At 72.4% G+C, this 57,671-nt stretch carries 47 protein-coding genes, 1 pseudogene and 1 CRISPR repeat array (1 of these 49 running past the window's edge); of the genes and pseudogenes, 21 read left to right on the forward strand and 27 right to left on the reverse strand.

The features are described from left to right. Positions 1-120: 120 nt before the first annotated feature. The 3 genes from ACFO4E_RS23380 to ACFO4E_RS23390 are packed head-to-tail and all read right to left on the reverse strand — an operon-like array spanning position 121 to position 2,282. Positions 121-465, reverse strand: coding sequence for a (R)-mandelonitrile lyase (locus ACFO4E_RS23380; protein ID WP_378578282.1), 345 nt, complete (start codon positions 463-465; stop codon positions 121-123). A 51-nt stretch (positions 466-516) separates the two neighbouring features. Continuing rightward, positions 517-846 (reverse strand): carboxymuconolactone decarboxylase family protein, encoded by a 330-nt coding sequence (locus tag ACFO4E_RS23385; protein ID WP_378578284.1) that lies wholly within the window; start codon positions 844-846, stop codon positions 517-519. A gap of 29 nt (positions 847-875) precedes the next feature. Beyond that, positions 876-2,282, reverse strand: coding sequence for an MFS transporter (locus ACFO4E_RS23390; protein ID WP_378578286.1), 1,407 nt, complete (start codon positions 2,280-2,282; stop codon positions 876-878). 236 nt (positions 2,283-2,518) lie between these two features. On the opposite strand from ACFO4E_RS23390, the gene ACFO4E_RS23395 reads away from it, so the two are divergent. Further along, positions 2,519-3,445 (forward strand): helix-turn-helix transcriptional regulator, encoded by a 927-nt coding sequence (locus ACFO4E_RS23395; protein WP_378578289.1) that lies wholly within the window; start codon positions 2,519-2,521, stop codon positions 3,443-3,445. On the opposite strand, the gene ACFO4E_RS23400 is transcribed toward ACFO4E_RS23395, so the two are convergent. The 16 genes and pseudogenes from ACFO4E_RS23400 to ACFO4E_RS23475 form a co-directional block, all read right to left on the reverse strand. Beyond that, positions 3,433-4,530, reverse strand: coding sequence for an ABC transporter ATP-binding protein (locus ACFO4E_RS23400; RefSeq protein ID WP_378578291.1), 1,098 nt, complete (start codon positions 4,528-4,530; stop codon positions 3,433-3,435). The genes ACFO4E_RS23395 and ACFO4E_RS23400 overlap by 13 nt on opposite strands. Next, positions 4,527-5,357, reverse strand: a complete 831-nt coding sequence (locus ACFO4E_RS23405) for an ABC transporter permease (protein ID WP_378578416.1) — start codon at positions 5,355-5,357, stop codon at positions 4,527-4,529. Before ACFO4E_RS23405 ends, ACFO4E_RS23400 begins: the two co-directional genes overlap by 4 nt. Before the next feature lie 238 nt (positions 5,358-5,595). Further along, the gene (gene modA / locus ACFO4E_RS23410) at positions 5,596-6,426 is read right to left on the reverse strand and encodes a molybdate ABC transporter substrate-binding protein (protein WP_378578293.1); all 831 of its coding nucleotides are present in this window, start codon (positions 6,424-6,426) and stop codon (positions 5,596-5,598) included. Beyond that, positions 6,419-6,829: a TOBE domain-containing protein gene (locus ACFO4E_RS23415; protein WP_378578295.1), complete on the reverse strand. Its 411-nt coding sequence runs from the start codon at positions 6,827-6,829 to the stop codon at positions 6,419-6,421. The genes modA and ACFO4E_RS23415 overlap by 8 nt, the downstream gene beginning before the upstream one ends. A gap of 70 nt (positions 6,830-6,899) precedes the next feature. After that, positions 6,900-9,494, reverse strand: coding sequence for an FAD-binding oxidoreductase (locus tag ACFO4E_RS23420; RefSeq protein WP_378578297.1), 2,595 nt, complete (start codon positions 9,492-9,494; stop codon positions 6,900-6,902). 169 nt (positions 9,495-9,663) lie between these two features. Further along, entirely contained in the window at positions 9,664-9,840 is a 177-nt protein-coding gene (locus tag ACFO4E_RS23425; RefSeq protein WP_378578299.1) for a DUF397 domain-containing protein, read from the reverse strand. Between the two features lie 63 nt (positions 9,841-9,903). Then, a complete protein-coding gene (locus ACFO4E_RS23430; RefSeq protein WP_378578301.1) occupies positions 9,904-10,110 on the reverse strand; it encodes a DUF397 domain-containing protein in 207 nt (68 codons plus the stop codon). Positions 10,111-10,137: 27 nt separating this feature from the next. Further along, positions 10,138-10,308: a DUF397 domain-containing protein gene (locus ACFO4E_RS23435; protein WP_378578303.1), complete on the reverse strand. Its 171-nt coding sequence runs from the start codon at positions 10,306-10,308 to the stop codon at positions 10,138-10,140. Beyond that, positions 10,298-10,831 (reverse strand): annotated as a pseudogene (locus ACFO4E_RS23440) (DUF5753 domain-containing protein); the annotation flags it as partial. The pseudogene ACFO4E_RS23440 and the gene ACFO4E_RS23435, both read right to left, overlap by 11 nt. 161 nt (positions 10,832-10,992) lie before the next feature. Continuing rightward, a complete protein-coding gene (locus ACFO4E_RS23445) occupies positions 10,993-12,417 on the reverse strand; it encodes a xylulokinase (protein WP_378578304.1) in 1,425 nt (474 codons plus the stop codon). Further along, positions 12,414-13,130, reverse strand: a complete 717-nt coding sequence (locus ACFO4E_RS23450; RefSeq protein ID WP_378578306.1) for a GntR family transcriptional regulator — start codon at positions 13,128-13,130, stop codon at positions 12,414-12,416. Before ACFO4E_RS23450 ends, ACFO4E_RS23445 begins: the two co-directional genes overlap by 4 nt. Beyond that, complete coding sequence (locus ACFO4E_RS23455; RefSeq protein ID WP_378578308.1) at positions 13,130-14,338, reverse strand: CaiB/BaiF CoA transferase family protein; 1,209 nt, start codon at positions 14,336-14,338, stop codon at positions 13,130-13,132. Before ACFO4E_RS23455 ends, ACFO4E_RS23450 begins: the two co-directional genes overlap by 1 nt. Positions 14,339-14,354: 16 nt before the next feature. Beyond that, positions 14,355-16,043, reverse strand: coding sequence for a thiamine pyrophosphate-binding protein (locus ACFO4E_RS23460; RefSeq protein WP_378578310.1), 1,689 nt, complete (start codon positions 16,041-16,043; stop codon positions 14,355-14,357). A gap of 17 nt (positions 16,044-16,060) precedes the next feature. Continuing rightward, positions 16,061-17,056 carry a hypothetical protein gene (locus ACFO4E_RS23465; RefSeq protein WP_378578311.1) on the reverse strand — a complete coding sequence of 332 codons (996 nt, stop codon included), beginning with the start codon at positions 17,054-17,056 and terminating at the stop codon, positions 16,061-16,063. Next, a complete protein-coding gene (locus ACFO4E_RS23470) occupies positions 17,053-18,411 on the reverse strand; it encodes an MFS transporter (RefSeq protein WP_378578312.1) in 1,359 nt (452 codons plus the stop codon). The genes ACFO4E_RS23465 and ACFO4E_RS23470 overlap by 4 nt, the downstream gene beginning before the upstream one ends. 42 nt (positions 18,412-18,453) lie before the next feature. Further along, positions 18,454-19,407 (reverse strand): hypothetical protein, encoded by a 954-nt coding sequence (locus ACFO4E_RS23475; protein WP_378578314.1) that lies wholly within the window; start codon positions 19,405-19,407, stop codon positions 18,454-18,456. A 291-nt stretch (positions 19,408-19,698) separates the two neighbouring features. Between ACFO4E_RS23475 and ACFO4E_RS23480 the strand changes: the two genes are divergently transcribed. From ACFO4E_RS23480 to ACFO4E_RS23530, 11 genes are all read left to right on the forward strand, one after another. After that, entirely contained in the window at positions 19,699-20,085 is a 387-nt protein-coding gene (locus ACFO4E_RS23480; RefSeq protein ID WP_378578316.1) for a VOC family protein, read from the forward strand. Between the two features lie 144 nt (positions 20,086-20,229). Then, on the forward strand, positions 20,230-21,084 hold the full coding sequence (locus tag ACFO4E_RS23485; protein ID WP_378578318.1) for an SDR family oxidoreductase: 855 nt from the start codon (positions 20,230-20,232) through the stop codon (positions 21,082-21,084). 496 nt (positions 21,085-21,580) lie between these two features. Beyond that, on the forward strand, positions 21,581-23,026 hold the full coding sequence (locus ACFO4E_RS23490) for an HD-GYP domain-containing protein (RefSeq protein ID WP_378578319.1): 1,446 nt from the start codon (positions 21,581-21,583) through the stop codon (positions 23,024-23,026). A gap of 778 nt (positions 23,027-23,804) precedes the next feature. Continuing rightward, on the forward strand, positions 23,805-26,060 hold the full coding sequence (locus tag ACFO4E_RS23495; protein ID WP_378578322.1) for a bifunctional SulP family inorganic anion transporter/carbonic anhydrase: 2,256 nt from the start codon (positions 23,805-23,807) through the stop codon (positions 26,058-26,060). A 198-nt stretch (positions 26,061-26,258) separates the two neighbouring features. Next, entirely contained in the window at positions 26,259-26,936 is a 678-nt protein-coding gene (locus ACFO4E_RS23500) for a GntR family transcriptional regulator (protein ID WP_378578324.1), read from the forward strand. A 124-nt stretch (positions 26,937-27,060) separates the two neighbouring features. Next, complete coding sequence (locus tag ACFO4E_RS23505; protein ID WP_378578325.1) at positions 27,061-28,038, forward strand: tripartite tricarboxylate transporter substrate binding protein; 978 nt, start codon at positions 27,061-27,063, stop codon at positions 28,036-28,038. Positions 28,039-28,043: 5 nt separating this feature from the next. Next, complete coding sequence (locus tag ACFO4E_RS23510; RefSeq protein WP_378578327.1) at positions 28,044-28,544, forward strand: tripartite tricarboxylate transporter TctB family protein; 501 nt, start codon at positions 28,044-28,046, stop codon at positions 28,542-28,544. Positions 28,545-28,587: 43 nt separating this feature from the next. Then, positions 28,588-30,132: a tripartite tricarboxylate transporter permease gene (locus ACFO4E_RS23515; RefSeq protein WP_378578330.1), complete on the forward strand. Its 1,545-nt coding sequence runs from the start codon at positions 28,588-28,590 to the stop codon at positions 30,130-30,132. A gap of 86 nt (positions 30,133-30,218) precedes the next feature. Beyond that, positions 30,219-31,088 carry a dihydrodipicolinate synthase family protein gene (locus ACFO4E_RS23520; protein WP_378578332.1) on the forward strand — a complete coding sequence of 290 codons (870 nt, stop codon included), beginning with the start codon at positions 30,219-30,221 and terminating at the stop codon, positions 31,086-31,088. Between the two features lie 57 nt (positions 31,089-31,145). Next, positions 31,146-32,984 (forward strand): dihydroxyacetone kinase family protein, encoded by a 1,839-nt coding sequence (locus tag ACFO4E_RS23525; RefSeq protein ID WP_378578334.1) that lies wholly within the window; start codon positions 31,146-31,148, stop codon positions 32,982-32,984. A 238-nt stretch (positions 32,985-33,222) separates the two neighbouring features. Further along, the gene (locus ACFO4E_RS23530; protein ID WP_378578336.1) at positions 33,223-34,227 is read left to right on the forward strand and encodes a glyoxalase superfamily protein; all 1,005 of its coding nucleotides are present in this window, start codon (positions 33,223-33,225) and stop codon (positions 34,225-34,227) included. Positions 34,228-34,258: 31 nt separating this feature from the next. Here the strand turns inward: ACFO4E_RS23530 and ACFO4E_RS23535 are convergent, their stop codons facing one another. Beyond that, positions 34,259-35,485 carry an MFS transporter gene (locus ACFO4E_RS23535; RefSeq protein ID WP_378578338.1) on the reverse strand — a complete coding sequence of 409 codons (1,227 nt, stop codon included), beginning with the start codon at positions 35,483-35,485 and terminating at the stop codon, positions 34,259-34,261. Between the two features lie 259 nt (positions 35,486-35,744). Here ACFO4E_RS23535 and cas3 point away from each other — a divergent pair, with 259 nt between their 5' ends. From cas3 to cas6e, 6 genes are all read left to right on the forward strand, one after another. Then, a complete protein-coding gene (gene cas3 / locus ACFO4E_RS23540) occupies positions 35,745-38,228 on the forward strand; it encodes a CRISPR-associated helicase Cas3' (RefSeq protein ID WP_378578340.1) in 2,484 nt (827 codons plus the stop codon). 435 nt (positions 38,229-38,663) lie between these two features. Next, positions 38,664-40,280, forward strand: coding sequence for a type I-E CRISPR-associated protein Cse1/CasA (casA, locus tag ACFO4E_RS23545; RefSeq protein ID WP_378578342.1), 1,617 nt, complete (start codon positions 38,664-38,666; stop codon positions 40,278-40,280). Between the two features lie 2 nt (positions 40,281-40,282). Further along, positions 40,283-40,864 (forward strand): type I-E CRISPR-associated protein Cse2/CasB, encoded by a 582-nt coding sequence (gene casB, locus ACFO4E_RS23550; RefSeq protein WP_378578344.1) that lies wholly within the window; start codon positions 40,283-40,285, stop codon positions 40,862-40,864. Then, positions 40,861-42,024, forward strand: coding sequence for a type I-E CRISPR-associated protein Cas7/Cse4/CasC (gene cas7e, locus ACFO4E_RS23555; protein WP_378578345.1), 1,164 nt, complete (start codon positions 40,861-40,863; stop codon positions 42,022-42,024). The genes casB and cas7e overlap by 4 nt, the downstream gene beginning before the upstream one ends. Beyond that, complete coding sequence (gene cas5e, locus ACFO4E_RS23560; RefSeq protein ID WP_378578347.1) at positions 42,017-42,736, forward strand: type I-E CRISPR-associated protein Cas5/CasD; 720 nt, start codon at positions 42,017-42,019, stop codon at positions 42,734-42,736. The genes cas7e and cas5e overlap by 8 nt, the downstream gene beginning before the upstream one ends. Beyond that, positions 42,684-43,421, forward strand: a complete 738-nt coding sequence (gene cas6e, locus ACFO4E_RS23565; protein WP_378578349.1) for a type I-E CRISPR-associated protein Cas6/Cse3/CasE — start codon at positions 42,684-42,686, stop codon at positions 43,419-43,421. Before cas5e ends, cas6e begins: the two co-directional genes overlap by 53 nt. A gap of 122 nt (positions 43,422-43,543) precedes the next feature. On the opposite strand, the gene ACFO4E_RS23570 is transcribed toward cas6e, so the two are convergent. Then, complete coding sequence (locus tag ACFO4E_RS23570) at positions 43,544-43,921, reverse strand: winged helix-turn-helix transcriptional regulator (protein ID WP_378578351.1); 378 nt, start codon at positions 43,919-43,921, stop codon at positions 43,544-43,546. A 63-nt stretch (positions 43,922-43,984) separates the two neighbouring features. Here ACFO4E_RS23570 and ACFO4E_RS23575 point away from each other — a divergent pair, with 63 nt between their 5' ends. Together ACFO4E_RS23575 and ACFO4E_RS23580 are read left to right on the forward strand one after the other, a co-directional pair. Next, positions 43,985-44,362: a YybH family protein gene (locus ACFO4E_RS23575; RefSeq protein WP_378578353.1), complete on the forward strand. Its 378-nt coding sequence runs from the start codon at positions 43,985-43,987 to the stop codon at positions 44,360-44,362. A 414-nt stretch (positions 44,363-44,776) separates the two neighbouring features. Next, a CRISPR array of direct repeats spans positions 44,777-45,170; the repeat unit is 28 nt; unit sequence CTCCGCCCCGCACCTGCGGGGATGGCCC. 670 nt (positions 45,171-45,840) lie between these two features. Then, positions 45,841-49,080 carry a serine/threonine-protein kinase gene (locus ACFO4E_RS23580; protein WP_378578355.1) on the forward strand — a complete coding sequence of 1,080 codons (3,240 nt, stop codon included), beginning with the start codon at positions 45,841-45,843 and terminating at the stop codon, positions 49,078-49,080. Between the two features lie 21 nt (positions 49,081-49,101). Here ACFO4E_RS23580 and ACFO4E_RS23585 read toward each other — a convergent pair whose 3' ends face one another. Then, positions 49,102-50,475 (reverse strand): DUF1254 domain-containing protein, encoded by a 1,374-nt coding sequence (locus tag ACFO4E_RS23585; protein ID WP_378578356.1) that lies wholly within the window; start codon positions 50,473-50,475, stop codon positions 49,102-49,104. A gap of 265 nt (positions 50,476-50,740) precedes the next feature. On the opposite strand from ACFO4E_RS23585, the gene ACFO4E_RS23590 reads away from it, so the two are divergent. Continuing rightward, on the forward strand, positions 50,741-51,940 hold the full coding sequence (locus tag ACFO4E_RS23590; protein WP_378578358.1) for a cytochrome P450: 1,200 nt from the start codon (positions 50,741-50,743) through the stop codon (positions 51,938-51,940). A gap of 7 nt (positions 51,941-51,947) precedes the next feature. Here the strand turns inward: ACFO4E_RS23590 and ACFO4E_RS23595 are convergent, their stop codons facing one another. The 5 genes from ACFO4E_RS23595 to ACFO4E_RS23615 all read right to left on the reverse strand — a co-directional run. Next, positions 51,948-53,078, reverse strand: a complete 1,131-nt coding sequence (locus ACFO4E_RS23595; RefSeq protein ID WP_378578359.1) for a glycine amidinotransferase — start codon at positions 53,076-53,078, stop codon at positions 51,948-51,950. Continuing rightward, entirely contained in the window at positions 53,075-54,691 is a 1,617-nt protein-coding gene (locus tag ACFO4E_RS23600) for an FAD-binding oxidoreductase (RefSeq protein WP_378578361.1), read from the reverse strand. The genes ACFO4E_RS23595 and ACFO4E_RS23600 overlap by 4 nt, the downstream gene beginning before the upstream one ends. Continuing rightward, positions 54,688-55,515, reverse strand: coding sequence for a MoaF C-terminal domain-containing protein (locus ACFO4E_RS23605; protein ID WP_378578362.1), 828 nt, complete (start codon positions 55,513-55,515; stop codon positions 54,688-54,690). Before ACFO4E_RS23605 ends, ACFO4E_RS23600 begins: the two co-directional genes overlap by 4 nt. A gap of 44 nt (positions 55,516-55,559) precedes the next feature. Beyond that, positions 55,560-56,435, reverse strand: a complete 876-nt coding sequence (locus ACFO4E_RS23610) for a methyltransferase domain-containing protein (protein ID WP_378578364.1) — start codon at positions 56,433-56,435, stop codon at positions 55,560-55,562. 391 nt (positions 56,436-56,826) lie between these two features. Next, positions 56,827-57,671, reverse strand: partial view of an aldo/keto reductase gene (locus tag ACFO4E_RS23615; protein ID WP_378578418.1) — the 3' portion only. It continues 1 nt past the right edge of the window; 845 of the gene's 846 nt are visible here — the last part of the coding sequence; its start codon straddles the right edge of the window (only 2 of its three bases are visible, at positions 57,670-57,671); the stop codon is at positions 56,827-56,829.

Here is a 57,671-nt window from a genome sequence, read left to right on the forward strand (position 1 = left end):
CCGTCCGGCCGCGTGCGTGGTGACGCCCGGCGGGCCGACAAATCCCAAACAGGACAGTCGAGACGTCAGTCAGTCGGCGGGTCAGACCCGCCCGCAGCGTCACCAAGAACATCATCACTGTCAGTCGACGTCGTCGCCCTCCCACAGCGCGAGGTGCGTCATGAACCGGTCGGGGCCGGCGCCGTGCCAGTGCTCCTCGCCGGGCGGGGTCCAGACCACGTCGCCGGGGCGGGCCTCCAGGATGCCCCCGCCGCGCGACTGGATCAGCGCGATCCCGTCGACGATGTAGAGGGCCTGGCCCAGCCCGTGGCTGTGCCAGGCGGTGCGGGCACCGGGGGCGAAGCGGACCACGTTCGCCCGCGCGCGTGAGGGGTCCTCGCCCCGGTAGACGACGTCCGCGTAGGCGTCGCCGGTGAACCACTGCGCGGGCAGCTTGGCCGTCGCAGGGCGTTTCAGCAGTTCCATGGCTCCTCGTTCTCCTCTCCTCGCATGAATCGGCGTGCGCCGGGACCCGGGTCAGGCCGTCGGGGGGTCGGCGGCGTCGACGATGCCGTGCAGCTGGTTGACCGCGGTCATCGCGGCGGGCCACCCGGCGTAGAACGCCAGGTGCGTGATCGCCTCCGCGAGCTCCTCCACGGTCAGGCCGTTGTCCAGTGCGAGCTTGAGGTGGAAGCCGAGCTGTTCGGTCCGGTGCAGCGCCGCCAGCGTGGCGACGGTGACCAGGCTGCGGTCGCGCGGGGACAGTTCCGGGCGCTCCCATACGTCACCGAAGAGCACATCGTCGGTCAGCTGCACCAGTTTGGGTGCCAGCCCGGCCAGGTGCCGGGGCGCGGTCTGCTTCGCCATGTGCGGGACTCCTTCGCATGCGAGGTCGGCTACGACGCGTGGGCGGCGCCCTGCCGGCGGCGTCCCAGGAGCGGGGTCGCCGCCGTGGTGGCCACGAGCAGGACGCAGGTGATGACCAGGCAGGCGCGCACGCCGGCCGTGAAACCCGCCGGGCCGGCGAGCAGGGCTCCGAAGACCGCGATCGCCAGAGCCCCGCCGACCTGGCGGGCGGTGTTGAGGATGCCGCCGGCGACGCCGGCGCGGTGGGCGGGGACGCTGTCGAGCAGGTGCGCGGTGATCGGCGGCATGATCAGCGGACCGCCCAGGCCGACGGGGAACAGCAGCACGGCCACCAGCCACACCGGTGCCGCCGCCGGGAGCACCGCCAGGACGGCCACTCCGGCGCTCATCACGAGCAGGCCGGCGGTGATCGACGCCCTGCGGCCGATGCGCTCCACCAGCCGGGCCACGACCGGGGTCAGCAACGAGGCCACCGCCAGCATCGGGACGAACGCCAGCCCGGTCGCCATCGGCGACAGACCGCGCACCTGCTGGAAGTACAGGCTGTACAGGAACGGCAGCCCGTAGAAGGCGACCATGAACGCGAAGCCGAGCGCGACGGCGATCACCACCGCGCGGTCGCGGAACAGCTCCAACGGCACCATCGGGTGCGCGGCGCGCGCCTCGATCAGCAGGAAGGCGGCCGTCCCGGCGACCGCGACGGTCAGAGAGGCGAGGACGCGGGGCGCGGTGAACCCCGCGGCGCCGGCCTCGATCACCCCGAAGGTGAGCCCGCCCATCGCGGCGACGGCGGCGAGCTGCCCGGCCCAGTCGAAGGGGGCCTTCCTGAGCGGCGACGCCGTGGCGCACAGCAGCAGGAGCAGCGCGGCGGCGCCGACGGGCACGTTGATGAAGAAGATCAGCGGCCAGCTCACCTCGGTGAGCAGGCCGCCCACGACCGGCCCGGAGGCGGCGGCCGCCGCACCGCCCATCGCCCAGACGGCGATCGCGCGGGCGCGCTCGGCCGGGTCGTCGTAGGCCGCGCGGATCAGGGCCAGGGTGGCGGGCATCATGGCCGCCGCGCCGATGCCCTGGACGAACCGGGCGGCCACCAGGACGCCGAGGCCGGGGGCGAGGCCGCAGGCGGCGGAGGCGAGGACGAACACCGCCAGGCCCGCGGTCAGGGAGCGGCGGGCGCCGATGCGGTCCGTGAGCGCACCCGCCGACAGCAGCAGGGCCGCGAACACCAGCGTGTAGCCGTCCACCACCCACTGGAGGCCGGCCATGCCGCCGCCCAGGTCGGCGCGGATGGAGGGCAGCGCGACGTTGACGATCGTGGCGTCCAGGGTGATGACGAAGAAGCCGGTGACCGCGGCGGCGAGCGCCGCCGGCCGCCGGCCCCGCGTCCCGGCCGCCGGATCGGCGGCGGGCCGCGCGGCGGAACCCGTGGTCGGCATCGATACACCTCCCTGCGCCAATGAGTCGGACGGAACGGACGGGGGTAGGGCCGGGGCGGGCACGGTACGGCAGCGGTCGGCGCCGCTCGCCCGCGCCCCTGCCCGGTTCGCGGCCGATGGCCGCCCCCTGGGGCACTACCGATGAAACCGCTGGTCACGCGGACGGAGAAGGTAAAGTTGTCCCAGGTAATAACGGAACCCCCCAGACCACGCAAAGCCGACCTAGCCTGGAAGGCGTGGACAACAGGAGCGAGATCAAGGAGTTCCTGGCCTCGCGCCGGGCCAGGATCAGCCCGCGGCAGGCGGGCCTGCCCGCCTACGGCGGCAACCGCCGCGTCCCCGGCCTGCGCCGCGAAGAGGTCGCCGTGCTCGCCGGGGTGAGCGTCGACTACTACGTCCGCCTGGAGCGCGGCAACCTCGCCGGCGCCTCCGAATCGGTCCTGGACTCCCTCGCGCGCGCGCTCGAACTCGACGACGCCGAACGCGAGCACCTGCACGACCTCGCCCGCGCCGCGAACGCCACACACCGGCAGCGCCGCCGCCCCGCCCGGCCGCAGACTCAGGTCCCGCCCGCCGTGCAGCGGATCCTGGACGCCATGACCGACGCGCCCGCGTTCATCCGCAACAGCCGCCTCGACTTCCTCGCCGCCAACCGGCTCGGCTACGCCCTGTACGCGCCGCTGTTCGCAGAGGGCCGCAGACCGCCGGTCAACTTCGCCCGGTTCACGTTCCTCGACCCCCGCGGCCGCGCGTTCTTCGGCCACGACCGGGAGCGGTCGGTGAACAGCACCGTCGCCCTGCTGCGCACCGAGGCCGGCCGCAACCCGCACGACAAAGGGCTGACCGACCTCATCGGCGAGCTCGTCACCCGCAGCGGGGAATTCCGCGCCGCCTGGGCCGAGCACAACGTGCGCCTGCACCACACCGGCGCCAAGCGCGTCCGCCACCCGGTCGTCGGCGACGTCACCCTCGCCTTCGAGGCCATGCACCTGCCCGCGCACCCCTCGCTGGTCGTCACCGCCATGAGCGCCGAACCCGGATCCCGCGACGAGGACGCGCTCAAGCTCCTCGCCAGCTGGGCCGCCGACTCCGGCCAGGCCGGCCTCGCCCACGTCCTGGACCCGACGCCCCCGGCGCCGGAGAACGCCGATCAGGCCGGGTAGCAGGACACCTCCGCCGCCTTCACGGCGGCGTACACGGTGTCGCCGGGCGCCAGGCGCAGGTCGGCGAGGGCGGCCGGGGTGATGTCGGCGGACAGCGCCAGCTCGCCGTCGACGTGCACGCGGACCTGGTCGCCGAACCGCTCGACGCCGTCGATGACCACGCGCCAGGTGTTGCGCGGCGTGCCGCCGGGCACCGTGCGGTGCAGCGCGACGGCGCGGGGCGGGAAGGCGGCGAACACCTCGCCCCGCGGGGTCCCCGCGACCACCAGCCGCGTCTCGCGCCCCGGGGGGCCGACCAGAACGTCGCCGTCGCCGCGGGCGTGCCCCCGGTAGAGGTTGAGGCCCACCAGCCGCGCCACGTAGTTTGTGCGCGGACGGCGCGCCACCTCGGCCGGGGTGCCGGTCTGCACCACCGATCCGTCCTCGACCACGGTCACCCGGTCGGCGAGCACCATCGCCTCCAGCGGGTCGTGGGTGACGATCACCGTCGCGCCGTCGAAACCGGCGAGGTGGCGCCGCAACTGCGCGCGGACCGTGACCCGGGTGTGGGCGTCCAGCGCCGCCAGCGGCTCGTCGAGCAGCAGCAGGCGCGGCTCGACCGCCAGGGCGCGCGCCAGGGCCACCCGCTGCGCCTGGCCGCCGGAGAGCGCCGCGGGGCGGGCCGCGGCGTGCGCGGTCAGCCCCATGCGCTCCAGCAGCTCCGCCGCGATGCGCCGGGCCTGCGCCCGGCCCGCGCCGCGGCAGCGGGGACCGAACGCCACGTTCTCCAAGGCGCTCATGTGGCGGAAGAGCAGGTAGTCCTGGAAGACCATCCCGATGGGCCGCTCCTCGGTGGGCACGGTGGTGATGTCGCGCCCGTCCAGCTCGATGCGGCCCTCCCGCATGGGCACCAGTCCCGCCAGCGCGCGCAGCGCGGTGGACTTCCCGGCCCCGTTGGGCCCCAGCAGCGCCAGCACCTCGCCGGCCGCCACCGACACCTCCGCCTCCAAGGCGAACGCGGGACGCCGCACCACCACCCGCGCGTCCAGCGCAACGGGGGCGGCGGCCGGGCCGGCCGGGCCGGCGGGGTCCACGGTGGGGATCACAGGGGGCTCACCCATCTTTCGCGCAGGCTCACCAGGATCACCAGCGACACCAGGAGCAGGACCAGGCTGAGGACGATCGCCGACTCCGGGCTCGACTGCATGGCCAGGTACACCGCGATCGGCATGGTCTGGGTGCGCCCCGGGAAGTTGCCGGCGAAGGTGATCGTGGCGCCGAACTCGCCCAGGGCCCGCGCCCAGCACAGGACCGCCCCGGCCACCACGCCCGGCAGCACCGAGGGCAGGGTGACGCGCAGGAAGACCACCGCCCGCGTCGCGCCCAGCGTAGCCGCCGCCTCCTCGAACCGGCGGTCGGTGCTGCGCAGCGCCCCCTCCACGCTGACCACCAGGAACGGCATGGCCACGAACACCTGCGCGGCCACCACGGCCGCGGGGGTGAAGGGCATGGAGTAGCCGAACCAGTCGTAGAGGTACTGGCCGACGACGCCGCGGCGGCCCAGCGCCAGCAGCAGGGCGACCCCCCCGACCACCGGCGGGATCACCATGGGCACCGTGACCAGTGCCCGGACCACACGCCGTCCGGGGAACCCGGTCCTCGCCAGCAGCCAGGCCAGCGGCACCCCCAGCGCCAGCGCGATGACCGTGGCCGCGGTCGCGGTGCTCAGCGACAGCAGCAGGGCGGAGCGGATCTCCGGCATGGCCAGGCGGGTGCCGATGGTCGACCAAGGGGCGCGGATCAGCAGCCCGGCGAACGGCAGCACCAGGAACGCGATCCCGATGACCGCCGGGACCACGAGCAGCCACGGGAACCGCCCCGACCGCACCCGCGAACGCCGCCCGGCACCCCGCACGGCTCCGCCGGACGGCACGGGGGGACCGGTGCGGGGGCCGGTGTCGGTCCCGCTCACCGCGGCCCGATCCGGCGGGCGGCCCGTGGGGCGCGCCCGGCCACGCCGTCCGGCAGGTGGCGGGATCGTCCCGGCGGGGACACCGGAGGGGCCGATCGCGGGAGCCCGGCCACGCCGTCCGGCGCCTCATGGGGTCGTGGCGGGGGCGCCGGAGCGCCCCGTCGCGGGCGTCCGGCGGCGCGGTTCGCCGCCTCGCGGGTCATACGGTCCGGAACCCCGCGTCGCCCAGGACCTCGGCGCCGGTCTCGGAGGTCACCAGCTCCACCCACGCCCGGGCCAGCTCCGGTTCCGGCGCCTCGGCGAGGGCGGCGATCGGGTAGTCGTTGATCGCCGACTCCGCCTCGGGGAACTCGATGCCGGTGACGGCGCCCTCAGCGGCGATGACATCGGTCCGGTAGACGAGTGCGGCGTCGACCTCACCGAGCTCGACCTTGGTGAGGGCGGCGCGGACGTCCTCCTCCTCGGTGACCGGGGTGATCTCCACGCCGCTGTCGTCCAGCACGGCCTGGGCCGCCGCGCCGCAGGGGACCTCCACCGCGCACAGCGCCACGGAGACGTCCTCCCCGGCGAGGTCGGCCAGTTCCCCGACGCCGGCGGGGTTGTCCGGCGGGACGGCGATCTCCAGGATGTTGCGCACGAAGACGGCGGGTTCGCCGTCGGCGCCGCCCGCCTCGGCGACCAGGTCCATGTTGGCGGGGTTGGCCGAGGCGAAGACGTCGGCGGGCGCCCCCTCGTTGATCTGCTGGGCCAGTTCCGAGCTGCCCGCGAAGTTGAACTCGACGGTGACCCCCGGTTCCGACTCCTCGAACCGGGTGCCCAGCTCCTCGAAGGATTCGGTGAGGGAGGCCGCGGCGAAGACGGTCAGGGTGCGCTCGGCGGCGGCGCTCCCGTCACCCGCGGCCGCGGAATCGCCGTCGTCGACCTGCCCGCAGCCGGCCGCGGTCAGCAGCAGCGCCGCGGCCAGTACCGGGGTGCCCCGCAGGCCGCGGCGCGGCAACGCGGGGGAGGAGTGGCGGGGGGATTCATGCATGACGCGCTCCTGAGGGGGTTCCGGTCTCCACGATGACGTTCGTCGACTTCACGACCGCGGTCGCGACCGTGCCGACGTCGAGTCCCATCTCATCGGCGGCCTCGCGGCTCATGAGCGACACGACGCGGTGCGGGCCCGCCTGGATCTCCACGTGGGCCATTACGCCGTCGCGGACGATGGCGGTGACCAGGCCGCGGAACCGGTTGCGGGCGGAGGAGGAGCGGCGGGCCGGGTCGTCGGCCGCCCCCGACCGCATGAACGCGGCGAGGTCTGCTCCGCTGATCCGGCGGTGGCCGTGCGGATCACGCACGGCGGCGAGCCGACCGGAGTCGACCCACCGCCGCACGGTGTCCGCGCTCACGCCGACGAGATCGGCGACCTCGCTGATTCGAAGAATCGACACCAGGAAACCATATACCTGGCAAATGCCAGGATCCATTGTGGATTGCGCCCGCAGATACGGGCCGTGGCGGTCATCCCTTCTTCGCGGCCGCGGCGCGACCGCGCGCGGCGGGCGCCGCCGCACGTCCGGCTCCGGTGCGCGCGGTGGCCTGCGCACGTCCACCTTGGGCGGCGGCCCGCGTCCGCCCCGCCGAAGCGGTGGCGCGGGTACGCCCGCTCTTCGCGGCGGCCGGTGCGCGCGTGGTGGTGCGGGACTGGCCGCCCTTGGCCGGGGCGGACGCGCGGGCCATCCGAGCGGTGGCGCGTGTCGGTCCGCTCTTCGCGGCGGCGGGCGCCCTGGCCGCGCGGGATGTGGTGCGGGCCGGTCCGCTCTTCGCCGCGGCCGGTGCCCGGGTCGACCGGGCGGTCGTGCGTGCCTGCCCGCCCTTTCCGGCGGCCGACGCCGGGGTGGCCCGGGCCGTCGTGCGGGACGGTCCGTTCTTCGAGGCGGCCGGTGCCTTGGTCGCGCGGGATGTGGTGCGGCTCTGTCCGCCCTTGGCCGGGGCCGACGCCCGGGCCATCCGAGCGGTGGTACGCGGCTGGCCGCTCTTCGCGGCGGCGGGCGTGCGGGTCGCGCGCGTGGTGGTGCGGGTCTGACCGCTCTTGGCCGCGGCGGACGCCCGAGTCGTCGTCCGAGCGGTGGTGCGGGTCTGGCCGCTCTTCGCGGCGGCGGGTGCGCGGGTCGTCTTGGCCTTCGCGGCACCGCGTGCCGGAGTGGTCTTCGCCGTTCCGCGTGCGGCCTGCGTCCGGGTCGTGCCCGCCGTCTTCGGCGCGGCACCGCGAGTGGCGGCCCGCGTTCGGGTCGTCCCCCCGGTCTTCGCCGCCGCACTGCGTGCGGCGGCCGGCCTGGAGCGGGTCGTGCCCGCGGCCTTCGCGGCACCACGCGTGCCCCCGGCGCGCGTGCCCGCGGCCCGGGCGGTCGCCGTCGCGCGTCCCCCGCCGGCACGGGCCGGACGGGCCGCCGCCCTCGTGCCCGCCGCGGCGCCCTCGGCCTGGCGCGGACGTGGCAGCTTCACCCCGGTCTTGGTGTAGGGCATGACGGACTGCGCGAAGCGGAAGATGCCGAGCGGGTCGAAGTTCTCCTTCACCTGCTGGAGCCGCGTGTAGTGGTTCCCGGGCCCGTAGTAGAGGTCGTGCCAGCTGTACGAGGACGAATTCCACTTGGGGTCGCTCAGGTCGACGTCCGGGTAGCCGATGTAGCAGCCGTCGGTCATCCGGTCCTCGCCCGTCCCGTTCGGGATGGGCACCCCGCCGGTCGACTTGAACATGTTGCGGTACAGGGTGCGGATCCACTTCAGCTCGTCGACGCCCTTTCCGGGCGCGGGCCAGTAGATCTGGTGCTGGATCTTCATGATGGAGTCGCGCTGGTAGGCGGCGGTGGCGCTGCTCCTCGGGCGGTTGATCGCGGAGCCGTAGGAGTCGACCTGGACCACGGCGTTGCGCTTGACCGACGTGCCTTCCCCGGCCAGCGCCTTCCACATCGCCTCGATCTGCTCCTTGCCCATGGGCTTGCGCAGGTAGGCGGACTTGTGCTTGCCGCAGCTCAGGTTGTCCACGGGATCGAGCGTCTTGTCCGTGGTGTTCCAGGTGAGTTTGGCGGGCGTGGTGAGCGAGCTGAGGGCCGGGTACTCGCCGTAGGCGTTGTCGAGCGACATGAACCTCGGCTTGTGCCCCCGGTCCATCGCCTTGAGGAACGCGTTCATCCGGTCCTTGGCGTGCGGAACGGACGCGTCCATCTGCGCGATGAGCCCGATCTGCTCCTTGCTGCGATGCGTCAGGAGCAGGATCCCGAACAGGGCGGAGAACTCGTCGCGCATGCCCCGGTGCTTGTCCCAGAAGCCCCCGAAGTTGTTCACGATCCGGGTGAAGTCGTCCTTGCGGACGTCCTTCCACGGCCAGCCGCCGGCCGACAGCAGGACGTGCTTGGGCGCGGTGGGCAGGTTGTGGAGGTAGAACTTCGTCACGAGGCCGAAGTTGCCCCCGCCGCCTCCGGTGTGGGCCCACCACAGCTCTTTGAGCTTGGGGTCCTTGCTGTCGGCGGTCGCCTTGACCAGCTTCACCTTCTTGTCGGCGCCGACGACGGCGACCTCCACCCCGTAGAGGTAGTCGACGGTGAGGCCGAACTGCCGCGAGAGCAGGCCGAAGCCTCCGGCGGGGATGTGCCCGCCCATCCCGACGGTGGAGCAGGAGCCGCCCGGGAGCGTCTTCCCGGTCGCGAGGAAGAGCCGCTTGCGCAGGTCCCCGTTGGTCGCACCGGCCTCGACGCAGACGACGTCCTCGCCCTTGGGGCCCTTCTGCTTCTCGGTGTAGATCCCGTCGAGCAGCGAGACGTCGATGATGACCCGGACGTCATCGGAACAGACGAAGTTCTCGTAGCAATGGCCGCCCGCACGGACCGTGATGCGGTCGCGTTTGGCGACCTTGGGTCGTTCTCGGACGGCTTGCTCCAAGGCGTAGCGGGCCTCGTCGCTCGAACGCACCAGCCGCACGTACTCCGGGCGTGAGCTCCAGCGGGGGTTGAAGCCCCGGCACAGGGAAGGGTAGCGCCGGTCCCCCTCCATGACCTTGATCCCGCCCCTGTCCGTGATGCTCGATGGTTGACTCTTGGTCTTGGTCTGCGTTGCCATGCCGCTCACCTGCCCTTCATGCCGTTGCGGCGGTGCCTTTGCGGCCGGGCGTCTACCGCAAACCATGCCAAAACAACCCCAATGGGGACGCACTGTTCATTCACTTGGCCCAACACACCGAAGGCCCCTGCCTCGGGGGAGAGACAAGGGCCGGGAGGAGTAGGAGGGGCTACAGGGCGTCGATGTCGGCGAGGAGGGCGGTCCACTCGCGTGCCGGAAACACCAGGCTGCCGAGCTCCCTGTGCCGAGTGTCGCGCACCAGGGTGGACAGCCCCTCCGCCACCTCGACGCAGTGGCCGCCGTTGCCATCGCTGTAGCTGGACTTATGCCAGTTCGGGGCGCTCATAGCCGTCCCTTCACCTCTCGTATGAACTTCGCGGACTCGTTGGGGCCGGGGGAGCGGAGGGGGTTACAGGGCGTCGATGTCGGAGAGGAGGGCGGTCCACTCTCGTCGGGGGAACGTCAAAGTGCCGAGCGTTCTGTTCAGTGTGTCCCGCATCTGAACTCGTGTCGCCCCGTCCGTACGCGCTTCCACGCACGAGCCGCCGGCGTTCGACCAGGATGACTTGGTCCATGTCTCGTTCAGCACGTGATCACCTCGCTGCGCGCAGACCATGCCAGGCAGGGTCGGGAGGCGGATGGGTTATAGCGCGTCGATGTCGGAGAGGAGGGCGATCCACTCGCGGGTGGGGAAGGACAGCATGGCGGCGCGGGGACTCTTGGTGTCTCGAATCAGGGTCACGGTGCCCTCCGACACTTCCACACACTCCGATGACGCGCCGCTGTAACTGCTCTTGTGGAACTCAGAGTTCATCTCGAACCTTCCTGATCATCTTCAGTGATGCCGCAGGGGGCGAAGCCACGGCTTGCAGCTCCCCCCACAGGGCGACATGACGCCGGACCTCAGGTAGAGAGTCAAGGATGCTCCCACCGCCCGTCGAATCGCCGTAGATCAAGGTGGCGCCCTCCCGCGTGGTCAGGACACGGAAGGGGCCGGAATTCCCTGGAGAGTCGTCGGTCTCGAAGGGGACGACCTGAATCCGGACCCGCCCCGATTCTGCCAGGTCGATGAAGCGGCTGAGCTGTTGGTGCATCGATTCGGCCCCGCCGACCTTGCGAAGAAGTACCGATTCACAGAGCGTGACCCACAGCGCCGGACCACCGGGCCGGGTCAGCGTGCGAAACCGGTTCATGCGCCCCATCACGAGCCGCTCGATGTGCTCAGGAGGATCGAGTGGCCGTCCGACTCTGAAGATCGAACGGGCGTAGCCCTCGACCTGGAGGAATCCGGGTACGAGGACGGGGGCCCAACTGCGAATCTCTGTCGCTCGCTCCTCGGAGCGCGTGACCTGGCCGACACCTGGGGCGGCGGAACCTCATGGCCCGGCGCCTCCGCTGTTTCGGCCTGATCGTCTGTTGCCCTGCCCCGAGTGAGGGGGCGGGGCAGGGCAGCAGGTTGCCGTCGGTACGCGATCCTGAGCGGGATCCGATCAGGGGGCTACACGGCCGGAAGGCCGGACTCCCGGGCCGCGATCCAACGGGCGAACACCTCGTCGTAGCGGGAACTCCGCCGATCGTCCGGCGCTACCACGCTGAACGTGAGGCCGAGCCGGTCGCGCGCCTCGTCGAGGTCCCGAACTTCGCCGATCCCCACCAGCGCGAGGGCGGCCGCGCCGAGCAGGGTCACATCGGGGTCGTCGGCGACGTGAACGGGCCGCCCGAGGACGTCCGCGCGCAGCCGCGCCACGTGTGCCGAACGCGCCGACCCACCCGCGAACAGCATGGGCAGTTCCCGACCCGGATCCAGCAGATCCGCACCCTCCCGCACGGTGAAGCCGCCCCCCTCCTGCGCGGCACGCAGGATCTCCGCCGGCCCGTGGTCCGAGGTCTGGCCCACGAGCGCTCCCCGCGTATCGGGCCGCCAGCGGGGAAACCGCTCACCGGAGAGACCGGGGAAGACGAGCAGGTCGCGACTGCCCACCGGCACGGCGCTGAGCCTCTCGTCGTCGACGGCTCCCACCAGCGACCGCCACCGTGCGACCGCGCCGCCGGTCATCCCGGTCGCACCACCGGCGGTCCACATCCCGGGAACCATGGCCGGATTCACCACGGCACCGACCCGGGCACGGGCGGGATCGTCGATCAGGCGGGCGAGGACATCGGTCGTCCCCGCCACGTCCGCGATCCCCGACGACGTGTTGCCGAGCAGCACCGCGATTCCGGCCGAACCGTCGGGACCGCCCGAGACCACCGGGGTCCCCTCCGGCAGGCCGGTGTGCTCGGCTCCGGCGGCGTGCAGCCCCGCGACCACCACGGTGGGTTCCACCTGCGGCGGGAACCAGCCCTCCGGGAGTCCCAGCGACCCCAGCGCGCCGGACTGCCAGGACCGGGTGCGCACATCGGAGGCCAGGGTGTAGGCGGCGTCCACGGTGTCCGATGCCACGTGACCGGTCAGCCGCGTCACGAGGAAGTCCTTGGGACTCAGCAGCGCGCGGACGCGCTCCCCGAGACCGGACTCCGCCAGCTCCAGGGCGAGGGCGAGGGCCCCGCCCGAGAGCGCGGGACGCCCGCCCCTGGCGAGTAGTCCCGCCCGCTGCGCATCCGGCATGCGGTGGAGCAGGCCGAGGCCGCGGGTGTCGGCCCACCCGCCCGCCGGCAGCACCGGGTCGAGGCGCGCGTCAACGGCGACGCTGCCGATGTGCGCGGAGACGCACAGCGCGCGAGGACGGCGATCCACGTCGAGCTCGCGCAGCGACGCGCCGACCTCGGCGAAGAGTTCGGCGGCGTCGAAGGCGTCGCCGACGCTGGCCGTACGCGCCACCCGTGCGGAGCGCAGCAGCCGGCCCGAGAGGCCGAACAGCCCGGACCGCACGGCGGAGGTACCGACGTCGACGGCGACGACGGCGGGTTCCGCGGCGCTCATTCGGCGTCGATCCGCAGCAGGAGCGGGAACTCCGGAAGGGTCCAGCTGTTGGTGTACTCCACGGCGCGCTCGGTGTCGGAGTAGGTGACACGGAGGGAGTGCAGCACCGCCCCGCCGATCGTCGCCGAGAGCAGTTCCGCCTCCGCCGGCTCCAGCAGGGCCGCCGTCATGGTCTGATCCGCCCAGCGGAGCTTCAGGCCGTGCTTCTCCGTCAGGGTGCGGTAGAGGGAGCCCTCCACCAGCGGGTCCCGCGCCAGACCGGGCGCGACGGCGTAGGGGACCCACGCCTCCTGCACCGCCGCCGGCACCCCGCCGACGAGGCGCAGCCGCTTGATCCGGTTGACGGCGTCGCCGATCTCCAGGCCCAGCCCTTGCGCGATCTGTTTCGGGGCCTTCTCCTCCGTGGCCGAGAGGACCCGGCTGGTGACGGCCTCCTCGGGGCTGGCGAGCTCTTGGGCGAACGAGCGCAGCCGGTTGAGCCGCCGTCCGCGGCGCGGGTTCTCGCGCACGTAGGTGCCGCTGCCGCGCTTGCGGGTGACCAGCTCATCGGTGAAGAGCAGGTCGAGAGCCTGCCGCACGGTCATCCGGCTCACCCCGTACCGGCGGGCGAGTTCGGACTCGCTCTCCAGCTTCGAGCCGGCTTTCAGTGCGCCCGAGGTGATCTGCGAGGAGATGTCGTCATAGATCACTCGGTAGAGGACGCTTCGCGCCATCAGATGACGCCCTCCGCACGGAGCCGGTGGATCTCTTCGGCGCTGCGCCCCAGAATGGTCCCGTACACATGGTCGTTGTCCTCGCCCACCTGCGGCGGTGCCTTGCGCACCGTGGGCGGTGACTTCTCCATGTGAATGGGATTGTTGGGCATGCGGATCGTTCCCAGGGATGGATGTTCCACCTCGGCAATCATGCCACGCGCGGCCAGCTGTGGTGAGGCCGCGGCTTCGCGGACGCTGGCGACGTTGGCGTAGGGCACCCCGGCCTCGTCGAGACGGCGGGCGATCTCCGCGCGGGGGAGCCGTCCGGCCCAGTCCTGGATCACCGATTCCAGGGCGGCCTGGTCGGCCATCCTGCCCTCCACGGTGGCGTAGCGCGGATCGGTGGAGAGGTCGTCGCGGCCCATCACCGAGCAGAGCTTCGGGAACAGCGAGGCCGTCCCGGCCTGGATGTAGATCGGACCGTCGGCGGCCTCGTACACGTTCACCGGCGCGGTGAGCAGGTCGCGCGACCCCGACCGGGGCATCTCCAGCCCGAGCATGAGCTCCGCGATCAGGCGGGTGCCCAGCGCGGAGAACATCGTGTCGTAGCTGGCGACGTCGACGAGCTGGCCCTCACCGGTCCGCTCCCGGTGGGCCAGCGCGGCCATGGCCCCGATCGCCCCCTGGTAGCCGGTGGTGTAGTCGGCGATGTAGGTCCCGCTGAGCGTGGGCTTGCCGTCGGCTTCGCCCGTCATGCTCATCAGACCGGACGACGCCTGGGAGATCGCGTCGAACAGGGCCCGGCGCGAGTCCGGCCCCGTCTGCCCGAAGCCGGAGATCGAGACGAGGATGACGGATTCGTTGAGCTCCTTCATCCGCTCGTACCCCAGCCCCATCTTCTCCAGGGTGCCGGGCCGGAAGTTCTCCACGACGATGTCGGCCCAGCGCACCAGGTCCTCCAGGACCGCTTTGGCGTCGGGGTGGCGGGTGTCCAGGGTCGCGGCCTGCTTGTTGCGGTGGTAGAGGAACATGTAGATGCTCTCGCCCCGCCAGTACGGCCCGTGGTGGCGGGAGTCCTCGCCCCGGGGGCGCTCGACCTTCACCACCTCGGCGCCGAAGTCCCCGAGGATCTGGGCGCACAATGGGCCCGCGATGAAGCGTGAGAGGTCGAGGACCTTCACGCCGTCGAGCGGTCCCGGGGTGCTCCCGCTGTCCTTGTGCTCCATGTCGGCCTCCTCGCCGTCAGCCCGCGTAGGGGGTGAACGCCTCGTAGGTCCAGGCGTTGGCCTCGCGGTCCAGCACGACGTCGACGACGAGGGGCGCTCCGGAGGCGAACCCCTCGCGCACCGCGCGCACCATCGACTCCCGGTCGGTCACCCGGATCCCGTCCAGCCCCATGCCGCGGGCCACCTGGGCGAAGTCCACGTCCCGGAAGTCCACGCCGACGGTACGCCCGTTGAAGTGCAGGACCTGCTCCTGGCGGATGTTGCCGTAGCTGGAGTCGTTGAGGACCGCGACGACCACGGGGCCGCCGACCCGGGCGAGGGTCTCCAGTTCACCGAGGCTCATGCCGAGGGATCCGTCCCCGATCAGGGCCAGCACGGGCCGCTCCGGGGCGTCGGAGACCGAGGCGATCGCGGCGGGCAGGGCGAAGCCCATGTTCCCGAACCCGACCGGCTTGATGTAGCGGTAGGGGACCGGCATCTCCCACAGGAACGACCACACCCCGGGGTTGCCGGCGTCGGGGATCAGCACGGCGTCCTCGGGCGTGACGTCTCTCAGCGCGCGCACGACGACGGCCGGCGACACGGTGCCCGGGTTCTCGGGCTCGACGGAGGCGCTGAGCTCCCACCACTCGCTCTCGGCCTTCTGCAGCTCCGCGATCCAGTCGGCGCGGGAGCCGCGCGCCCGATCGGCCTGCGCCGCGGTGGCCGCGGTGAGGTCGCGGGCGAAGGAGGCGACGTCGCCGACGACACCGGTGGTCACGTCGGCGTAGTACCGGCCGATCATGGCCGGGTCGATGTCGACCTGCACGACCTCGGGCAGCCGGCGGCGCCAGCGCGTGGTGGAGACCGCGTTGAGGCTGTTGCCCAGCGCCAGCACGAGGTCGGCCTCGCCGATCACCCGGGTGGTCAGGTCGGTCCCCATGCGGCTCAGCGCACCGAAGACGAGCGGGTGGGTGGTCGGGACCGCGCCCATGCCGTTGAACGTGGTGATGACCGGGATGTTCAGCGCCTCGGCCAGCGCGAGGACGTCGTCGGACGCCTTCCCGCGGTTGCCGCCGTTGCCGAGCCAGATGACCGGCTTCTCGGCCGCGAGCACGCGGGCGGCGACCGCCTCGACCTGGCCGTTCGCCGCAACGGGGCGCGACCCCACCCAGGAACGGGCCGGGTGCACGGCGGGCACCTCCGGCGGGTTCTCGACCGGCTGCTCGATGGTGTCGCGGGCGAAGTCCAGGTGCACCGGGCCGGGGTTGCCGGTCATGGCGTTGATGTAGGCCTCTTCCATGGCCTGCTTGATCGACGTGGGGTGGGCGACCAGCCGCCCGTACTTCACGTAGTTGCGGAAGATGTCGACGTGGTCGGCGTTCTGCGCGTCGTCCTTGTGGATGTTCTCGCCGTTGTTGTTGCAGGTGATGATGATCGCGGGGCTGGAGTCGCGGAACGCCCCGCCGACGCCGGTGAGCAGGTTCGTGGCACCGGGCCCCGTGGTCGAGATCGCCACGGCGGGACGGCCGGTGAGCCGCCCGTAGGCGTCGGCCATGACCGCCGCCGCGTTCTCGTGGCGGGTGTGGACGAACTCGATGGCGTCCGTGTCGATGATCGCGTCGCTGATGGCGAGTGTCTGCCCGCCGACCACGCCGAAGACGTGGGTGACTCCGAGCGATTCCAGCATCTTGACGACGAGCTCGCCGCCGGTCATCTCCGTCATTACCATCACTTTCGTTGTCACTCGTTGGTCGCTGCGAGGGGGGCGCTCGCCCACCCCGCGGTGCTGAGCCTTCCGTCGGCTCGCCGCACCCAGATCTCGAATTCGGTCGTGTCGTCGCCGACCGCGGTGACGACGCCGCCCGCTTCGATCGGCTCGTGCACGTCCACCGTGTTGAGGAACTTGACGCGCATCCACCCGCCGGTGAAGAACGCGGCGCCGACGGCCCGGGTCAGCAGTTCCGCGAGCACGCCGAACTGCTGCTGGCCCTGCACGATCGGCACGCGCATCCCCGCCTCGCGGGCGAGGCCGAGGTCGTTGTGGATGTTGCGCACGTACTCGCCGACGCGGGAGAACACCGCGGCCTGCTCCGTGGTGATGGTCTTGGCCAGCGGGGCCAGGACCTGGCCGGGCCGCGGCGCCGCCGGGTCGAACGCGGGCGCGCCGGCGGGGACGTGGCCCGTGACGCGGCGCGCGTCCGGCGCGGGTGTCGAGGAGCCGCGGCCCGCGATGTCACCCGGCCGGGTGCGCAGGATCTCGACCCCGCGGTGGCGCAGCACGCTGCGCCCGTCGTCACCCGTTGCGGTGGCCTCCATGACGACGTAGCCCTGGCCGCGCCGCTCGTAGGACTCCGTGTAGGTCCCTTGCAGCGTGACGGCCTCGTCGAGGAACGCCGGGGAGTCGAACCACAGCTGTTCCTCGGTGTGCAGGCCGACCACCCTGCTGGCCGCGTAGACCGTGGTGAACAGCTGGACGAGGTCGTTTCCCAGCAGCGCGGCGTGGCCGATGCGCCTGCCCTCGAAGGGACTGGAGTGCAGGTGCCACGGGTGGTGGTCGTCCTGGGTGAAGGCGAACCGCTTGATCTTGTGGTCGTCGACCCGCACGGTCACCGGGCCCAGCTTCTCCGGGATCTCCAGGTTCTCGAAGAGCGGCTCCTTCAGGCCGGCTTCGGGGTCCGCCCCGGTCGCCGCCGTGCGGGGGTCGGTGAGGTCGCGGCGGGCGTCCGCGGGGCTCATCGGGCGTCCTCCCCGATGTCGTTGATGTCGGTCCGGTTGGTCTCGGGCGCGAGGTAGGCGCAGACCAGGCCGATGCCCAGGCAGACCACGGTCAGCGCCGCGATGGGCCACGGGTCGCCGTCGGTGGCGGCGAACAGCGCGGTGGCCAGGAAGGGCCAGAAACCGACCAGGATGGACGGGATCTGCGCGGCCAGGGAGACGCCCGTGTAGCGGACCTTGGTACCGAACAGCTCGGAGAAGAACGCGGGCTCCACGCCGTACACCGCGCCGACGCCGATGGCGTATGCGAGCGTGTAGATCACGTACATGAGCAGGATGTTCTCGGCGGCCAGGATCCAGAAGAACGGGAAGACGACGGCGGCACCGAACACGGAACCGAAGATGAAGACCGTGCGCCTGCCGATCCTGTCGCTGTACTTGCCGAAGAAGTAGTAGGTGTAGATGGCGAAGCCGGCGGCGATCGACGACGCGATCAGCACCTGCGTGCGCGGGATGTCGGTGTAGTTCTCGACGAAGGTCAGGCCGATCGTCAGCACGATGTAGCCGAAGACCGCCTCACCCAGGCGCATGCCCATGGCGAGCAGCAGCGGCTTCTTGAAGTTCCGGAAGAGCTCGGCCAGCGGCATCTTCTCCTTGACCTGCGCGGCTTCCCGTGCGTTCTGCAGCTGTTCCTGCGCGGCCTGGAAGCTGGGGGTCTCGGTGAGCTTGAAGCGGATGAACAGGCCCACGACGATCAGCACGGCGCTGAGCAGGAAGGGGATGCGCCAGCCCCAGGAGAAGAGCTGGTCGTCGGGGAGCATGGAGACGACGGCGAAGATGCCGGTGGAGAACACGAGCCCCACGGCGTTGCCGATCTGCGGGAAGCTTCCGTAGGCGCCGCGCTTGTCCTCCGGGGCGTATTCGACGGCCACCAGCGAGGCCCCGCCCCACTCGCCGCCGACCGCGAAGCCCTGGGCGAGCCGCATCAGCACCAGCAGCGCCGCCGCCCACAGGCCGATCTGCTCGGCCGTCGGCAGCAGGCCGATGAGGAAGGTGGACACGCCCATCATCATCAGGGTGGTGATGAGGGCGACCTTGCGGCCGAACTTGTCACCGAAGTGTCCGAAGACGACGGCGCCGAGCGGCCGGGCGACGAATCCGACACCGAACACGGCGAACGCCGAGAGGGTGCCGATGATGGGGTCGTCGGGGTTGGGGAAGAACAGGGGTCCGAAGACCAGGGCCGAGGCCGTGCCGAAGATGAAGTAGTCGTACCACTCGACGGCGGTGCCGACGAGGCTGGCGACGGCCGCTCGCCGGGCGAGCCTGGCGCGTTCCGCCGGTGTGTGTGGGGCTGGTGCGTCGGTGTTGGGCATGGTCGATTCCTCTGAACGTCCGGGGCTACCGGAACACGCCGGTCAGATCAGCTGGACGGGGCGAGCCGGGGCATCGTCGATCCGGGCCGAAGCCCAGCCGACGGCGGTCTTGGTGCCGTGGCCGTTCTCGACCCATACTTCGAGTTCGAGGCGGCCGTCCTCCGTCTCACCGAGGACCGCGCCGGTGGTGGTGAGCGCGTCGCCGACGTAGGCGGGCGAGACGAAGCGCAGGTCCAGCTCTCCGCTGGTGAACCAGCTCGCTCCGAACACGTCGACGAGGTTGGCGATGATGTGCCCGGTCTGCTGCTGGGCCTGCACGATGGTGCGGTCCAGGCCGGTCTCCGCGGCCTTCGCGAGGCTGGTGTGCACGTTGGCGAAGCCCTTGCCGGCCCACGAGAACACCGACATCTGGTCCTGGGTGAAGGCGGTGGTGCGCGCGGGGATGCCCGCGCGCTCGGGGGCGCCGTGGACGGCGACGGTGATCGCCGGCACGCCGGCGTCGACGGTCGCCAGCACCGAGCGCTTGCGGGCGGACTCCGCGGAGCGGCCCTTGCCGACGATGTCGCCGGCGACGGTACGCATGATCTCCTTGCCCACGTGCTCGACGAGCACGCGGCCGTCGGCGCCGCGCGCCGTGGCCTCAAGGGTGACGTAGCCCTGGCCCCGCGCCTCGTACTTCTCGGTGTAGGCGCCCTCGACGGTCACCGTCTCGCCCACCGCGGCCGGCGAGCGGAAGCGCAGCGTCTCGTGGGTGTGCAGGCCCTGGGCGGTGTTGCCGTCGTAGCCCTGGTAGAAGAGGAACAGCAGGTCGTTGGCGAGCACCAGGGGGTGCCCGACCGGCCCGCCGAACGGGGACTCCCGGAAGTACCAGTCGCCGAAGTCGTGCTGGGCGTAGGCGTAGTCCAAAACCTTTTGCCGGTCGACGTCGAGGGTGACCGGCCCGAAGCGCTCGGGGATCTCGACCAGCTCGTAACGGGCTTCCTTGAGGGATGCCATGGGTGGTCCTCCGTCGAAGTGAAGCAGGACGTGGTCAACAAAATCTGTCTAGACAACTAGACGGGAGGTTACGTCCGGCATCTGGAGAGTGTCAAGGGTCACAGGGGAGTGTGTCCTGGCTTTCGTCGGGCGGCCGTCGCCGCAACGACGTCGGGAAGGACCGCCACCCCGCTCCCGGGCCATGGACCATGGGAAGCGGGAGGCCGTTCCGGCGCCACCGCCTCGACGTGAGACGGGCACCCGCCCGGTGGCCCGGCCTCTCTCGCAACCACTCGACCGGGAGGTCCCGACATGGCCAGTAAGTTCACCGAACTCGCGATCGACTGCGCCGATCCCGAAGGTCTCGCCCGGTTCTGGTGCGCGGTCCTCGACTACGAGGTGCGGGAGGAGGAAGACGGGTTCGTCGCCATCGGCTCCCCCTTGGTGCCCGAAGGCAAGGACCGCCCCGGCCCGGTGCCGCCGGTGGTGACGTTCGCGCGCGTGCCCGAGGGCAAGACCGCCAAGAACAGGCTCCACATCGACGTCAACCCGACCGACAGGGAGCAGGACGAGGAGGTCCGTCGCCTGCTCGGCCTGGGTGCCCGCCGCGCCGACGTCGGGCAGGGCGAGGAGAGCTGGGTCGTACTCGTCGACCCGGAGGGCAACGAGTTCTGCGTCCTCGCCGGACGCCGGCCCTGACGGGCGACGGTCCGCGGGGGCCGCCGGCGCCCCCGCTCCGGGACCGAATGAGAGGAGTGCTAACTTATGGTTTGTACTGTTGAATAGAAAGCACTCTTCTCGGGAAGCGGCCCCGCTTTCCCTTCCACGGAACGGAGCACGATCGTGATCGTCGTGACCGGAGCCACCGGCGCGCTGGGGCGCCATGTCGTCGATGGGCTGCTGGAGCGCGCCCCCGCTGATCAGATCGCCGCCGTCGTCCGCAACCCGGACAAGGCGGCGGACATCGCCGCGCGCGGTGTCGAGGTGCGCGTCGCCGACTACGGGGACCCCGCCTCCCTCCAGGGTGCATTCGGTCCGGGCGACCGGGTGCTGCTGATCTCCGGGAACGAGGTCGGCGCGCGGATCCCGCAGCACCGGGCCGTCATCGACGCCGCCAAGGACGCGGGCGCCGCACTGCTGGCCTACACCGGCGTCCTCGGCGGTCCCGATGCCGACTTCTCGCTCGCCGACGACCACAAGGGGACCGAGCGGGCCGTCCTCGACTCGGGGCTCCCGTACGTCTTCCTGCGCAACGGCTGGTACAACGAGAACTACACCGAGCAGCTCAGTCGGACCCTCGAACAGGGCGCCATCCTGGCCAGTGCCGGCGAGGGCCGGGTGGCCTCCGCGTCCCGCGCCGACTACGCCGCCGCCGCTGTCACGGTGCTGACCGGCGACGGACACGAGAACCGCGTCTACGAGCTGAGCGGCGACGAGGCATGGAGCTTCGCCGAGCTCGCCGCCGAGATCTCCCGCCAGACCGGCAAGGAGGTCCGCTACACGAGTGTGACCCCCGAGGAACACGCGCGGATCCTGGACGACGCGGGCCTGCCCGCCCCCGCCGTCCAGACGGTGGTCGGCATCGACGGCGCCATCGCCCGCGGCCTGCTGGCCCGCCGCAACGGCGACCTCGCCGAGCTCATCGGCCGCCCCACCACGCCCATCGCCACGAGCATCGCCGCCGCCCTCCCGTCCTGATCGGGGCCGCACCGCACTCGCCGGGGCCGCACCGCCCTCCCGCTGCGATCGGCGGAGCCCTTCCGCCCGTTCCGACGGGGAGGGCCCCGCCGCCTCTTCGCCGGGGGCGTGGCCTGCTCGGCCGGGACGGGGTAGCGCCGGTGCCGTCCCGCCGTGACGCACAACCTGGACTACCCGGTTCGCCCCGGGGCGGATGTGGCGAACGCCGGATATCGGGCGCCGTCCGGCGGCGGGCGCCCGTGCCGCGCGCCTGAGCGGCCGTACCGCGCCGCGTTCCGCGGGGCCCGCCGCCACCGCGTGCGGCCGAAGCGGCCGCCGCGGCCGCACCGGCCGACGACGGTCCCTGGTCACCACGAGTGAGCGGCGGTACCTTATGCGCCGGACGTCCCCCCTCGCCCCCCGGGGACCGCGCCGCCGCCGACCCCTCCCCCCGGTCCGGCCGCTCCCACCGGGGAGCCGCGCGGCCGCCCCGGGCCGCGAGATCGGAGGTCGGAACATGGGTTCCCTGCCCGGCACGGCCCGCGTGTACGTATGCCTCGTGGTCTCCCTCGCGGCGGTGGCCGTGACCCTGGGCCCCAGCGGCCCCATCGACCCCGCGACCCTGGCCTGCCTGCTGGTCCTGTTCGTCGTCGCCGAGTCGATCGTCACGATGGTCGGCACCGGCCGCACCGGGATCTCACCGAGCCTGATCGCGTCGCTGGCGGCGGTGGTGCTGGTGGGCCCCGTGGGCGCCGCCATCGTGGGCATGGGGTCCTTCCTGGTCCTGCGGCGCCAGAGCATCATCAAGCGGCTGTTCAATGGCGGGCAGTTCGCGCTGGCCGGCTACGCCGCCGGGAACGCCTTCGTGCTGCTGGGCGGCGACCTCGGCGTGCCCGAACGCGACTGCTTTCCCGCGATCCTGCTGCCGTTCGCGGCGGCGATCCTGGCCTTCACGCTGGTCAACATGGTGCTGATCACCGTCCTGATGACCCTGCTGGGCGTCGTCCCGGTCATGCGGCCCAGCCGCATCCGGTGGCGGCCCCTCGCTGTCCTGGAACTGTCGTCGCTGGGGTTCGGCATGCTGGGGCTGTCCATCGTCGCCATCTGGGAGGTCGTCGGGGCCCTGGCGGTGGTCCTCGTCCTGGTCCCGCTGACGATCGCCCGCTGGGCCTTCCGCCAGAGCGTGGCCGAGCAGCGCGCCCACGACGCCACCCTGGCAACGCTGTGCCAGGCCGTCGAGACCAAGGACCGCTACACGCGCGGGCACTGCCTGCGCGTCTCCACGGCCAGCGGGATGATCGCCCAGGAGCTGGGGATGGACGCCGAACGCGTGCAGACCATCCGCTACGCCGGCATGCTGCACGATGTCGGCAAGCTCGGCGTGCCCACCCGTGTCCTGCGCAAGCCGGGCAAGCTCACGGACGAGGAGTTCGCCGCGATCCGGCTGCACCCGATGCGCGGCCATGAGATCGTGCGCGAGATCGACTTCCTGGGCGATGCCGCGTCAGGCGTGCTCTACCACCACGAGCGCGTGGACGGCCGCGGCTACCCCAAGGGGCTCGCCGGAGCGGAGATCCCCGAGATCGCGCGCATCGTCTCCGTCGCCGACGTCTTCGACTGCCTGACCACCACCCGCTCCTACCGCAAGGCGTGGCCCATCGAGGACGCGCTGGCGGAGCTGCGCCGCTGCGCCGGCACGCAGTTCGACCCGGTGATGGTCGACGCCCTCGTCCGGGCGATCCGCGAGCACGGCTGGACGCCTCCCGACGGCATCGGCACGTCCGCCCCGTCCGTCGGCGAGCGGTCCGTGGGCGCCCGGTCGCAGGAGGACAGGCCGCGGGAGAGGCCGCGGGAGGAGAGGCCGGAGCACGCGGGGCCGGGGGAGGCCCGGCCGCGGTCCGGACGCGCGCGGCCCGCCGCCGGGGGGCCGGCCCACAGCCCGGTGCGGCCGGTCGCCCAGTAGGGCCGGGTGTCGAAGCGGACCCGCAGCAGGCCCGGGGAGACCTGCTCGATGGCGCTGACCCGGGCGGCGCGGCCGCGCTCTCGACGGCGTCGCCGACGAACCCGGGGTGGACGGCCATGGCGTGTCGCGTCCTTTGCCGTGGGGGTGGCGGTGCCGCGGCGCCCGGCGGAGGGGGCGGCCCGGCGGGACCGGGAAGCGGAGGAAGAGCAAGGCCAGGCAAACCTTACATGGCCCCCCTCGTGGGGCGGTGGTGCTCGGCTGCGCGGTGTGGCGGTGCACGGGTGTGTGTCCGGGTTCGCCCCATTCGTCGATTGCGGGTGCGCGTTTTTTGTAAGAAATGGGTCGGTTGGCGGGGATTCGAGGGTGAGTGGCCGACGCCACAATGAAAGTTCACCGACCGAGAATCAATGCCGCATTGGTGATCATGTTCGCAGGAGTGGCAATACCTGCATATTGCCCATTGAGGTCAATTCGGACATGGGATGTGCCCATCGTGGGCCATGTGAGCTGCTGACATGTGATATTCGTTAATGCTGGAACTTCTTTTCCCGGGTCCCTCCCGGCGCGGAGATAAGGTGCGGTACTCACCGCGAATTCAGTTCGCATTCATCTTTCTCGGCGTGGCGGAACGCGGGCGATGAGTCCGGGTGCGCTGCCATGGATACGCTTTACGCTGTTCGCTCTCCCTCTTTGCCGACACTCGACACCAGGGAGTCCCATGCATATTTCAGACGGCGTACACTCGTCCGCCGCCGCCGGCAATAGCCCGAGGAACCGCGTGCTGCGCGGGATCGGAAACCTCCGCCACGATGTCCCCGCGTCACTCGTCGTCTTTCTCATCGCCGTTCCGCTCTCGCTGGGCATCGCCGTCGCCTCAGGCGCACCCCTGGTGGCCGGCCTGATCGCAGCGGCGATCGGCGGCATCGTCGCCAGTGCGTTCGGCGGGTCGATGGTCCAGGTCAGCGGCCCCGCAGCGGGGCTGACCATCATCGTCGCCGAACTCATCGCGGCCCACGGGTGGGCCGTCACCTGCCTCATCACCGCGCTCGCCGGCGTGGTGCAGATCGTGCTGGGGTCGCTGCGCATCGCCCGCGCCGCGCTGGCGGTCTCGCCCGCGATCGTGCACGGCATGCTCGCCGGCGTCGGCGTGACCATCACCCTCGCCCAGATCCACGTGGTGCTCGGCGGCGCGGCCGAAAGCTCCCCGCTGGTCAACCTGCGCGAGCTGCCCGGCCAGATCCTCACCAACCACACCGAGTCGGTGGCCGTCGGCGTCCTGACCATCCTGGTCCTGCTCGTGTGGAGCCGGCTGCCCGAGTGGCGCCGCTTCCCCGTGCGCCGCATCCCCGGACCCCTCATGGCGATCGCCCTGGCCACGGGCGTCTCGATCGTGATGTCCATGGACGTCCAGCGCGTCAGCCTGCCCGCCCTCTCCGAAGGGCTCGGCATCGCGCCCATCCTCCCGCAGGGCGACTACGCCGCCATCGGCGTGGGCGTGGCGACCATCGCGCTCGTCGCCAGCGTGGAGTCCCTGCTCTGCGCGGTCGCGGTCGACCGCCAGCACGCGGGCCGCCGCGTCCGGCTCGACCGCGAACTCATCGGCCAGGGCGCGGCCAACCTCGCGTCCGGAACACTGGGCGGGCTGCCCGTCGCCGGCGTCATCGTCCGCAGCACCGCCAACGTGCAGGCGGGCGGGCGCACCCCGATGTCGGCGATCCTGCACGGCGTGTGGGTGGTGCTGTTCGTCGCCACCCTGTCGTCGCTGATCGAGTACATCCCCATGGCGGCGCTCGCCGGGCTGCTCGTCTTCACCGGCATGAAGATGGTCGACCTCGCGCACATCCGCAACCTGCGCGCGCACCGCGAACGGCACGTCTACCTGGTCACCCTGCTCTCGGTGGTCCTGTTCGGCCTGGTCGAGGGCGTGGTCATCGGCCTTGCGGTGACCATGATCGTCGCCCTCAAGCGCCTCACCCGGGCGACCGTCATCATCACCTCGGCCGGCGACCGCCACCACGCGATCATCCGCGGATCCCTGACCTTCCTGGCCGTGCCCCGGGTCACCTCCGCGCTGAACACCATCCCGCCGGGCAGCGACGTCGACCTCGACCTGAGCGTCGACTTCATGGACAACGCCGCCTTCGACGCCATCCACTCCTGGCGGCAGTCCCACGAGCGCACCGGCGGCGCCGTCGACATCGACGAACTCCACGAGGACTGGTACGAGAGCGCGGTCACCGGCAAGCCGCCCCGCGAGAAGACGCCCCTCCTGTCCGTGCGCCCGTGGCTGCGTCCGCGCGTGCGCGGGGAGGAGGCGCACACCCTCGCCTCGGGGCTGCTCATCTCCGGGGCCCGCGACTACCACGACGCCGTCGCGCCCCGGCTGGGAACGGTCATGGCCGAGCTCAGCGCCGGGCAGAAGCCGCACACCCTGCTCATCGCCTGCGCCGACTCCCGGATCGTGCCCAACCTCATCACCGGCAGCGGTCCCGGCGACCTGTTCACCATCCGCAACGTCGGCAACATCGTGCCCGCTCACGACGCTCCCGATGTCGAGGCCGGCATGCAGGCCGCCATCGACTACGCCGTGGACGTCCTCGGAGTCCGCTCCATCGCCGTCTGCGGGCACTCCCAGTGCGGCGCGGCGGCGGCCATGCTCGACGGCGAAGCGCCCTCGTCCGCGCTGCGCTCCTGGTTCGCCCTCAGCGGGGTCGGGCGGCCCGATCCCGCGCCCGGCCCCGACGCGCACGGCCGCGCCGAGGCGTGGCACGAGATGAGCCGTGCCAACGTCCTCCAGCAGATCGCCAACCTGCGCACCTATCCCGGCGTGCGCGACCGGGTCGCGGCGGGTGAGCTGGAGCTGATCGCGCTTCACTACGACATCCCGACCGCCCGGCTGCACATCTTCGACGAGGCCGCGGGGGAGTTCCGCGCGGCGGGCGCCGACGAAGTGCCGGTCCCGCGCCCGCGTTCGCGTCCGGGCCGGTGGTCGCTGCGCACGGGGGACACGCCGAGCGGCACGCCCTCCGGCTGAGCCGTGTGCCCGACGCCCCCGGGACGGCGGATTCCCGGGGGCGTTCGGCTTCGGTCGCGGGCCCGCATCCCCGACCCGGCGGGGGATTCCGGCGCTCGCCCAGGCGGGGGTACGTGTCCTGGGTCTCCCCACCTGTTGACACGGGTCACACTGTGGGTCCAATCTGGTTAACCGTTAACGGTTAACCGAAAGGAAACAATGCCGGAGATCCCGACGACCATCAAACAGGTGGCACTGGGTGACCAGGTGGCGGACGAACTCCGGCGCATGATCATCACCGGCCGCTACGCCCCGGGGGACTCCCTGGTCGAAGGCCATCTGGCCGAGCGGTTCGACCTCAGCCGCGGCCCCATCCGCGACGCGCTCAAGACCCTGGCCGCGGAAGGGCTCATCGACACCAACCGCCGCAGCGCCACCGTCGTCGGCCTCAGCGCGGCCGACATCGACGAGCTGTTCTCGCTGCGCGAGGCGATGGAGACCCTGGCCCTGCGGATCGCGCTCGACACCGACCGCCCCCGGCTGGCGGCCGAGCTGGAGCAGACCCTCAAGGCCATGCGCACCGCCGCCCGGACCCGCGACGCCGAGTCCTACACAGCGGCCGACCTGCGCTTCCACTCGGTCTTCTACAGCACCGCCGGCCACCGCCGGCTCGCCGACGTCTGGGCCCAGTACCGGCCCACCATCGAGATGCTGCTGCTCGCGTCCAACGAGCGCTACGACGACCTCGGCCCGTCGGTCGCCGCCCACGAGCTGCTCGCGCGGCTCGTCGCCACCGGCGAACCCGACGCGGTCGCCGCCGAACTCCACGCGCACCTCGACAACGCCCGGCTCCGGCTGCGCGAGCCCTTCGCCCGCAGGACGGCCGACCCCGGCTGACCGGCCCGGTGCCCGCCACGCACCGGCGCCGCCGGCGCCCGCCGGGATCGCGACACCCGGCACCGCCGGACCACAGGACAGCGACACGACACCGCGTCGCGCTCGACCACCCGAGGAGACACCCATGCGACCCATCACCTTCCGAGCGGCGGGCGCCGTGCTCGCGCTCGCGGCCGTGGCCGCGAGCGCCGGGTGCGCCGACCGCGGCGGAAGCACCGAGGACCCGGAGGACTACCCCGGCGGCGACATCACGCTCGTCGTCCCCTACCAGGCAGGGGGCGCCTCCGACCTGGCCGCGCGCACCCTCGCCGACCAGATGGAGCGCGACCTGGGGCAGACCATCGTGGTCGAGAACCGCACCGGCGGCGCCGGCTCCGTCGGCCTGGAGTACCTCGCCGACCAGCCGAGCGACGGCTACACCATCGGCTACCTCCCGGTGGAGACCGTGATGCTCGGCTACCAGGGCTACGACGTCGACCCCGACGACTACGACCTCATCGGCCAGATGGTGTCGGTCCCGGCCACGGTCGCGGTCCCCGCGGACAGCCCCTACGAGACCCTCGACGACCTCGTCCAGGCCGCGGGCGAGGCCCCGGAGGAGATCACCGTCTCCAACTCCGGCGCCGGCTCCATCTGGGAGGTCGCCACCGACGCCCTGGGCAGGGGCGCCGGCGTCGAGTTCCAGACGGTGCCGTTCGACGGCGGGGCGCCCGCCGTCACCGCCGCCGTCGGCGGCCAGGTCGACGCGGTCGTGGCCGGCATCTCCGAGACCGCCCCGGCCCACGACGACGGCCGGCTCCGGGTCCTGGCCGTGCTCGACGCCGAGCCCTCGCCGACCCTCCCGGACGTCGAGACGGCCCTCGACCAGGACGTCAACGTCATCATCGGCGGCTGGGGCGGGATCGGCGCCCCCGCGGGACTCGACGACCGGGTCCGCGCCAAGCTGGAGGACGCGTTCCACGCGGCGGCCTCCTCCGACGAGTTCGTCCGCGTCACCGAGGACTCCGGCAACATCCCCGTCGACGTCTCCGCCGGCGACTTCAAGGAGTTCGTCGACTCCGAGCACAGGCGCTTCGGCGAACTCCTGGACCGGGGGGACTGACGGCGATGGCCACCCCACACGCAACGGGGGCCGGCGCGGCGCCGGCCCCCGCCGGGCGGGGCCCCTCGCGCCTGCGCGAACTCGTCCCCGCCGCGGCCGGCGCCGCGCTCGCCGCGGCCGCCCTGCTGCTCGCCGGGCAGATCGACCAGGGACCGGAATCGGCCGGGATCGGCCCCCGCTGGTGGCCCGAAGTCCTGGCGTTCACCCTTCTGGGCCTCAGCGTCCTGCACGCCGCCCTCGCGTGGCGCCGGCCCGCCGCCGCCGGCGACGCTCCCGACCCGGCGACCCGCGAGGGCGCCCTGCGCCTGGTGGCGATGCTGGCGACCGTCGTCGGCTACGGGGTCCTGTGGTACTTCATCCACTTCCTGGTCTCCACGGCCGTGCTGGTCGCCGCCCTGGCCTACCTCGGCGGCGGGCGCGGCTGGAAGGCGCTCATCGCCTTCCCCGCGGTCACCACCGCGGTCCTCTACGTGCTGTTCGGCGTCCTGCTGCGAGTGCCGCTGTGACCCCGCCGGCACCGCCCTCCTCCGACCACCAAGGCAGGACCCGATGAGCCCCATAGCCGAAGGGTTCGGCGCGCTGCTGGACCCCACCGTCATGCTGTGCATCGCCGCGGGCGCCGTCCTGGGCATGCTCGTCGGCGCCTTCCCCGGGATCACCGCCACCATGGCCGTCGCCCTGGCCAGCGGGTTCACCCTCGCCCTGGACCCGGTCCCGGGCCTGGCGGTTCTGCTGACCATCTACGTGGCGGCGAACTTCGGCGACCGCGTGCCGGCCATCCTCGTCAACACCCCCGGCACCCCGGCCTCCATCGCCACCACCTTCGACGGCTACGCGATGGCGAAGAAGGGCCAGGCCGGCCTCGCCCTGACCGCCTCGGCGTTCGCCTCGGCCTGGGGCACGCTCGTCGGCATCGCGCTGCTGCTCGCCGCGGCCGTCCCGCTGTCGCGGCTGGCCCTGCGGTTCGGGCCCGCGGAGATGTTCGCCCTGGTCGTCTTCGGCCTGACGATGATGATCGGCGTCTCGGGCGGCCGGATCGTCAAGGGGCTGATGGCCGGGGTGTTCGGCCTGCTGCTGGGCGCGGTGGGGCGCGACCCCATCACCGGGGACACCCGGTTCACCTTCGGCTTCCCCGAGCTGTCCGACGGCATCCCGTTCATCGCCGCCATCATCGGCCTGTTCGGCATCGCCGAGGTCCTCGACCAGATCCTCACCCACCGCCGCGGCGCGGGCCCCGCGCCCATCACCCAGTTCGGCCGGTGGCTGCCGCGCCGCTCCGACTGGCGCACCATGCTCAGGCCGCTCGCAGTGGGCGGCGGCGTGGGCGGCGTCGTCGGGATCGTGCCCGCCACCGGCGGCGACATCGCCGGCATCCTCGCCTGGGACCAGGCGCGCCGGGTCTCCAAGGCCCCCGAGGAGTTCGGCAAGGGGTCGCTGGAGGGCATCACCGCCGCCGACACCTCCTCCAACGCCACCCTCGGAGGTTCGGTCACCACCACCCTGGCACTGGGCATCCCCGGCGACTCCGTCATGGCCGTCATGATCGGCTCCATGGTCGTCTGGGGCATCCAGCCGGGGCCGTCCCTCTTCTCCGACCAGCCCGCCCTGGTGTACAGCATCGCGGGGATCATGCTCGTGGCCACCGCCGCGGCCCTGGCCCTGAGCCTGCTGCGCATGCGCGGCGTGGTCCGGCTCCTCGACCTGCCGCGCCAGTACCTGTGGACCGTGATCCTGGTGTTCTGCATGGTCGGCACCTACGCGGTCAACAACAGCGTCTTCGACGTCGCCGTGATGCTCGTCTTCGGGATCGCCGGCCTGTTCCTGCGCCGCTTCGGAATCCCGGCCGGGCCGGTCGTGCTCGGCCTGATCCTCGGCGAGCTCGCCGAGGGCAACCTGCGCCGCGCCCTCCAGATCGGCGGCCCGGAGACCATTCTGACCAGCCCGATCGCCATGGCGATCCTCGCCGTCAGCGTGCTCGCGCTCGCCGTTCCCCCGCTGCGCCGGGCCTGGCGGAGCCGCCCCGGGTCCACGGCCCCCGGCTCCGATCCCAAAGCCGGCACCGGATCCGGCAGCGACACCACGCCCGTCGGCTGACACGTCCGCCTGCGATCTGCCCGCCCGACCGCCCGCGACCCGCCCGCACCGCCGTCCCTTCCGACCCCACGAGGAGAACCCCACCCATGCCCGCCCACGCGCAGGTCATCACCGCGGCCCCCACCCCGTTCACCGCCGACGAGGAACTCGACCGCGACGGCCTGGCCGCCCTGCTCACCGCCGTCCGCGACCGCGGGGCCGACGGCGTGTTCGCCGCCGGCACCACCGGCGAGTTCACCGCCCTCGACGACGACGAGCGCCTGGAGGTCCTGCGCGCCGCGCTCGACGTCTTCGGCCCCGAGGGCACCTACGCCCACGTCGGCGCCGCGAGCGCCCGCCAGGCGGAGCGACTCACCGCGGCGGCGGTCGCGGCCGGGGCGCGGCGCGTCGCGGCGATCACCCCGCACTTCCTGCCCGCGCCCGCCGACGCGGTCGTCCGCTACTACGAGCGCCTGGTCGCCGCGGCGGACGGCGCCGAGGTCTACGCCTACCTCTTCCAGGCCCGCAGCACCACCGCCGTCGCCCCCGAGGCACTGCGCGCGCTGGCCGACGCCGGGGTCCGCGGCGCGAAGATCAGCGGGGAGAGCGACGCGTCGGTGGCCGCCTACCTCGGGCACGCGCCTGAGGGCTTCACCATCATCTCCGGCAACGACGTCTCCTTCGGCGAGCTCATCCGCTCCGGCGGGACCGGCGTCGTCTCCGGGGTGTCCTCGGTGTTCCCGCGCCCCTTCATCGCGCTGCGCGACGCCCTGCGCGCCGGAGACTCCGAAGCGGCCGCCGCCGCCCAGCCGCTGGTGGAACGCGCCGTGGCCGCCGTCAAGGGCGGCAGCATCGCCCACCTCAAGGCGGGGCTGCGCGTCCAGGGCCTGCCCGCCGGCCCCGTGCGCATCAGCGGCGACGCCGTCACCGACGCCGACCTCCGCGTCCTCCAGGAGACCGCCGACGCCCTGGGCTGAGGGGCCCCGTCCCCTCGGACCCGCCCAACGCCGCCCCCGCCGCACGCCGCACGCCGTATGAACCGGCCCGGCGCGCGGCGGCACCGCCCCCGGAACAAAGGAAGCGCCGTGGCACTGAAGAAGATCATCAACCGAGCGGACGACTTCGTCGACGAAGTGACCGAATCCCTGCTGCTCGCCCACCCGGACCGGCTGCGCGCCGCCACCGCCGACCGCCGCGCGCTCGTGCGCGCCGACGCCCCGGTCGCCCGGCGGGTGGGGATCGTGACCGGCGGGGGATCGGGCCACCTGCCGCTGTTCCTCGGCTACGTCGGGCAGGGGCTGGCCACGGGCGTGGCCGTGGGCAACGTGTTCTCCTCACCCTCGGCCGAGCAGATCGCCGCCGCCACCCGCGCGGCCGACGGCGGCGCCGGGGTGCTCTACCTGTACGGCAACTACGGCGGCGACGTCTACAACTTCGACCTGGCCGCCGACATCGTCGGCCCCGAGGGCATCGCCACCGCGACGGTGCTGGGTACCGACGACGTGCTCTCGGCGCCCGCGGGCAGGGAGTCCGGCCGGCGCGGGGTCGCCGGGCTCTTCTTCGCCTACAAGACCGCCGGTGCGGCGGCCGAGCGCGGGGACGACCTGGAGCGGGTCCGCGCGATCGCGCAGCGGACGGTCGACGCCACCCGGACGATGGGGGTCGGCCTGTCCCCGACCATCCTCCCGGCGGCGGGGGAGCCGACGTTCACCCTGGGCGACGGCGAGATGGAGATCGGCATCGGCATCCACGGCGAGCCCGGAAGCCACCGGGGGCCGCTGGAGAGCGCCGACGCGATCACCGACCGCTTCCTCGACGGGATCCTCGCCGAGCTGCGCCCGGTGGCGGGCGACCGGGTGGCGGTCCTCGTCAACGGGCTGGGCGCCACCCCGCTCGAAGAGCTCTACCTGGTCTACCGGCGCGTCCACCAGGTGCTGGGGGAGCGGGGCGTGGCCATCCACCGCAGGTACATCGGCGAGTTCGCCACCAGCCTGGAGATGGCGGGCGCCTCGCTGTCGGTGGTGCGGCTCGACGACGAGCTGGCGGAGCTGCTGGACGCGCCCGCCGACTCCCCGTTCTTCACCCAGGGGGAGGTCGCCCCGGTGGCCCCGCGCTCGCAGCAGGCCACGGCCCCGGCGCCGGATCCGCAGGCGGCATCGGCCGCCGGAGCCGAGGCCGGTACCGCGGCGGGAGGCGCGAACGGAGGCACCAACGGAGGCGCGAACGTGCGCCGCACCGGCGCGCACAGCGCTCTGCGCGAGCTGCTGATCGACGTGCTGCCCGCGATGGCCGCCCACACCGAGGAACTGCGCGGGCTCGACGCCAAGCTGGGCGACGGCGACCTCGGCATCACCGTCTCCGCCGGAGCCGAAGCGGTCCGCGCGGCACTGGCCGCCCTGCCCGCCGACGCCCACCCCGCCGACGTCCTGCGTGCGGCCGGGGCGGCGTTCGCCTCCGCCAACCCCTCCACCTTCGCCGCGCTCGTCGGCGCCGGCGTCCTGGCGGCCGCCGGCGACCTCGACGGCCTCGGCGACACCGAGCAGGCGGGGACCGGGCACGCGGCGCGCATCACCGCCGCCGTGACCCGTCGAATCCGGGAGAGGGGCGGCGCGGAGCCGGGCGACAAGACCCTCGTGGACGTCCTGCTCCCGGTGGAGGCGGCGCTGGCGGCGGAGGCGGAGGCGGACGGCGGACCGGCCGCCGCGGCCGGGGCCGCGGTGGCGGCGGCCGAGCGTGCCGTCGAGGAGACCCGCGGCCTGGCGTCGGCGCGCGGACGCGCCGCCTGGGTCGGCGAGCGAGGCAGGGGCGAGTACGACCCGGGGTCGGTCGCCGTGCTGCGCTTCCTCCAGGAGGTGCGCGCCCGGCTGGGGTGAGCCTCCGGCCGCGTGCGCGGGCCTCGGGAGGGGGCTCGCGCACGCGGCGTACCGGGCCCGCGCGTGTCACCGTGCTACGATCCGGCCAGGCATGACGCAGCCTGCCGCTTGCGCCCGATGGGTTCGGTGAATGCGTCCGTGGTCCGCTTCTGATCCACCGCCCGTTCCCGTCCGACGGCGAGGGCATCGGCAACGCAAGCACTGATGACGACTTCGCCGGAAGGTGCTGGATCAGATCATGCGTTCATTCCGCGATGCCAAGGCGATGGCGAAGGCCCTGCGGGCCGAACTCGCCGCCCGGGGCACGACCGTTCCGCACAGTGCGGCTCTGGAGATCGTCGCCCGGCAGTTCGGTTTCGATGACTGGAACGTCCTCGCCGCCCGGATCGGGGCGGCACGGCCCGAGCCCGGGCCCCGGACCGCGGTCCCGGTGCTGCGGATCTTCTCCGTCGACAAGGCCAGGGAGTTCTACCTCGACTTCCTCGGATTCACCGTGGACTGGGAGCACCGGTTCGACCCCGGATCGCCCGTCTACCTCCAAGTGTCCCGGGCCGGTCTCACCCTGCACCTGAGCGAGCACCACGGCGACGGCAGCCCCGGCGCCGTTGTGTTCGTCCCGGTCGTGGGGATCGAGGACCTCCACCGCGAGCTGTCGGACAAGCGCTATGCCTACGCGCGGCCGGGCATCGAGGACGATCCCTGGCACGCCCGCTCGCTGACCGTCACCGACCCCTTCGGCAACACGCTGCGCTTCAGCGAGCCGTCCACCCGCGCGGAGCCGGAGGCCGCGGTGGCCGACGAGGTCGTCCTGCCCGCGCGCATCGGCCGGGTCTGGGAGCTGATCACACGGGCGGAGCACATCAGGGCGTGGTTCGCCTTCGACGGCGCCGCGGTCGATCTGCGTCCCGGCGGCGAGATCGAGCACGTCTGGCACGAGCACGGCCGCTACCGGGGCGTGATCGAGGAGGTCGTGCCGGGGGCCCGGCTCGTCTACCGGTACTCGTCGGTTCCCGATGCCCGGCCCGAGCCGGGGCGACAGACCACGGTGGTGTTCACCCTGGAGGAGCTCTCCGACGGTTCCACCCGGGTGCGGGTGACCGAGGAGGGCTTCGACGCGCTGGAGATGGGCGACGCCGACCGGCGGGCCCATGCGGACGGCGCACGGCAGGGCTGGCAGGGCGGTCTCGACGGCCTCGCCCGCCTCGCCGCTCCCGCGGCCTCCGCCGGAGAGGGCCCCGCGTAGCCACCGGTGCCCGGCGCGGCCGTGGCGGCGGTCATCCGCCGGCGGCCGCGCCCGCCCCGCGCTCGCGGACGACCAGGATGAGGCCGGCGCCGGCCAGGGGGCCGGCTGCGAGCGTGGCGAACGCGGCCAGGAAGGAGCCCGTGGCGGCGAACACCGGTCCGATGACGGCCGGTACCAGTACCGCTCCGAGCTGCCAGAACGCGTTGATCGCGCCTGCCGCGGATCCCGCGGCGGCGGTCCCGGACAGCAGCGGCGCCATCGCCGCGATGAGTGGGCTGTAGGCGTAGGCGCCGATCCCCAGCAGCGGGGCGAACCACAGGAACTGCGCGTAGGTGTCGAGGGTGCCGAAGACGAGCAGGGCGGCGCCGAAGAAGGCCAGCAGGACCGCGATCGGCGTCCGCGGGCCGAGCCCGAACAGGTCGCACACCCAGCCGACCGCCAGCTTCGCCGCGATCGCGATGCCCGCGAAGATGATCAGCACGTTTCCCGCCCGGACGGGGTCGATCCCGCTGCCGGCGGTCATCAGCGTGTTCGACCAGGTGACGAAGCCGTAGGTGCCCCACAGTCCGCCGAAGCCGGCGCAACCGAGCAGCAGGAGATCGCGGTTGCGCAGGACCGAGCGGATGTCGGGCAGTTCGCCCCGCGTGCGTTCCGCGGCCTGTGCGCCGTTGCGGACGAGCAGCAGGCAGGCGAGGGCGATCGCCATCGTGGCAGCCCCGAAGAGGTGATAGGACACCCGCCAGTCCGCGGCGGCGAGCAGCACGGGCACGACCGCGTTGGCCACGACGGTACCGAGCGAGGTGGCGTTCATGAAGACCCCGGTCGCCAGGCCCCGCCGGTCCGGGGCGAACCAGGTGGCGATCAGCTTGAGGCCGGCGGCGAAGTCGACCCCCGCGAAGAACCCGACGAGAGCCTGGAGGAAGAGGCCGAGCGGGATCGAGTCGGCGGATCCGAACAGCACCATCGCGAGCCCGGCGCCCAGCCCGGAAACGCCCAGCACCAGTCGGCTGCCGAGCCGGTCGACGAGCACGCCGCAGCCGGCGTTCGACAGCACATAGCCCAGGTAGTACCCGGTGGCGAACAACCCGAGGGCGGCCAAGGGCACGTCCAGGGACTCACTCACCGAGGCGGACGCCGGACCCCATGCCGAGCGGTCGATCGAGGTCATGGTGAACGCGGTCCACGCCATGAACAGGACCACCCACCGGTAGGCCGAGGCGGTCGTCGTGCCGGTCCGGGGCGGACTGACGCTCGTCAATGAGGACTCCAGGGGCGAGGCGCGGCACGGCCGCGTTCGGATGAAGGCGTTCCGGGGGAACGGCTCCATGCCTACATCCGGAGTGTAGTGGCGTGATCGCGAACGGTAATAGTCTCCGGTGGCGGCGACCGGTCGTCGCTGTCGGGGGCGTGTGGGAGGTTGTTCCGCACCGGCGGACGAGAGGACGAGAGGAGCGGCGCCGAATGGACACGGCCGCGGAACGGGCACATGGCGGGAAACGGGCAGCGGAGGTGCGCAGATGATCCCGGAGCTCGTGCGCCCCTGGGCCAAACACAACAAGCACGGTACGCACGCGCTGGTCTGCCACCTGATCGACACGATGGAGGTGGCCCACGCCCTGTATCCGATCTTCCTCGGACCGAAGGTGCGCCGGGAACTCGAAGAGACCTTCGCCCCGCTGGAGGGCGACGCCCGCGGCTGGGTGGCCCTGCTGTGCGGCCTGCACGACCTCGGCAAGTACACGCCCGCGTTCCAGTCGTTGGTGCTGGAGGTGGCCAAGGCGCGCTTTCCGGCGGAACACCACGCGATCCTCGCGAAATGCGCGCCCGCCCGGAAGCTCGCCGGCCTCGACACCAAGCACGGACTGTCCACCGCGCTGCATATGGCGGCGATGCTGGAGGACGTCGGCGCAGGGCGGGACACCGCGATCACGATCGGCCATGTGCTGGGCGGACACCACGGCTGGTTCCCGGAGCCCGGCATGCTGAGGGACATTCGAGGGAAGAGCGACCTGGGCGATCGGACCTGGCGCGAGGCTCGATCGTCCATGGTCTGCCGCATCGCGCAGGTCGCCGAGCTGGAGTTCGACGACTTCCGCTGGTCCGAAGTCGGGATGTCGGCGCTCGGCGCGATCGCGTTGGCCGGGCTCACGACCATCTCCGACTGGGTGGCGTCCGACTCCTCCTTCTTCCCTTACGAGTCCGCTCCCGATGACCTGCCCGCCTACCGGGAACGGGCTCGGACCCACGCGGCTCGGGCGCTCGCCGAGACCGGTTGGTCGCCCTGGCGGCCACGTGAGGGAACCGGCTTCACCGACCTGTTCGAGAAGGAGCCCCGGCCGGTCCAGACTGCCGTGGAGAAGTGCCTGGAGAACTGCGTGGAGCCGGGCGTCCTGGTGGTCGAGGCCCCTACCGGCGAAGGCAAGACCAAGGCCGGCCTGTACGCCGCGGCGCGCCTGGCGAGCCGGCTCGGATTGGGCGGCCTGTACCTCGCCACGCCCACCAAGGAGCTGAGCAGGCAGGCCAGGGATGACGTACGGGAACTCCTCACAGCGACGGGATCCGACCTGGACGTCAACCTCGTCTACTCCGGCGCGGCCAAGGAGAGGAGCGAGGAGCGCCGGGCCGATGAGCGGAAGGAGGAGAAGGGAAGGTCCATCAGCCCTGCGGGCGTCGGCCACGAGCAGCAGGACGGAGAGGAGAGCGAGGAAGGAGCGCAGGACCCGCGGGAGTGGTTCACCCGGAAGAAGGGCCTGGCGTTTCCGGTGGGGGTGGGCACGGTCGACCAGGCCCTCAAGTCCGTGATCCGCAGCGGACACAACTTCCTCGGGATGACCGCGCTCGGCAACAAGGTCGTGCTCATCGACGAGGTGCACTCCTACGACGCCTACACCGGCCTGCTCGTCCAGCAACTCATGTGGTTCTGCGGTCTGATGGGTGTCCCGGTGGTACTGATGTCGGCCACCCTCACCGGGAAGAGTCGCTGCGAGCTCATCGAGCAGTGGCGGGCGGGGGCTGAGGGGCGGTACGCGAACGTCGAGAGCGTCGGTTCGCCGCGGGCCGGTTCGTGGCAGGTCACCTGGAGTGGCGGGACCGGAGCCCGGCTCCCGGTCGAACCGTCGAAGGAGACCGCCGGGCGAGGCAGGGTCCGCGTGGAGCGCGGTGGCGACTCCCCTCAGGCCATCGCGCAACGGGCGGTCGCCGAAGTGGGGGAGGAGGGGACGGCACTGGTCGTCCTGAACACGGTGCGGCGGGCCGGCGACGTCCGTGACCGGATCGCGGCTCTGCTCGACGGCAGGCGGAAACGTCCCGAACTCGTCTTCTTCACGGGCGACCACAAGAACGCCGAACGGCTGGCCATACGCGACCGGCTCGCTGCCTGCCTGGGCAAGGACACTCCGCGCGACCGGCACGCCATCGTCGTGGGGACGCAGGTCCTTGAGCACGGGCTTGATATGGACGCGGATCTCCTGATCTCGGACCTGTGCCCGATCGACCTCCTCTTTCAGCGCGTCGGCCGTCTGCACCGCCACAACAGGCCGTACCGGCCCGAGCGGCTCCGGAACCCGGTGCTGGTGGTCGCCGACGTCGACCCGGCCGAACGGGAGGCCAGACCGCCCAGTCGGCGCGACAGCCTGGTCTTCACGGCCGGGGTGTGGACGGTCTACTCCACCTGGCTCCTGGGGCGCAGCCGTGTGGTGCTGGGCGAGGTCCTGGATCGAGGGGAATGGGATCCGCTGAAGGAGATCGGCGGCCTGATCCACCGGGTCTACGCGGATGGGGTACAGCTCATCGAAAAGGGCTGGGAGAACGCCTGGGCACGGGCGAGGGAGTCGCATCGGCGGCAGACGGACAAGCGCGATTTCCACGCCCGTTCGGTGATGGTCTCGGCGACGAAGTCGGCATCGACCGTCCTGCGCCTGACCGAACGCTCGGGCCCCGCCGGCCGCACCCGCCTCTCCCACCGGGGGAGCGGCGACGGCTCCGGCGGGCCTAGAGGTTGAGTTGAGGGTGAGCCCCAGGCATCAGGGGCTCACCACTCGAGGGCACACTAACTACCTCAATAACACGATCACGATGATCACAACCGTCATGGAGTTTGCGAGGCCGACGAGACAGGCGGTGAGCTGGTCGGAGACGGACAGTCGGCCCTCGATGTGGAGCGTGGAGGTCACTTGGGGGGTTCTCCTAACTCAGTGATGAGACCCTGACAGTAGCATAATCCAAGTGTGCATGTTCAATAAGTGGTACCTCCTGTGCTCCGGTACAGTCCAACGACATCCCGGCTGTCCTGGGGTGGTCCCTGTGCATGTTCAAGTGGGACATCGGCCCCGCAAGGCGGGGGAGGAGTCAGCGGCGGCAGCGTGTTCGCGTTGTCGCCGCTTCCACCCGCCGCTTCTCGCTAAGGTGGGCGTGGCCTGCCTACCCCCGGAGTTCTGGTGCCCTCCTGCAATCTATTGAGCGAGCAGTGGCTCCCCGTCGTCACCGTCGACGGTGAGTCCGAACTGCTCAGCCTCGGTGATGTATTCAGACATGCACGTGGCCTGCGTTGTCTCCAAGGTGAAGCACCCATTGTCACGGCCGCCCTCTATCGACTGCTGCTGGCCTTCCTGCACCGTGTCCACGAGGGCCCCGCAACAGAGGGCGAGTGGGCGGAGCTGTGGCGCAACGGCGTCGATACCGGGCGGCTGGACGCCTACGAGGCCGCCCACCGGGATGAGTTCTGGCTCCTCGGCGGAGAACGGCCGTTCTTCCAATGCCCCGAACTGGCCGATGTTCCGCCGAAACCGGCCACCCACCTGCTGCTCTACCGGGCCAAGGGCAACAACACCACACTCTTCGACCACGCGACCGACGAGGAGCGGCCCGACCTGCCCGCCGACGCCGCCGCCCGCTGGCTGGTCACCGTCCAGGCGTTCGACACTGGCGGCACCAAGACGCCCTACCGGCCCGGGGGCACCAAGAGCTCCAAAGCCGGTCTCGGCAACTACTTCGGGACCGTTCTCCTGGAGGGCGCGACCCTGTGGGAGACGCTCCTCCTCAACGCCGTCGTGTACGACCCCCCGGGCGGTCGGCCGCTGGCCACGACCACGCCTGGGGACCGGGCGATCTGGGAACGCGAACACCCACCGGGCCCCGCGCCCGTTGCGAGCGCCTTCCCTCAAGGGTGGGTCGACCTCCTCACCTGGCCGTCCCGGCGGATCCTGTTGCACAGCAAGGAGAAGGACGGGCGGGTGTACGTGGACGGCGCGGTGGTCGCGCCGGGCACCCAGCTCGGCGCGGAACTCATCGAGATCGAGGCGATGGCGGCATTCCGACGTAGGGGGGGCAAGAAACTCATCTATGACCCGGTCCGCCTGGAGATGCTGCGCGGTGTCTGGCGGCATGCCACGGATCTGCTCCTCCCCGCCCGGGCGGTAGGGGAGCGCCGGCGCCCGCAGACGATCGACGAAGTGGCCAGGCTGGTCGATCTGAGGTTCCTGGACGAACGGAAAGCCGTCACCCTCCGGGTATTCGGCCAGAAGCTCATGTCCAACCCGGGCGCGGTCGAGTACTGGTCGGAGGAGGCGTTGCCGATCAAGCTCGCCCTGCTCCGGGCGCAGGACACCGGGTGGAACCTGGAGCAGCTCCTCGGGCGGGCCGTGAAGCTGGCCGACGCCGTCGGTGACGAACTCCAGCGCACGGTCGTCAACTACCACGAGGGACTGCGGAGCAGGTTCGACCGGCGCAAGCACCAGAGCTTTCTCGCCGAGCGCTACTGGCCCCGGCTCGACGCCGAGTTCGCGCTGCTCCTCAGTGACCTGGGCGACCTGGTGACCCGGTACGAACCGGACTCACCGGAAGGGCGGGAGGAGAGCCGCGGGCTGTTCGAACGCTGGCGGCGGCACGTGGACACCACGGCCAAGGAAGCGGTCGGCGCCTGGATCGACGAGTTCCCCGGTGGCTCACCGCGCCAGATCCTGGAGGTCGCGCGCGCCGAGATGATCTTCCTCGGCGCGCTGAACGACCTCACCGACGTCTATCGGCACGAGATCCGCCAATACACCGGGAGCTGAGCGTGATCCTGGAAGACCCGAACCCGCGATCCCCGCATCGGGCGTTCGTGGACCGGCTGTACCGGCTCGGCGGTGAGCTTGATTCGAAGAAGCCGCAGGTCGTCGCGCGGTCCCGGAGGGTCCTTGCCCGACTGCGGAGAGGGCTCACCGACGACCGGTATCTGGGCGAAGGGTTCGACCTCGTCCTCCCCCATCAGATCCCCGAACGGCACGAACCCCGGTGCCTGCTGGTCGCCGGGCTGTTCGCGCTCAACCCGCACACCACGGCGCGCGCCGCGGAGCGGTGGCGGCTGTGCGCCGCCCTCGCCGAGGCCGGGTCCTCGGGCGCGGCCGACGCACGCGTGCGGCAACTGATCGCCGCCACGCAGACGGGCGGCCTCGACTACCGCCTGCGCCAAGCGGTCCAGCTCATCGGCGGCGCACGACCGCGGATGCCGCTCGACTACGAACAGCTCCTGTGGGACCTCATCCACCTCGACGGTGACGAGTCCCGGGCCGCCAAGGTCCGCGTCCGCTGGGCGCGCGACTTCAAGCACCGCGTGTACCGCCAGACCTCCCAGAAGGAAGCGGCAGCAGCAGAATGATCATCGAGCTCCACCTCCTCCAGTCGTTCCCCACGAGCAACCTCAACCGCGACGACATGGGGCAGCCGAAGTCGGTCACCTTCGGCGGCGCCATTCGCGGCCGGGTGTCCAGCCAGAGCCTCAAGAGGTCCGCGCGGACACTGTTCCCCGAGGTCGGGCTCGCCGAAGGGGAGACCGCGAAACGCACCAAGCGCCTCCTCCAGCAGGCCGCGAACCGGCTGGTCCCGGACGGGCGGGGAGAGGCGGGCAACGAGGACCGGACCGTCGTCCGCGAGGCGCTGCGGCAGATGGGGTTCGGGGTCAACGGCGCCACCGACCTCACCGAGTACCTGCTGTTCGTGAAGGCCACGGCGGTCGACTCCCTCGCCGAGCACTGCAAGGAGAACCGCGAGCGGCTGCTCAAGGACGCGGCCAAACGGGAGAAGGACCCCAAGGGCAGCGAGAAGAAGAAGCCGGACAGCGAGACGCTGAAGGTCGCCAAGACGATTCTCGACGCCCGCAGGTCCGTCGACATCGCCCTGTTCGGACGGATGATCGCCGACAACAAGGACTTCAACGTCGACGCCGCGTCCCAGGTCGCCCATGCCATCTCCACGCACGCGGTGGCGGTGGAGTTCGACTTCTACACCGCCGTGGACGACCTGAAGCCCGACGCCGAGGCCGGCGCGGACATGATCGGCACGGTCGACTTCAACGCCGCCTGCTACTACCGCTACGCCAACCTCGACCTCGGCCAGCTGCGGCGCAACCTGTTCGGAACGGTTCCCGAGCTGAAGGCGGAGGACGAGGACCTGCTGAAGCGGGCGACCAGCGCCTGGCTGAACGCCTTCGTCCGGGCGGTCCCCAGCGGGAAGCAGAACTCCATGGCCGCCCTCACCCAGCCCGACGCCCTGCTCGCCGTCGTGCGGGACAGCGGCGCGTGGAACCTGGCCAACGCCTTCCTGAACCCGGTCGAGGGGACCGGGGTCATGGAGACCTCCACCCGGCGGATGTGGGAGCACTTCTCCGAGCTCCGCCACTTCTACGGCGACGACGGGATCCGCACGGTCGCGATGGCCTCCCTCTCCGGCGACCTCGACGCGCTGGGGGTCCCGCGGCAGGAGCGTGCCGACACACTCCCCGCCTTCGTCGGAAAGGTCCTGGGAGAGCACGGTGGCTGAGCCGGCCGTGCTGGCGCTGCGGTTCGAAGCGCCGATGCAGTCCTGGGGCGTGCGCTCCCGCTTCACCTACCGGGACACCTCCTTGGAGCCGACCAAGTCCGGTGTGGTGGGGCTGCTCGGAGCCGCGCTCGGCGTCGAGCGCACCGACGCGGCCGGGATCTCCCGGCTCGCCGGGCTGCGGATGGCCGTGCGGGTGGAGCGCGAGGGGATCCTCGAACGCGACTACCAGGTCACCACCGACGTGCCCACCACCAAGGGCACCGGCCACCGCAACGTGGTCAGCCACCGCTACTACCTGGCCGACGCGCTGTTCCTCGTGCTCCTCGAAGGCGATCGCACCTACGCGGAACGCCTGCGCGACGCGGTCCTGCACCCCACCTGGCCGCTGTTCTTCGGCCGCAAGGCCCACGTCCCGGCCTGCCCCCTGATCCTGCCCGAGGAGTGGGGGCTCGGCACCGGCATCCGCCCCGAGGCGACCCTGGAGGAGGTCCTGCAATCCCACCCCTGGCAGGAGGACCGCCCGGAGCAGAGGTCCGACACCGCGACCGTCCCCGATCTGCGCGCCGTCATCGAGGTCCCCGCCGCCCGAAGCGACGCCGAGCCCAGGTACGACGTCCCGGTCACCTTCGCCTCGGGCAGGCGCGAGTTCCGGCAACGGTATGTGCGCGTATCCCACATCCCCATCCCCCCGGTCGAAAGTGCGAGCCCCTGACGTGTACCTGAGCCGACTCCCCGTGAACACCGCCTCACGCGCGTTCCGGCGGGACTTCGCCGACGTGCAGCAGATGCACCGGACGCTCATGTCCGTGCTGCCCGAGGTCGTCACCGGCGAGCCCGCACGGCGCGAACACCGCCTGCTCTGGCGGATCGACCCCACCGACACCGGCTATGCCCTGCTCGTGCAGACACTGACCCCGCCGGTCTGGGACCGCCTTCCCGAGGGATACCTGGCGGGTGAGGCGCAGACCCGCTCGATGGACGGCGCGCTGAAGGCGATCGCCCCCGGCCGCGCCCTCGCCATGCGCCTCATCGCCAACCCCACCCGCATCGTGCGGGATCCCAGCGCCCCGAAAGAGGAGCGCGGGAAACGGGTACCGCTGCGCGACCCGGAGCAGCAGCTGGGCTGGCTGGCCCGCAAGGGGGAGCAGCACGGGTTCGTCGTACCGGCCGGCGCCGACGGCGCGATGGCGGTCAACGTCACGCCGTGCCCGCCGGTGGTCGGGTACAAGGGCGATGGACGGCGCCGGGACAAGATCACGATCTCCGCCGTGCGCTACGACGGCCGTCTCGTGGTCACCGACGCCGACGCCTTCACCGAGGCGGTGCGCAGCGGCATCGGCCGGGCCAAAGCCTACGGCTGCGGGCTGGTGAGCCTGGCTCCGATTCCGTCTCGCTGAGTCGGCGCGAGGAGCGGAACACGCCCTCTCGCATCCCGGCGGCCAGCGGTCGGGCGGGGCGTCGGCCGCCGGGGCCTGGCCGTACGGGGGAGCGGACGGGAGCGGACGGAGGTGGGCGGGCCTCAGGCGGATGGCCGTCCGTGGTCCTGGCCCCAGTCCCACATCGCCTGGAGGACCGGGCCCAGCGCGGTACCGGCTTCGGTCAGCGCGTAGCCCACACGCGGCGGGAACGCCTTCACCCGCTCGCGCCGGACGATCCCGTGCTCGACCAGATGGGAGAGGCGGTCGGCGAGGACCTTGTCGGACAGGACGGGCAGGCGGCCGGCCAGCTCGCTGAAGGAGCACGGGCCCCGCAGCAGCTCGCGCACGACCAGGGTCGTCCACCGGCCACGCAGTGCCGTGAGGGTGACCTCCACGGGGCACAGGGCCGAGGGGGCGTCGTTCTCGGTATGCGGGGAATCGGGGAGTCCTGGCCGGTGACCGGTCGTTTGGTGAGCCACGGAGCGCCTTTCTAGAGTCGGGCCGTCACCACCCAGGGATAGCCCATGAGAGGACGAATCGCCATGCATCCGACGGCACGGACCCCGCACGAGGTCCCCGGCGCGTTCGCCGCACGGTTCAACAGCTGGGACGTCGACGCGGTGGCGGAGATGTACGAGCCGGGCGCCGTACTGGTGCCCGAGCCCGGGGCGCCCGCGCAGGGGGACGGACTCCGGCAGGCGCTTCTGGCGCACATGTCGCTGCGCGTACCGATCGACGTGCGCCCGCGCCATGTGTACCAGACGGAGGACGTCGCACTCCTCATCGTCGATTGGACGATCAGCGGCCACCGCCCGGACGGTGACCATGTCGCGATCTCGGGGACCGCGACCGACATCGCCCGCCGGGCCGCCGACGGCACCTGGCGCTACGCCGTCGACAACCCGATGGGGACGGCGTAACGCCGGCCGGTGCCTCGACGCGGCCGGAGATCACGCCGGTTTCCGGCCGACACCGCCCGGTGGAGCGGCCGGGCCCCGGCCCGGCATGGTCCGCCACGAGCGCGCCGGCACCGATCCGGTTGTGCGGTCCCGAGCGTGCTGTCGGTGGTCGGTGGTCGGTGGTCGGTCGGCGTGTAGGTGCGCGGCCGTGTCGAGGCTGCGCGGACGTGCCTCTGGGAGCGCAATTCCGGCGCTGCGCGGAACGCGGTCATGGCGTCCCGGCCCGCAGGCGCTCCGGTGGCGACATGTCCCCGCCGAACTCACAACAAGCCCTGGAGACGGGGGTTCGCATCTACGGCTAGCCTAGGATCGGACCTCGCCACCAAGGAGCTCCCGAACGGTATTCGGTCGCCGTAAACCCCCAGGTCATTTAGTCTCCGCCCCGCACCTGCGGGGATGGCCCTCTTCGGCACGGGCCCGGCGTCGGAGGCGGCGGCTCCGCCCCGCACCTGCGGGGATGGCCCGCTCAAGGGCATCATCTGACCGGCTCGGTTCGGCTCCGCCCCGCACCTGCGGGGATGGCCCGCCCTGGTAGCGGCCGGTGGTCCGGCGTCGGTGCTCCGCCCCGCACGAGCGGGGATGGCCCGAACACCCCGCCCGGCCGCAGCACCCGCGCCGTCTCCGCCCCGCACGCGCGGGGATGGCCCGTGGGAAATCGCCGCCTACTTCGACCGCTGACCCTCCGCCCCGCACCTGCGGGGATGGCCCGGCCGACACCTGGTCCCTCTCGCGCCGCTCGCGCTCTGCCCCGCACGCGCGGGGATGGCCCGCTCAAGGGCGCGGCCCTTTCCGAAGAGGACATCGTCGCCCCGCACCCGCGGGGGCGGCTCTCTGCGCGGTTGTCCGGCGTGTTTGGTGGCGCGGTCCGGTTCGCCCGGGTGACGTGGCGACTGGGCGAACCCTTCGGTGGCCGGTGCTCGCTGTGCCACCGTGCTCGTGATCTCGCGGCGTGACCCGCCCGTGGGCGTGGGCGTCGTATTGGACCGTCGTCAGTGCCCCGGCGGGCGATGTCGGTCGTGGGGCGAAAGGGCCCGGTGGTGGGTTGTTCTCGGTTCCGGGGGTGTGGCCCGGGAGGGAATTCGGGAGGGAATTTCCGTGGATCGGGTTCCGGGGCGGTTCCGGGCGTGTCCGTGGAGTTCGGGCAGCAGGCCGGTGGACTTAGGTGTTGGAGTGCGCCGGGTCGGGTGGCCGGTGTTTCCGCTTGACCTGCGGCGATGTGATCTCCCGAAGTCGGGTGCACCGCTTTCGCGGGTTCCCCGTCGACGGTCCGGGCGGGGGCGGCCAGGGGGTGGGGTGGCCGTGCCGGGCCCGTCACCTGCGGCGCGCCGGTCGTTGGGTGTGCGGTATGCGGCGCGGCATCCGGTATAACCGATAGGCCCCCGCTAAGCTGGGCGGCTTCCCCCTCCAGGACCTTCGACGACATGCCGTGGAGCGCCACGATGACAACCGACGGAGCCCGGCTGGCTCCCCTCGTCCTCGACGACCCGGCCGAGATCGGTGCCTTCCGGCTCATCGGCCGCCTGGGAGCGGGCGGCATGGGCGTCGTCTACTTCGCCCGGGACGCGTCCGGCTACCCCGCGGCGGTCAAGACCGTCCGCGCCGAGTACGCCGCCGACCCCGGCTACCGGGCGCGCTTCGCCCGCGAGGTCGACCTCGCCCAGCGGGTCCACGGGCGCTGTATCGCCCCCCTGCTCGCGGCGGGGCCCGACGACGAGCGCCCCTGGCTCGCGGTCTCCTACGTGCCGGGGCCGACCCTGGGCTCCTACCTGGCCGAGTACGGGCCGCTGCGCGGCGGCGACCTCACGGCGTTCGCCGCCGGCCTGGCCGAGGCGCTCGCGGCGATCCACCGCGAGGGCATCGTGCACCGCGACCTCAAGCCCGAGAACGTCATCCTCTCGCCCGAGGGCCCCAAGGTGCTGGACTTCGGCATCGCCCAGGCGCTGGACGAGGTGTCCATGACGCGCATGGACGTGGTCGTGGGCACGCCGGGCTGGATCAGCCCCGAGCGCTACGACGGCCACCGCGCCGGGCCGGCGTCGGACATATTCTGCTGGGGCGGACTGGTGGCGATGGCCGCCAGCGGCCGTCCCCCCTTCGGCACCGGCCCGGTCGAGGTGCTGCGCTACCGCACGGTCAACGAGGACGCCGATAGCGCCGCCGACCACCTGCCCGCCGCCCTGCACGCCATCATCGAGCGCGCCCTCCACCGCGACCCCGCCCAGCGCCCCGGCGCCGAGGAGGCGTTCTCCGCCATCACCGGCGAGGCCGTCGACGCCGGCGCCCCCGCCGCCCAGGAGCACATGACGCGCGTCGCGACCCGCGTCATCGACGCCGGCTGGAGCGTGCCGGTCGCCGACACCGGATCGGTCCTGCCCGCCGAACCGGTGCGCGCCACCTCGGCCCGGCGCCCCATCACCTTCGCCGGGATGAGCGTCCACGAACCCCCGCACCTCGCCCAGTTGTTCCGCGAGCACGGCGCCCGAGCCGAGCAGTGGCTGCGCTCGGACGGCGCAGGCAAGCTCCGCGACTGGCTCGACGACATCGGCGACACCGTCTACGACCGCGACTACCTGCGCATGCTCGGCTCCGCCGAGCAGGCCGCGGTGGCGCTCACCGCGTTCGCCGCCGGCTACCTCCGCGACCAGGTCCCGCTGTACCGGGGGCGCGAGGTCGACGCCGACGGCCTGCGGCGCCTCGCCGCGGGCGGCCCCGACGACCACCAGCTCCTGAGCGAGATCATCCTCAACGAGATCCCGCTCATCACGGCCGCGCACCGCTGCGGCCACCCCGGCTGCGCGCAGCGCTGCGCCCGGCTGGAGAACATCGGGCTGCGGACCCGCCCCGTCGTGGACGCCGCGCTGTCCGCGGCGGCCGGGCTGGGCCTGCGCCCGCCCCCCGCGGAGCGCGACCGTGCCGTCGCCGCCGCCATCGAGACCGTCGACGAGCCCGCCCGGGGCCCCGCGGTCCAGGCCGTGCTGCGGGTCTGGGGTGCCGTCGCCGTACCGTGGTGGCGCCAGGTCGCGCTGCGCGCGATGCGCGCCGATCCGGGCACCGACCAAGGGCGCAGCGACCTGGTGCTGGCCCGGCTGGCCGCGCCCTACGCGCGTGCCGCGGCACCGCAGTGGCGCCGCCACCTGCTCTCCCCGGGGACCTGGCTCGGAGCGGGCGCGGCGCGGGTGTTCTTCCTGTCCTTCCTGCTCTGGACCACGGCCGCGACGGCGTGGGCGGGCATCCTGCGCGCGGGCGACTACCCGCAGCCGGCCCACCCCTCCTACCCCGACGCCTCGGAGTACGGGACCCTGCTCGCGCACCAGGCCGTCATCTGGCCGATCCTGTTGCTGATGGCGCTCGGGCTCGCCGCGCTCCCCCCGCGGCGCAGGGCGGGCGCGGCCCTGGTCGGCTCGGTGGTCGCGATCGGCTACGGCACGTTCGCGCCGTCCCTGCCCGGCCTTTCGACACTGATCCCCGGCTTCATCGTGGGCCCCATGGTCGACGCCGTGAGCGGCATGGGCGAGACCGGATGGGCGCCGTTGCTGATCGCCGGCCTGGCGGTGCCCGTGCTGTTCGTCTGGCTACTCGTGGCGCTGCCCCGGGACCCCGGTCGGCGCATCGCCCGTCCGCTGCTGGCCGGCCGCGGTGCCCCGGCCCAGGCCGCCGCGGGCATCGCCGGTATCGGCGTGGCCGTCTGGCTGCCCCTGTGGGCGATCATGGTGGCCGCTGCGTCACTGGACGACTTCGGAGCCGAGGCGACCGGTACCGCCGCGGAGGTGTCCGGGGTCTTCTCGCTGCTCAGCGTGGCCGTCCTGCCTGCGGCGCTGGCGTACGGGGCGGTCGCCTACCTGCTGTGGCGGCCGATGGGCGGGCACCTCATCTACATCGGGGTGATCGGCGAGGTGCTGCTGCTCCCCGGGATCGAGTCCGCCTTCCCGTCGGTCGGCGTCTCGGGGTTCGGCGGGATCTCCAGCTGGCTGGTGCTGGACCACCCGGTGGCGGCGACCTGGATCGGGCTGCTGCTGGTGCCCGGCTCCTACGGCTTCGCCGTCTGGCTGTGCGAGCGGCTGGCGTACCGCCGCATCCGGTCGGCCCCCGCGGCCGTCCCCGCCGCCTACCCGGGCTACGGCCACCCGACCCCGATGCCGCCGCACGCGACCCCCACGCCCTATCCCGGCCACGCGGCGGGGATGCCCGGTGCCACGCCCCACCCCGGTGCGACGCCCCACCCCGGTTACGCCGCCGGAGTGCCGGGCGCTACGCCCTACCCCGGTCCGCCGGCGCCCGTCGCGGGTGCCTGGACCCCGCCGCCGCCCGGGTACCCGGCCCCGGGGGCCGGCACCCCGGCTCCGGGCTACCCCCCGACCCGGATCCAGCCGGACCCGACCCGCGTGCAGGCCGATCCGACCAGGCTCCAGGCAACGCCCACCCGCGTCGAACCCGATGCCACGCGCATCGGGGTGGACCCCACCCGCGTCGAGCCGGACGCCACGCGCGTCGGGGCGGACCCCACCCGGGTGCAGCCCGCGGACACCGACGCCACCCGGGTGCGGCCGCCAGCGGCCGACGACTCCGCCACCCGCGCCGTGCCGCCGCACCCCGGTGCCGACGCGCCCACACAGATCACGCCCGCGCAGCGCACCCCGCCGCGGGGTACACCCGGCCCCGACGCCCCCGACCAGGCGTGACCGCCCGTCCCCGCGGGCCGGTCAGAAGGGGCGGGGCCGGCCCGCGTGCCTGCCGCGGCGGTGCGGGCTGGTCGGGGTGATGGCCGGCAGGCGGTAGCCGCCGTCCAGCACCGACGCGTGGGGCTGGTAGAGGCGGATCATCGGCCGGAAGGCGCCCGCCGGCGTGGGGAGCCAGTTGTCGGCCTCCAGGCCGGAGGGGCGGTCGTGCCGCAGGTACACGGTGATCGACCCGTCCCGGGCGGTGCGCAGACCGGGGGTGCGGTCCCCGATCGAGTGGCGCTGGATCGGGTTGTCGACCAGGTGCCCCTCCGGCTCGGTGTACAGCGAGAGCGACCAGAACGCCTCGACCGGGGGCGGGACCTCGAACCGCAGCGTGTAGGAGTTGCGGCCGTCCAGCGGGCGGCCCGCGGAGTCGGTGAGGGTGTGGGCGTAGACCGCCTCATAGCCGTGGTTGCCCCACAGGTCGGTGTGCGCGGCCACCGCGCGCACCAGGCGGGCGCGGTCGCGGTCGGCGATACGCCACTTCGGGCTGTCGACGGTGCCCGGCCCCAGGTGCTCGCAGTTGTAGTCGAACAGGTGCAGGCCGGCCCTCCACGCCCCCGGATCCGCCCCGGGGGCGGGGCGGGTGGCCTCCTCCACCCGGCGCTGGCCGTCGCGCAGGCCCGCGCGCAGCACGGCGGCGCGCTCGGGGTCGGGGGACACGAACGGCGACACGCTGTCGCACAGGCCCAGGGGGACGAACCGGCGCTGGTACGCCTGGTCGGATTTGGGCGGCGGGAACGCCGCCATCCACGTGCGCAGCCGCTCGAAGAACTCCAGGCCGGAGGCCACCCCGGGCGTCCCCGGCGGGATGCCCCGCGGCCGGCGCCTGCCGTCGATGGGGGTCAGGGTGAGGCGCCGCTGGAGGGAGGCGACGCGGGCCAGGTCCTCCTCCCCGTTGCAGGCGAACCTGCCCACGATGCTCGCGATCGCCGTCGGCGCCTCGATGACCCCGACCCCCGGGGGAGGCTCCCCCCGCCACCCGGGCGGGACCACGAGGTAGTCCGCCTCCCGGGTGCCGGTGGTCCGCCGGCCCACGTAGGCGAAGGCATTGGTCCAAGCGTCGACGAACTGCAGCACGTAGTAGGCGCCCCCCGTCGGGGGCACGTGCAGCATCAGCGGGCCGGCCGAGAGGTCGAGCTGGGCGACGGAGTGGACGACGTCGTTGTTGACGGCGACGAAGGCGTCCTCGGGGCCGCTGAGGGTGCGCGCGTGGGCGAAGGTGTTGAACCGCGCGGGCGGCAGGGTGCCCACGCCGTCGCGGACCAGCCTCATGACCTGCGTGAGGTCGAAGACCAGCGGAAAACCGTAGACGTAGGCGTCGGCCGCCAGGTCCTGTAGCGCGTTCCGCGGCATCGTGTGGCTCCCGGTGTCGGGCCCGCTCCTGCTGCGACGGCGGGCTGCCCCCTCCCCACATTCGCAGCCGGGCCGCCCGCGGGCACCAGCCGGGAGGGCGTCTTGACGACACCTTTTCGCGTCTGTGACCTGCGGTTACGCGGACCATCCCAAGCGAACCGCCCGGTAACCGCGAATTCGTCACTACAATGAGTCATAGATCCGTGGCACATTGCAGGGATTTCGGCGTCGTCGTGCCTTCGGCCGGGCGCTTCAGGAGAAGCCCGTGAATCCGATCCTGTTCGATCCCTGGTCCCCCGAATTCATCGCCGACCCGTTCGCCGGCTACACCGAATTGCGCGACCGCCATCCGGTGCACTACTACTCCGCCACCGACCAGTGGCTGGTCTCCCGGCACGAGGATGTCGGCCGCTGCCTGCGCGACCCCCGGGTGGTGCGCTCCTACCTGCATGCGGCCACCGACGAGGACATGGGCCGCGCCCCGGCGCCGCGGTGGCAGGAGCCGTTCTGGCGGCTGAACTTCGGGAGCCTGGACGCCGAGCCGCCGGACCACACCCGACTGCGCCGCCTGCTGGGACCGCCGTTCACGGTGCGCGCGGTGGACGCGCTGGGCCCCCGGTGCGACACCCTGGCCCGGTCCCTGGTCGACGACCTCGTGCGGCGCGGCGGCGGTGACCTGCTCTCCGTCGTGGCCGAGCCGCTGGCGCTGGCTCTCATCTGCGACATCGTCGGCGTGCCTGAAGACGACCGGCACCTGATGGCCCCGTGGGCGTCCGGCATCAGCGGACTGTTCGTCCCCAACCACAGCGCGCGCGACGCGGCGGACGCGGTCCGGGCGTCCGCGGAGTTCGACTCCTATCTGCGCCGGCTGGCGCGGCACACGCCCCCGGACCACCCGGGCGTGATGGGGAGCATGGTGGCGGCCCTCCGCGGCGGCGGCATCAGCGAGCAGGAACTGGTGTGCAGTGCGGCGATGCTCCTCACCGGTGGACTGGACTCCGGCAGGCGCATGGTCACCATGGCGGTGCTGACGCTGCTGCACCACCCCGATCAGTGGCGGCTGCTGGGGCGGACCCCCGAGCTGATGCCCACCGCGCTGGAGGAGCTGATCCGCTACGACTCCCCGATCCACATGTTCGAGCGGTGGGCGCTGGAGGACATCGACCTCGACGGCGTCCGGATCCCGCGCGGCGCCGAGATCGCGCTGCTCTTCGGATCGGCCGACCGCGATCCGCGCCGGTTCGCCGATCCCGACCGGCTGGACCTCACGCGCTCGCCCAATCCGCATCTGGGACTGGGCGCCGGGGTGCACTTCTGCCTCGGCGTCCACCTGGTGCGGCGGGAGGTGCGGGCGGTGCTGGAGGCGCTCGCCGAACGCGCGCCGAACCTGCGGCTGACCGCGGAGCCGGGGTGGGGGCCCGGCTACAACCTGCGCAGCCCCGTCGAGTTGCGGGTCGAGGTGTGACGGCCGGTCAGCCGAAGTAGTCCTGCGGCGCGGAACCCCGCCGGACGGTGTCGAGCGTGAAGCAGTGGAAGCCGCCGCCGAACAGCCGCCGGTGGCGGTGCCGCAGCGGGACCACGGTGAATCCGTGCCGTTCCAGGGTCGTGACCAGCTCCGGGAACTGCGCGTTGGCGATGACGGTGTTCTCGTCCACGGACAGCACGTTCAGGTCGATGTACTTGCTCGTCAGGACGAGGTCGTCCTCCTCGTAGCGCGGGAAGATGTTCTCGGTGGGTTCGGGGGCGTAGATCCGGTCCCAGCGCCGCAACGGCTCCGGCAGCGCCTCGGCCACAGCGGGGTTGCGCAGCAGCAGGGTGCCCGGCCGCAGGGGGAGCACCAGGCTGTCGATGTGGTTGTCGGCGAACCGGTCGAGGACGTGGAAGCGGAACCGGTCGCCGCAGTGGCGGCGCAGCCAGCGGACGGCCAGGCGATGGTTCTCGGTCGACACGTTGACGATGACGTCCCGGCCGAAGCGGACGCATTGCGCGGCGTCGAACATCATCTCGAAGCCGACGTCGTAGGGTGACGCCGCGGGATCGCCGATCTCCTGGAGGGCGGGGGTGCCCTGGCCGGAGACGTAGGAGGTGTCGAAGGAGCGGTCGGTCATGATCGGGCGGGGCATCGCGGTCCAGCGCGCACCGCGCCGGAGGTAGTCGTAGAAGACCGGCTTGAGCAGGTCGTTCTCGAAGTACCGGGCGCGCACCTGGGGCGGGGTCTCGATGATCTCGTCGCCGAGGATGAGGACCTGGTCGCGCACGTTGAGCGCCGGGACCCCCGTGGCCTCCCACGACGGTGTGCGGAACGCGTCGACCCCGCTCAGGGGCATCGGCCGGTGCACGGTGACGGACATCTGGCGCAGCGCGGTCGCGAAATCGTGCAGGTCCTCGCCGAGCTCCTCGACGTAGCGCGCCTTGACGCCGCGGGAGCGCGGGGAGGCCGCCCCCGCGCCCGGCCCGTAGCTGGGGTAGTAGAAGGCGGAGTACGCCTCGTCGTGGAAGAACAGCTTGAAGGAGACGTCGAGGTCGTGGCCTTCGTAGCTGGCACCGGAACCGACGATGACCTCCTCCAGGGGCGACCACTCGTCGTAGCTGTTGACGGTCATGCGCCTGCTCCCGCTGGGTCGTGGGCGGCCGGGTCGCCTGCCGGCCCCGGCCACATGTGGCGGAGGTCGTAGCGGCCCGGGGAGAGCACGTCCGCCGGGTCCAACGCGGTCTTCAGCCGGTGCAGCACCGCGGGGCGGTCGTCGTCGGTGGGCGGGGCGTGCGCCATCGCGTGCGTGCTGAGCCGGTAGGAGGGGTAGCCCGCCGCCGCCATCCGCCGCTGGGTCTCCTCGTACGCGCTCAGGGCGCGGGCGTCCTCCCCGGGCACCTGGCGGTCGTAGGCGATGGCGGCGGTGGCGACGAGGGTCCGGTCGCAGGCCGAGTTGAGCCCGATGTTTGGTTCGAACCCGTGCTCGGCGGCGATCTTCTCCAGCTCGTGGACGGCGGCGGTGACGTGGGCGCCGTCGAGGGGCATCGTGGGGCAGGCCCAGATGAGTCCGCAGCGGTCGCGGTCCAGGTCGGCGCCGCCGGCCGGCGGCGGTGTACGACCGCGCCAGTAGGCCATGGCCAGGTGCCGCTCGGTGGGCGCGCCGGCCGCGGCGGGGTCGGTCTCGCGGAAGCGCAGGTCCGCCACGCGGCCTCCCAGCGCGTCGGCCACCAGCCCCCGCAGCGCGTCGGCGTGGCGGTCGCCGGCCGCGTGCAGGACGCCTTCGCCGTTCCAGGCGCCCACGTCCCAGGTCCGCCGGAGCCCCTGGCGGACGGCGTCCGGCAGCGGTGTGCGGCCGCCCGCCAGGTCCCACGGGTACTGCTGCCGCGCCGCGATCTCCCGGATGTCGTTGGCGATGACGAAACCGCTGTTCAGCACGGTGTGCAGGCGCAGTCCGCGCACCGCGTCGACGACGGCGGCCAGCGCCGGCCCCGGGGCCGCCCGGAAGGTGAAGGCGGTCGCACGCGCGGGCAGCGGGGTCAGCCACAGTGTCATCCGGGTGACGACGCCGAGGTTGGACTGGGTGAACAGCCCGTCCAGCCAGGGGCCCACGCCCCAGCGGTGGAGCGGGCCGGTGGTGGCCTTCGGGTGCCCGGAGAAGCCGGTGCACAGGCGCTCCCCTGTGGCGAGCACGACCTCCATGCCGCAGACGTGCGAGAAGCGGTCGCCGTTGCGGCCTTCGCCGAGTCCCCGTTCGAGCACGTTGCCCATGAGGCTGGAGTCGGGCGTGCTTCCGGTGGTGCTGAACGTCAGCCGCGAGCCGTGCTCCCGCAGGAAGTCGTGGAGCTGGCGCTGGGTCACGCCGGGTTCCACGGTCGCGTAGGCGAGCCGTTCGTCGAAGTCGGTGATGCGGTCCATCCGGGACAGCGGCATCAGCACGCAGCCGTCGCGCACCGGGACCGCCGAGCCGTAGCCCCAGTTGCGCCCGGTGCTGACCGGGTACACCGGGACCCGGTGGCGGGCCGCGATCCGGAGGCAGGCGCGGACCTCGTCGCGGCTGCCCGGCCGGATGACCCCGACGGGGCGCCGGCCTGTGTGGTAGGTGGCCGCGCCGGCGCGGTCGAGCGTGTCGCGGTCGGTATGGACGTGCGCGTCGCCGAGGACCGCGCGCCACTCGCGCACGGCCCTGGCGTACGCGGTGCCGGAGCCGGCGGATCCGCCCGCCACGGCCGGTTCGGGCGTGGTCACGGGTACCGGGTGTGGTTGAGCACGGTCAGCTCGGCCCCCACGAGGTAGTCGGTGATGGTGCCCGGTTCCGTCAGCCGGTCGTAGAAGAGCTTGCCCGTGGACCGCCGCCGGGCGAAGTCCAGCAGCACCATGCCGACGGCGGGGGCCAGCTTCTCGCGCCACACCAGCAGGTACAGGTCGTCGGCGATCCGGTAATGGGCGCAGGGGTCGACATCGGCGGCTCCCGCGCCGCCGCCGGACACCACGTGCCAGCAGAAGAGGTGCTCGTTGAGGTAGACGTGCTCCAGGGTGCTGCTGCCGTACGCGCACAGCACCCGGCGCCCCACGAGGTCGGTGGAGCGAGGGTGCGGGTCGGCCGGCGGAGGCCGGCCGATGCCCATCCCCCGCACGTCGACGTCGACGGCGCTGAGGTCGTCGCGGTCGAGGATGCGCTCGTACAGGCCGGCGCGGGCGTCGGCGGCCCCGGGCAGCGCGCTGCGGAGCACCGACGCGCGGGCTCCGGGGACATCGAGGACCAGGGAGACCGACCGGCTCCGGTCGCCGGGCCGGGACCAGTCGACGTAGAAGACGCCGGGGCGGACCTCGACGGCGCGGTACGCGCTCCGCTGTGGGGCGCCTTCGCCGTCCTGCCAGGTCAGCTCGGTACCGGTGGTGAAATCCACCCGGAGGCCGGGGCTGCTCGCACCGGGCGCGAAGAGCACCTGCCCGGTTCCCGCCAGGCGGTCGCTGAGGGGGAGGCGGTTGCCGTCGAATCCCGCGTCGCAGAACTCGTAGGAGAGGTAGAGGGAGCGCAGGTCGGGCGCTGAGGAGGAGTCGGGGGGCATGATGCGTCTTTCGTCGGTCGTCCGGACCGGTGGTCCGGTGGGTGTCAGGCCCCTGCGGCCTGCTCTGCTGAACGCCGCTCCGGGCTCAGGCGGAAGCGGACGTCGTCGTCGGTCCAGGCGGCCGTGAGGCGGACGTGCTCGCCGGCGGCCAGCGGTGCGGGCCGGGGGAGGCCGAAGAACGCCTGCGGCCAGTGGCCGCCCGTGCGGCCGGGCGCATTGGTCAGCGATACGTCGTCGGTGAGGTCGAGTTCGAACCAGAACGCGACCCCGTGACAGGTTCCCGGCGCCGCCACTGGCAGGACCGAGACGCGTTCCCCGGGGAGCAGGTCGTCGCGGCGGAAATCGAAGCCGGCCACGACGTGCTCCCCGGTGAGCCGCCGGTGCGGGTGCCGGGCGAGCCATACCGGGAAGTAGCCCGGGGTGCGGAAGGCGTTGAAGAGGGAGACGTCGTACCCGCACGCCCGTTCGACGTGGTTCAGCCCGGACACGGCGGGGCTGTCCACCAGGGTGGCCACCAGACGGGCGGAGCAGGGGACCATGGCCCCGCCGGGGCGCAGCAGCTCGCGGCGGGCGTGCCGGACGGTGGGCAGGGTCGCCTCGCCCAAGAGGCCGTAGTCCACGGTCTCGGTGACGATGACGTCCGCGCGCCGGGGCAGGTCCACCCCCACGCGGAGGTCGGTCGAGTGCTTGGCGACCACGCGCACCGCGGTGCCGTGGCCGTTGGCGGCGACGATCCGCCGCGCCGCGTCGGCGATCGGCGGTACGGCCTCGCAGGAGACCACCGTTGTCGCGCCGTGGTCGGCGGCGACCATCCCCAGCAGGCCGGTGCCGGCACCGATGTCCAGCACGGTGTGGCCGGGGCGGACCACGCGGCGCAGGGCGTCGCGGAACCGGTCGTTGCGTTCGGTGTCGTTCACCATGGCGAAATGCCAGCGCGGTACCTGGGAGAGGGTGTCGTGGGGAGAGGGGGTCCCGGGAGCGGCCGGGATTCCGGGGGGTTCCTGCGCCGTGTTCCTGGGGATGGGGAGACCGTCCGACAACGGCACCTCCGCACGTCGACGAGGTTACTGCTGAAATCCCGATCTTATTCGCGAGGCCATGGGCGATTCACCGACATTGTACCCGGATGCATTTTTCATAATCTCGGGCAGGTCGCTTGATTCGGGTTTTCCGGCCGCACGGAAAAGGGTGAATAATTGGTCGTTTCGGCGGTGATAATCCGCGATGTGTGCATTTTTGACGCTATCTGAACCTGGGTGTTCCCCGGTGCCGCCCGCCCTGCGCGGGTGCGAGCATCGGGCCCGGGCGCTATCAGGGCTCGGGGACGTCGATCCAGAAGTCCTCCCGCGTGACGGCCTCGGGTGCGGGGCCGCCGCGCAGGCCGGTGTCGAGTGCGTCGATGGAGGCGAGCTGGCCGGCGGTGAGCTCGAAGCCGAACACGTCGAAGTTCTCCGCGATCCGCGACGGCGTGACCGACTTCGGAATCGCCTGCCGCTCCTGCTGGATGTGCCAGCGGAGCATGACCTGCGCGGGGGTCCTGCCGCAGGCCCGGGCGATCCCGCCGATGACCGGGTCCTCCAGCGTGGAGCCCGTGCGCCCGGCGCGGTAGAAGGTGATGCCGCCGATCGGCGACCACGCCTGGTCGCGGATCCCGTGCTCGGCGTCGAAGGCGAGCAGCTCGGACTGGCGGAAGTAGGGGTGCACCTCGATCTGGTTCACCGCGGGCACGACCCCGGTCTCGGCCAGGAGCCGCCTGAGGTGGCCGGGCATGAAGTTGCTGACCCCGATCGCCCGCACCCTGCCGTCGGCCAGCAGCCGCTCCAGCGCCTGGTAGGCCGCGATGGTGCGGTCGAAGTCGCCCGGCACGGCCTGGTGCAGGATCAGCAGGTCGATCCGGTCGAGCCCGAGCTTGCCCGCGCTCTTGTCGAAGGCGTGCAGCGTCTCGTCGTACCCGTAGTCGCTGATCCAGACCTTGGTCTCGACGAAGACCTCCGAGCGGTCGAGGCCGGAGCGGCGGATCGCCGCACCGACCTCGCGCTCGTTGCCGTAGGCGGACGCGGTGTCGACGTGCCGGTAGCCGACCGACAGCGCCGTCTCGACGGCGGCCGCGGTCTGCTCCGGCGGGGTCTGGTAGACGCCGAATCCGAGAACCGGCA

The sequence above is a fragment of the Nocardiopsis mangrovi genome, assembly GCF_042653925.1.
Classification (GTDB): domain Bacteria; phylum Actinomycetota; class Actinomycetes; order Streptosporangiales; family Streptosporangiaceae; genus Nocardiopsis_B; species Nocardiopsis_B mangrovi.

What these genes read in the sequence shown, in the direction of transcription:
- ACFO4E_RS23380 (WP_378578282.1), bottom strand. Translation starts at nt 465, where the DNA reads ATGGAACTGCTGAAACGCCCTGCGACGGCCAAGCTGCCCGCGCAGTGG.
- ACFO4E_RS23385 (WP_378578284.1), bottom strand. Translation starts at nt 846, where the DNA reads ATGGCGAAGCAGACCGCGCCCCGGCACCTGGCCGGGCTGGCACCCAAA.
- ACFO4E_RS23390 (WP_378578286.1), bottom strand. Translation starts at nt 2,282, where the DNA reads ATGCCGACCACGGGTTCCGCCGCGCGGCCCGCCGCCGATCCGGCGGCC.
- modA (WP_378578293.1), bottom strand. Translation starts at nt 6,426, where the DNA reads ATGCATGAATCCCCCCGCCACTCCTCCCCCGCGTTGCCGCGCCGCGGC.
- ACFO4E_RS23420 (WP_378578297.1), bottom strand. Translation starts at nt 9,494, where the DNA reads ATGGCAACGCAGACCAAGACCAAGAGTCAACCATCGAGCATCACGGAC.
- ACFO4E_RS23425 (WP_378578299.1), bottom strand. Translation starts at nt 9,840, where the DNA reads ATGAGCGCCCCGAACTGGCATAAGTCCAGCTACAGCGATGGCAACGGC.
- ACFO4E_RS23430 (WP_378578301.1), bottom strand. Translation starts at nt 10,110, where the DNA reads ATGGTCTGCGCGCAGCGAGGTGATCACGTGCTGAACGAGACATGGACC.
- ACFO4E_RS23435 (WP_378578303.1), bottom strand. Translation starts at nt 10,308, where the DNA reads ATGAACTCTGAGTTCCACAAGAGCAGTTACAGCGGCGCGTCATCGGAG.
- ACFO4E_RS23445 (WP_378578304.1), bottom strand. Translation starts at nt 12,417, where the DNA reads ATGAGCGCCGCGGAACCCGCCGTCGTCGCCGTCGACGTCGGTACCTCC.
- ACFO4E_RS23450 (WP_378578306.1), bottom strand. Translation starts at nt 13,130, where the DNA reads ATGGCGCGAAGCGTCCTCTACCGAGTGATCTATGACGACATCTCCTCG.
- ACFO4E_RS23455 (WP_378578308.1), bottom strand. Translation starts at nt 14,338, where the DNA reads ATGGAGCACAAGGACAGCGGGAGCACCCCGGGACCGCTCGACGGCGTG.
- ACFO4E_RS23460 (WP_378578310.1), bottom strand. Translation starts at nt 16,043, where the DNA reads ATGACGGAGATGACCGGCGGCGAGCTCGTCGTCAAGATGCTGGAATCG.
- ACFO4E_RS23465 (WP_378578311.1), bottom strand. Translation starts at nt 17,056, where the DNA reads ATGAGCCCCGCGGACGCCCGCCGCGACCTCACCGACCCCCGCACGGCG.
- ACFO4E_RS23470 (WP_378578312.1), bottom strand. Translation starts at nt 18,411, where the DNA reads ATGCCCAACACCGACGCACCAGCCCCACACACACCGGCGGAACGCGCC.
- ACFO4E_RS23475 (WP_378578314.1), bottom strand. Translation starts at nt 19,407, where the DNA reads ATGGCATCCCTCAAGGAAGCCCGTTACGAGCTGGTCGAGATCCCCGAG.
- ACFO4E_RS23480 (WP_378578316.1), top strand. Translation starts at nt 19,699, where the DNA reads ATGGCCAGTAAGTTCACCGAACTCGCGATCGACTGCGCCGATCCCGAA.
- ACFO4E_RS23490 (WP_378578319.1), top strand. Translation starts at nt 21,581, where the DNA reads ATGGGTTCCCTGCCCGGCACGGCCCGCGTGTACGTATGCCTCGTGGTC.
- ACFO4E_RS23500 (WP_378578324.1), top strand. Translation starts at nt 26,259, where the DNA reads ATGCCGGAGATCCCGACGACCATCAAACAGGTGGCACTGGGTGACCAG.
- ACFO4E_RS23505 (WP_378578325.1), top strand. Translation starts at nt 27,061, where the DNA reads ATGCGACCCATCACCTTCCGAGCGGCGGGCGCCGTGCTCGCGCTCGCG.
- ACFO4E_RS23510 (WP_378578327.1), top strand. Translation starts at nt 28,044, where the DNA reads ATGGCCACCCCACACGCAACGGGGGCCGGCGCGGCGCCGGCCCCCGCC.
- ACFO4E_RS23515 (WP_378578330.1), top strand. Translation starts at nt 28,588, where the DNA reads ATGAGCCCCATAGCCGAAGGGTTCGGCGCGCTGCTGGACCCCACCGTC.
- ACFO4E_RS23520 (WP_378578332.1), top strand. Translation starts at nt 30,219, where the DNA reads ATGCCCGCCCACGCGCAGGTCATCACCGCGGCCCCCACCCCGTTCACC.
- ACFO4E_RS23525 (WP_378578334.1), top strand. Translation starts at nt 31,146, where the DNA reads ATGAACCGGCCCGGCGCGCGGCGGCACCGCCCCCGGAACAAAGGAAGC.
- ACFO4E_RS23530 (WP_378578336.1), top strand. Translation starts at nt 33,223, where the DNA reads ATGCGTTCATTCCGCGATGCCAAGGCGATGGCGAAGGCCCTGCGGGCC.
- cas3 (WP_378578340.1), top strand. Translation starts at nt 35,745, where the DNA reads ATGATCCCGGAGCTCGTGCGCCCCTGGGCCAAACACAACAAGCACGGT.
- cas7e (WP_378578345.1), top strand. Translation starts at nt 40,861, where the DNA reads ATGATCATCGAGCTCCACCTCCTCCAGTCGTTCCCCACGAGCAACCTC.
- cas6e (WP_378578349.1), top strand. Translation starts at nt 42,684, where the DNA reads ATGTGCGCGTATCCCACATCCCCATCCCCCCGGTCGAAAGTGCGAGCC.
- ACFO4E_RS23575 (WP_378578353.1), top strand. Translation starts at nt 43,985, where the DNA reads ATGCATCCGACGGCACGGACCCCGCACGAGGTCCCCGGCGCGTTCGCC.
- ACFO4E_RS23580 (WP_378578355.1), top strand. Translation starts at nt 45,841, where the DNA reads ATGACAACCGACGGAGCCCGGCTGGCTCCCCTCGTCCTCGACGACCCG.
- ACFO4E_RS23585 (WP_378578356.1), bottom strand. Translation starts at nt 50,475, where the DNA reads ATGCCGCGGAACGCGCTACAGGACCTGGCGGCCGACGCCTACGTCTAC.
- ACFO4E_RS23595 (WP_378578359.1), bottom strand. Translation starts at nt 53,078, where the DNA reads ATGACCGTCAACAGCTACGACGAGTGGTCGCCCCTGGAGGAGGTCATC.
- ACFO4E_RS23605 (WP_378578362.1), bottom strand. Translation starts at nt 55,515, where the DNA reads ATGCCCCCCGACTCCTCCTCAGCGCCCGACCTGCGCTCCCTCTACCTC.
- ACFO4E_RS23610 (WP_378578364.1), bottom strand. Translation starts at nt 56,435, where the DNA reads ATGGTGAACGACACCGAACGCAACGACCGGTTCCGCGACGCCCTGCGC.